The organism is Pseudarthrobacter sp. NPDC092419, assembly GCF_044755045.1.
In the GTDB taxonomy this organism is placed as follows: domain Bacteria; phylum Actinomycetota; class Actinomycetes; order Actinomycetales; family Micrococcaceae; genus Arthrobacter.
Genome location: NZ_JBIVQF010000010.1, coordinates 1 through 55,297, shown reverse-complemented (window position 1 = coordinate 55,297; position 55,297 = coordinate 1). Strand labels below are relative to the sequence as shown.

The following is a 55,297-nucleotide window of genomic DNA, read 5'->3' as shown; positions in this document are numbered from 1 at the left end:
TTCTGCCCTGTTGCTGGACTCGGAGGGCAAGAGGTGGCGCGTCAGGTCTCCGCGCCATGCCGAGGCAAGCGCCCGGCTGGAGACCGAGTTCCTGGTGCTGAGGGCCTTTGCCCCGGCCGTCCGCGCCGAACTGCCGTTCCTGATGCCGACGGTAGCCGGAAGCGTGCGCCTTGGAGCCCTGAGCACCTTTGTCTACTCGCATCTGGGCGGCTCCACCCGCAGCGTCGAGGACCTGACGGGCAGTTCGCCGGCCCTGGCCAGGGAAATAGGTACGGCGCTGGCTGCGATCCACGACCTCCCACTGGACCTGGTCAACAATGCCGACCTGCCCAGCTATACCCCCAACGAGTTCCGGCAGCGCCGCCTGAACGAACTTGACCAGGCCGCGACCACCGGAAAAATCCCGGCGGGCCTGCTCCTGCGCTGGGAACACGCCCTCGAAGACGTCTCGCTGTGGCGGTTCAACCCGTGCGTGGTGCACGGGGACCTGCACGAAGACAACCTCTTGGTGGAGGGCGACCGGGTCAGCGCCGTGACCGGCTGGACCGATCTGCGCATCGGCGACCCGGCGGACGACTTTGCGTGGCTGGTGGCGTCAAACGAGCAGGACTTCGTGGATGCGGTGCTCGCCGCCTACAGCTCTGCACGCCGCGACAGCACCGACACCCATCTCCTGCGGCGGGCGGCGCTCTCGGCAGAGTTTGCACTGGCACAGTACCTGGTCAAGGGCATCGCGGCCAACGACGCCGGGATGATCGCCGAGGCGGAGGACATGCTCAGCTCGCTCGACGAGGATATCCTCCGCCACGGCGGCCAGCCCCTCTCGGTGGAACCTGTGGTGGCCGCTGAGCCCCTCCCGCTGGCACGCCCCGTCCCTGGTGTTCAGCCTGCCACGCCGGTCCAGCAGGTTCCACTGAAGGCGGTACCGGCGGTACACGTGACACCGATCCCTCCGGAACCCGGCCACGGCGCCGGCGACGCGCCTTCGGCGAGTGCGGAGGACACCTCCACGGCTGCCCTCTCCGTGGTGGAGATCAGGAAGAACTGAACGCGGCCGCCACCAGCTCCTCCAGGTGCGCGGCGTTCCCGAGGTCGTGAGGACGCACCACCTGGTTGTCCGCAACATAGAAGAACGCCGCACGGACGTCTTCCAGTCGAACGCCCTTCAGCCTTGCCCAGGCAAGCCGGTAGACAGCCAGCTGAACGGCGCGGGTCTTGAGCTGGGCGGCGGAAGGACGCCGCCCGGTCTTCCAGTCCACCAAGTCCCAGCGGCCGTCAGGGTCCTGGAATACCGCATCGATGCGGCCCCGCACCACGACGTCGCCAACGCGCGTTTCCACAGGCACTTCAACGAACGCCGGGGAGCGGTCAGCCCATGGCGAAGACTTGAACGTGGCCACCATAGCGTCGAGGTCGTAGGCCGCATCGATGTGGTCGTCCGAACCCGGTGCCTCCTCCAGGTCCAGCATCCCACTGGTTCCGTAGTACTCCTCCACCCAGGCGTGGAAGGCGGTTCCCTTGCGGGCGGACATCCCGGGTTCGCGCGGGACAGGCCGCCGCAGGCGCGCCAGGACCGCCGAAGGATCATCGCTGAGTTCCACGAAGGTGGAGGCAGAGATGTGGCCGGGAAGGTGGACGTCCTGGCCGTGTGACCGGCGGGCCCTGCGTTCCAGCAGGAGCGCGGCTTCCTTCGCCCACGGCGGCGGAGTGCTTCCGGTGGGGCCGGCGCCATTTCCTTGGGGTAGCAGGGGCGCCTCTGCTACGGCTGTTAGCTCCGCCCGGACACGGGCCGCGGCCGCCTCCATGGCGTCCCGCCGCCCTTCGGCGGACCGCAGGCGTGCCCCCGTGCGGGGGTTTACGGGACCTTCGAGCGGATCGTAGGGCCAGGAGGCCACTTCTGTGTCGAGTGTCAGCGGACTGGACTCGGGCAGGGCGGCCTCCTCAAGGGAAGCCGGATGCACCATGGCTGCGGCAGGCTCACCGCCACTGCCCTGGGTGAGTGATTCGAGTTCGGCGAGGAAGGGAGACATCACCGCCAAGCCGGCCCGGGAGCCCACCCATGCGGCGCTGGACAACCACAGGACGTGCTTGGCGCGGGTATAGGCCACATACGCCAGCCGGCGTTCCTCGGACACACCGTGTGCCTGGACGGCCGATTTAAAATCCTTCTCCGCGTCGATCCAGCCCTTTTGGTCGGGCTGGTCCAGGTCCCATTGCGGCAGGTCCGCCCGGTCGCCGCGCAGGGGCCAGGGAAGCGCTGCCGCGCCGCTGCTCCACCGCGAGTCCCGGTCGCTGGGAAAGGCGCCGGCGTTGAGGCCGGGCACGAACACGACGTCCCACTCCAGGCCCTTGGATGCGTGGACCGTGAGCAACTGGACCGCTTCCCGGTTGACCTCGCTGGGCGGAGATTCCAGGCCGTTCTCTTCAGCGGCAGCGGCCTCAAGCCACGCCAGGAAGGCAAGGACATCCACGCGCTGGGAGGTGCGCAGGAATCCGGCGGCCGCGTCCTGGAACGCGTCGAGGTTGCGCCGCGCCTGGTGGATGCTGACGCCGGGACGGGCCGCTACCTCGATGTCAAGCAGCATGGCCCGTTCCACCTCACCCAAGAGGGTGGTGAGATCGTCGGCCAGGTAGGTCCGCAGCTGGCGCAGCTCGGCGGAAAGCCGTGCCATCCTGCTGCGGCCTTCCGGCGTTAGGGACCGGCCGTGCGTGGACGTCCAGCCTTCGCGGGGCAGCCAGTCGAGGGCCTCCACCAGGCTGGCGCCGTCCGTCAGGTCCCCCTCAAGGACCGTACCGCCGTCGTCAGTTCCGTCCTGCGCCGGGCCCTGCTGCTGGTGCGGCGCTGACTCCCCCGATGCGCTGTCGGGGCGTTGGGCGGCCTGGCTGCGCCGCCCAGCCAGCTGGCCTGACCAGTCACGCAGCGCCATGAGGTCTGCCGGGCCTATCCGCCACCGCGCCCCTGCCAGCAGGCGCATCAGCGCATCCGACCGCGTCGGGTCGGCCAGGACACGGAGCGTGGCGACCAGATCCACGATTTCCGGGGTGTCCAGCAGTCCGCCCAGGCCAACGATCTCGTACGCGATTCCGCGTGCGTCGAATTCGCGCCGGACGGCCTCCATCTGGGCCCGGCGGCGGCAAAGGACTGCGAGCGCGGGTGGTACCGGTGAACCGTCCGCCTTCATCTCGAAGTCCGTCACACGGTACTTCAGGACGTCCTGCACCAGGGCCTCGGCCTCCGAGGCGTCGCTGGCAAACCGGCCCATGACCACCTTTCCATCGGCCGCGAAGGGGCTGGGTTGCAGCGGCGGCACCTCGGGAACCCCGGTGGCACCTGCGGGACCGCCGGCGCCGTCCACCCCGCCGCCGGCGGGCCCCCGCTGGGCAGCCTCCCTGGCCAGCGCCTGGGACATGACGTTGGCCGCAGCCAGGATGTTACGGCCGTTCCGCCACGCCGTGGTGAGGTAGGAAGTGGGGGCCGGGGACCAACTGCCCGGTTGGCCGGCCGGATGGTTGCGGACCGGAAACTCCCGGACAAAGTGGAAGAGCTGGCCCGCGGACGCGCCGCGGAAGCCATAGATCGACTGATTGGGGTCGCCGACCGCCGTCACGGCATGTCCGCCGCCGAACAGTCGGGAGAAAAGGACCAGCTGGGCGTACGAGGTGTCCTGGAACTCGTCAAGAAGAACCACTTTGTAGCGCTGCCGTTCCACGGTGGCCGCCAGCGGAACGTCGCGGGCCACTTGGGCAGCCAGGGCCACGAGGTCACCGAAGTCCAGTGCTCCCCGGGCCCGTTTCGCTGCCGCGTACCGTGCCACCATGTCAGCCACGCTGGCGCGGGTGCGCAGCATGGCAGCGAGTTCTCCTGCGGCCTGCGGCGCATTCTTCGCTTTGCCATCCAGGTATGGCAGGGCCTGGAACCCCGCCAGCCGCGCCATCAGCCATGCCTCGACCTCACGGGGATCCTGGAGGTGCTCGGCGCATTCACCGGCAAGCTGGATGACGGCCTTGACCAGCGTGGACTTGGCTGTTCGGAAGTGGGCGTACTCGCCGTCGTAAGCCTCCACCACCTCGCTGGCCAGCTGCCATGCCTGCGCCCCGCCCAGCAGGACCACATCGCGCTCCACGCCGAGCCGTAGCCCGTAATCGGAGACGATTCCGCTGGCGAACGAGTGATAGGTGGAGACCTTGGGCTCCGGGGCCTCGCTGCCGGACAATCCCTCCGGGAAGCCGTGGCTCCCGTCCTGGCGGGCCACCTGCTGCAGCGTGGCCAGCTTGGTCCGGATCCGGGAGGCCAGCTCCCCCGCCGCCTTGCGGGTAAACGTGACGCCGAGGACTTCCTCCGGCCGCACCCACCCGTTGGCCACCAGCCATACCACGCGGTCAGCCATGGTGGCCGTCTTGCCCGACCCGGCACCTGCGATGACCAGGCGCGGCTCCAGCGGCGAGGAGATGATGGCGGACTGTTCCGGCGTGGGCACGTTCTTCTCGCCCAGCAGCCCTGAAAGCTCTTCGGGGGTAAACCTCGGTTCCTGCACAGCGGAATGCACCTCGCTCACTCGGTCACCTGCCGTCCGCGGACGCAGAGAGGGCAGACTTCCGGCAGCCGGCAGCCATGACCGCCGTGCCCTCCCTTGGCAGGATCGTGCCGTGCTTCAAACGTGCTGCCTGCCATCACGGCCGCTGCCGCCTTCACCATGTCCATGGCCCAGTTCTCCTGCGGGTCCAGCGCGTCCTGGTGCTGGATGGCCGGCCCCTTCGTTCCCGTTCCCAGCTGCGCCAGGACCGCACCGCCGGGCGTTCCGCCGCTGCCGTCCTCCGCAGCGAACCCGCCCGCCAGTACGGCCGCCTGGTAGGCGCCGAGCTGGGGATGGCGCGGGACATCGCCCTTGCCCGGCTGCCGTTTACCGGTCTTGAGGTCAACGATCACCAGACGGCCGTCACCGTCGATTTCCAGCCTGTCCACTTGGCCGCGCAAAACGCCAAGGCGAGTGCCGCCGTCGTCCGCGGTGACCGGACCCAGCGGAACCTCGAAGTCCTGCTCCACGCCTACCAGGCTCCGCCCCTCCGACCTCATGGCCAGCACATACAAGGCGAGCTTGCGGACCATGGCCTCGGCACGCTGGAAATCCAGCCGCCCTTCCCAGTTGTCCTTCATCCCCAAGGCCGGCCAGCGTTTAATCAGCTCCGCCACATATTCGGAACCCGAGGCCTCCGGAAGTTCCTGCGCAATGGTGTGGACCAGCGTGCCGAGGCTGCGGGCAAAATCTGTGGCGGCCTCGCCCCCGGCTGCCTGGACGAACCAGTCGAGCGGGGATTTCTGCACCGTTTCCACCTTGGACGGCGAGACAAACACTGTTCCGTCCGGCGGTACCACCGCCTGGTCGGAGCTGAGGGGGGCAAGCCCCCACCAGGAGCCGGGGTGGGCCCCCGCTACGGGCGGGTCCGCTACGGCGAGGTGTGCCAGGACCCGGGCGGCCTCCTGGCCTGCGGTGCCGCCGAGCTGGGCATGCTGCCGCAGTTCCGCCACGAGGGCGCGCAGCGTGGTGGGACGGTCGACGGGAGTGTAGCCCCGGCCGGTGCTCCCGGCGGGCAGCGGCGCGATGTAGTCCAGGAACGAGGAAGGCTGGTCGTCTTCGGACGAAACTGCGGTGCAGATGAGCAGGTCCCGTGCCCGGGACACCGCCGTGGAGAAGCTCCGCAGTTCGTCGTAGCGGATGTCCCGCAGCCTGCTCAGCGGGTCGCGCTGCAGGGCGTAGGGAACCCCGTGCTCCACGGCATCCGAATACAGGGTGCTGCCCAGGAGTTCGCCTCGGAGCCTGGTGTTGGGCCACACGCCCTCCTGGAGGCCGGCAACGATCACCACTGGCCATTCCCGGCCGGCGGCGCTGGCGGGCGTCATCAGTTCCACGGCATCGTCGACCTGGGCCCGCGCGGCCAGAGTGTCCATGGGGAGCTCCTGGTTCAGGAGGTACTCGAGGAACTGTTCCGGGCCGGCGCCCGGCATCTGGTCGACGTAGCGTTCAGCGGTGTGGAACAGGGCCATCATGGCGTCAAGGTCCCGGTCAGCCCGGGCGCCGTGGGGGCCGCCGGCGAGCGCCGTACGGGTCCACTCCGCGGCGAGGCCGGTGGCGCTCCAGATAGCCCACAGCACCGACTCGGCATTCGCCCCGGGCTCCAGCGCCGCGAGCTGGCCGGCTTGGATCATCCGGGCCGTCCTGCGGGCCGAGCGGCCTTCGATACCGAGGGTGGACAGCGCGCCGGGCTCCAGGAGCGCTTCGACCAGGAGCGAGTCGCTGGTCCGGCCTCCGCCGCCCTGCAGTTCCTCGCGCCGGAGCGACTGCCGGACCCGGCGCAATTCTATGGCCGAGGCACCGCCGATCCGCGACGTCAGCAGTGATACCGCTGCCTCGGGCGTGAGCCGGGAGCTGTCCAGGGCGATGGCAAAGGCGTCCAGCAGCGGCCGCACCGCGACCTCGTCCCTAACCGCAGATTCCGCCACCGGGACGCGCACGGGGACACCCTGCCCGGCAAGGTAGCGCTGGAGTTCGGCGACCTGGCCGCCGTTGCGCACGATCACGGCCATGTCACTGAGGTCCCGTTCATGGTTGATGTGCTGGTCCAGGATCCGCTGCGTGACGTACCGGAGTTCATGCACGGCGGAGGGAACGAGGTGGGCCTCCACTGCACCGGCCCCACCCGCGTCGCGGTGGGGATCGAGCCGCCGGGCCAGCTGCCCGCCGGCACGTTGTGAGATCCTGCCCGCCACTCCCTGCCAGGCCCGGGCGACGGCCGGGGCATGCCGGTGCGCGAACTGCAGCGGCCGCTCCAGGATGGGGGCCTGCGGTGACAGCAGGCCCGGGAGGTCCGCCACGAGGTCCGGGCGGGCACCACGGAACCCCTGGACCACGGTGTCCGGCGATGAGGTGATGAAGGCATCCCGTCCGGCGGTGATGTCGGCCAGCAGTTCGAAAACAGCGGGGCTGCCTTCCTGGATGTCATCAGCCAGGACCAGCTGGAGGCGGTCCCGTTCCGCGGCCAGGAAGTCCGGGGCGTCCTGGAAGACGTGCCGTGCCGCTGTCAGGATCCCGGCAGGGTCGAAGGCTTCCGGCATCCTAAGGTCCAGGACGTCGCGGTATTCGGCGTAGAGCCGCGCGGCCGCCACCCAGTCCGGTCGGCCGCACTGTTCACCCAGCAGCGCGAGGTCCTGCGCGGTCCTGCCCGATTCGATGATGCGGTCAAAGAGCTGGCGGACCTCCTGCCGGAAACCCCGGGTATCCAGGGCCTGGTCCAGATCCTCCGGCCAGGGCAGTTCAAGGCCGGGCAGCCGGTGCCCCTCGAGAAGTTCCTTGATGATGAGGTCCTGTTCCGGCCCGGACAGCAGGCGGGGCGGCCGGGACAACGCAAGGATTCCTTCAGCCTTGGCGCGGCGGAGCACGTCGAACGCGTAGGAGGCCCAGGTCCTTGCCGGCGTGGTGCTCAGGCTCCGGTCCAGCCGCGCAGTGAAGCTGTCCCGAAGGAAGTCTGCGGCCAGCCGGGTAGGCGCCAGGATGAGCATGCGTTCGGGGTCCACGCCGTCCCGGACCGCGCGCGTCACCGCCGCCTCTACGAGCACTGTGGTCTTCCCCGTTCCCGGGGCGCCCGGCACCAGCACGGGGCCCGAACCTGCCGGGACGTCCACTACGGCCTGCTGGTCCGCCGTCAGGACGGGTGCGGCGGCGTGGACCCTGGCCGGGGGAAGCAACCGGAGTGCCGGCCCGGCCTCCTGTGCCAGTGCCAGGCTGTGTGCATCTGCCGGGTCCTGGTTCGGAACGTGGCCCTGGTCCGGAAGGCCTTGAAGCGAAGCTGTTAACGTCACCCGGACATTCCATCATCAGCCAGTGACAATTCCGGCAGCGGCGCCGCCAGGCCGCAGGCCAAAGCGTCTATTCGGGCGAAGTTCTCTTCGGTGGGCGCCCAGCGCGCCGCTGCCAGATCCACGCGCCAGCTGCCTTCGCCGGTCCGCAGGTGTCCGACAATATCGCCGCGCAGCGCTGTTTCCTCTTCAAGATAATGGCGCAACGCCCCGGCTTCATGCCCGGCCGGCGCGCGGCCATCCGCCCTCAGCACCCGCCACCAGGGCACGGTGCTGCCATGATGGCTCATGACGGCACCCACCTGGCGCGGGCCTCCGGCGCCAAGGAGTTCGGCAACGTCGCCGTAGGACACAGCGGAGCCGGCAGGAACCATGTCGACGACGGCCAGCACTGCCTCCACGTAGTCACTCCGCATTGGTCCAATGTAGCCGCAGTGGCGTTGAGCCGAATTGTCGGCCGGCCCCGATAGCGTTGGACCATGAGCACCTGGAACACCCTCCCCCGCGCAGCATTCGACCTCGAGACCACCGGCCGCAATTCGCGCGCGGCCCGCATTGTCACGGCGTCCGTCACGGTGGTGGACCAGCACGGGGAGCTGGTAACCGAGCATGAATGGTTGGCGGATCCAGGGGTGGAGATTCCCACGGAGGCCAGTGACGTCCACGGCGTCACCACTGAGCAAGCCCGCAGCCAGGGCCGCCCCGCCCACGAAGTCACCCGGGAGCTGGCAACAGTCCTGCAGGACCTGTTCGACGCCGGCGTCCCCGTCATCGCCTTCAATGCCAGCTACGATTTCACGGTCCTCGCGGCCGAATCCGCCCGCTATGGCGTTCCACAGCTCACCCGCTTCCCGGTCCTGGACCCGTACATCATGAACAAGCAGGTGGACCGGTACCGGAAGGGCAAGCGGACGCTGACGGCGCTCTGCGAGGAGTACGGCGTGGTGCTGGACAACGCCCACACCTCCGCGGCGGACGCCCTGGCCACCTTGAAGGTCCTCGACGCCATGGCCGGCAAGTTTCCCAAGCTCGTCATGCCCGCCGGCCAGCTCCACCAGCTTCAGGTTGACTGGGCCGTGAGCCAGGCCGCGGACTTCCAGGGCTACCTGCGCAAGACCAAGCCGACGGCCGTCATCGAAGGAGACTGGCCCGTCCTTCCTCCGCAGGACGCCACCACCGGAGGTTTCTAGCCTCGCCGTCCGGTGCCCTGACGCGGGGACGGGCCATCGCGGCCCTGCGCCGGGCTGCTGCTGCTGCTGCTGCTGCTGCTGCTGCTGCTGCGACGAGTATCACACGCATGCACCTCTGGCGGCACCTGCCGGGATTCGTATGGCAATTTCCCAATGCCGCCACTGCCTGCAGGACAAAATGACGCTTCGACCTGAACTGGAACATTGTTCGGTTAAGCAAGCATTCAGCGAAATCCTGAACGGAAGTGACGGCTCCATCGGCCCGCTGACATAATTAAGTTCAAACGGGTGCCTGTGCTATGCCACTGCCCCATGCCAATCTCCTGAGGACAAATGATCACTGTTACTGACCTGCGCAAGGTCTACCGCCAAGGGAAAAAGGAAGTAGTGGCCCTTGATGGCGTTTCACTTTCCGTTCCCAAAGGCTCGATCCACGGAATCATCGGCCACTCCGGCGCCGGCAAGTCCACGCTGGTCCGCTGTCTCACGCTGCTTGACCGCCCCACGTCCGGATCCGTCAGCATCGACGGCACCGAGCTGAGCTCGGTCAAGGACTCGGAAATCCGCTCGGCCCGCCGGCGGATTGGCATGGTGTTCCAGCACGCTAACCTGATGGATTCACGGACTGCCGCCGGCAACGTGGCCCACCCGCTCGAACTGGTCAAGGCCCCCAAGGATAAAATCCGCGCCCGCGTTACGGAACTGCTGGGCCTCGTGGGCCTCACCGGCTTCGAAAACGCCTACCCTTCCCAGCTCTCCGGGGGCCAGCGCCAGCGCGTCGGCATCGCCCGGGCCCTGGCCGCAGACCCCGACGTCCTGCTCTGCGACGAGCCCACCTCGGCCCTTGACCCCACCACCACGGACGAGATCCTGGACCTTATCCACGACCTCACCACCCGGCTGCAGCTCACCGTGCTCATCATCACCCACGAGATGAACGTCGTGAAGCGCGTCTGCGATTCCGTCTCGCTGCTTTCCAAGGGCCGCATCGTGGAGCACGGCGCCCTGGAAGACGTGGCCGGCAACCTGGAAAGCCGGCTGGCCAAAGCGCTGCTGCCGCTCCCTGCCGCCGAACCCCTGAAGGGGGCGCTCCAGAGCGGTCCGGTGCTGGAGATCCTCTTCTCCGGCGAGAGTGCCCGGGAGCCCGTCCTGACCGGCGTCGCACGTCATTTCGATATCGACCTCAATGTCCTGGCCGGCAGCGTTGAAACCCTGGGCGGACAGCAGTTCGGCCATCTCCGGGTCCAGCTTGCCCGCGAAGCAGACCGCGACGCGGTCATTGCCTATCTCGCCGAACGCGGCATTGCCGTCAAGGCCGCAACCCCCGGGGACGAACCCGAGGTTAATCAGGCGGGAGAACTCCTGTGAACGAACTCTTCAGCAATCCGGTCCTGGCCAAGGCGCTGCCCGAGGCGATCGTGGAAACCCTGCAGATGGTGGGAATCTCTGCCTTCTTCACGGTCCTCGTGGGGCTGCCCCTCGGCGTGTTCCTGCATGCCACCGCTCCCGGCGGCCTGCGGCCCATGCCCGTGGCCAACCGGATCATGAGCGACGTGGTGGTCAACATCACCCGGTCCATCCCGTTCGCGATCCTCATGGTGGCGTTGATTCCGGTGGCGCGCCTCCTTACCGGAACCAGTCTGGGTCCCGTAGCGGCTTCGGTGTCGCTGTCCATCGGCACCATCCCTTTCTTCGCCCGACTGGTGGAAACCGCGCTGCGTGACGTCCACCACGGCAAGATCGACGCCGCCCAGGTCATGGGCTCCACCCGAATGCAGGTCATCAACAAGGTGATGCTGCCCGAGTCGCTTCCCGCCCTGGTCGCAGCCACCACCACCACCGTGGTTACCCTGGTGGGCTACTCGGCCATGGCCGGACTGGTGGGCGGCGGCGGCCTGGGCAAGCTGGCCTACAACTATGGCTTCCAGCGCTTCGATGTCACGGTCATGATGGTCACGATCGTCCTCATCATCGTTCTGGTCCAGGTCATCCAAGTCCTGGGCGAATGGATCTCCAGGCGCCTGGACCACCGCTAGGCGCCAGCCACCAGGCCCGGACGCCCCGGCCCCCATTCCCATTTCAGCAGTTGAAAGGAACGCATCCCATGCGTAAGAAACTCTCCCTCCTGGCCACGGGCATCGTCACTGCGCTGACGCTGGCTGCCTGCGGTGGTTCCTCCACCCCGAGCGCCGACGTCGCCACCCTCGACCCTGCCAACCCGGCAACCCTCACCGTTGGGGCCAGCCCCGTCCCGCACGCCAGGATCCTCGAATTCGTCAACCAGGAACTCGCCCCCGAGGCCGGCCTGAAGCTCGAGATCAAGGAAATCGAGGACTACCAGACCCCCAACACCGCACTGAGCGACGGCTCGCTGGATGCCAACTTCTACCAGCACCTGCCCTGGTACGAGGACCAGGTGGAGACCAAGGGCTACAAGTTCGGTCACGGCGAAGGCGTCCACATCGAGCCCTACGCCGCGTTCTCGGAGAAGGTCAAGGACATCAAGGACATCAAGGACGGCGCGAAGGTGGCCATCACCAACGACCCCTCCAACCAGGTCCGCGCCCTGAAGGTCCTGGAAGTTGCCGGCCTGGTCAAGGACATCGAGGATGACTCCGCCGTCCTCACCCTGACTGACGAGCAGAACCCGAAGAAGCTGAAGTTCTCCGAGAACCAGCCGGAACTGCTGATCAACGACCTTAAGGACCCCTCGGTGGACCTGGCCCTGATCAACGGCAACTTCATCCTCAAGGCCGGCCTCAGCACCGAGGACGCCCTCGCCGTGGAATCGGTGGAAGAGAACCCCTACGCCAACTTCCTGGCCTGGCGCGAGGATTCCGCGGAGGACGCCCGCATCCAGAAGCTGGAAGAGCTCCTGCACTCCCCCGAGGTCAAGGCCTTCATCGAGAAGGAATGGCCCAACGGTGACGTGACCCCCGCCTTCTAAGGCAGCAGGGACCACAAAGATCCCCGCCCCCTGGACTTCTCCCCCGCGAATGCGGCGGGGAACGGTCCGGGAGGCGGGGATTTTTCGTGGCGCGTACGACGCCGGAACTAGCCTTGCGCTGCAGCGGCCGCTTTCGCAGCGGCCGGCAGGGCATCGAAGATCCGGTTCATGGCTGCATCGTCGTGCGCTGCGGACAGGAACCAGGCTTCGAAGACGGACGGCGGCAGGTAGACGCCGGAGTCCAGCATGGAGTGGAAGAACGGCGCGTAGCGGAAGGTCTCCTGTGCCTGGGCGTCGCCGTAGTTGTGGACGCCGCGGGCCGAGGTGCCGAACGCCACGGAGAACAGGTTGCCGGCGAACTGGATGGAGTGGTCCACGCCGGCCGCGTCCAGTGCGGAGGACAGTGCTGAAGACAGTTCCAGGGACCGGGAGTCGATGGCCTCATACACGTCCCGTGTGGCGTGGGTCAGTGTGGCAACGCCGGCGGCCATCGCCACCGGGTTTCCGGAGAGCGTGCCGGCCTGGTAGACCGGGCCGATGGGTGCGAGGTAGTCCATCACGTCGGCACGCCCGCCGAGGGCCGCCGTCGGCATTCCCCCTCCGATCACCTTGCCAAAGGTGAGGAGGTCCGGGGTCCAGGGGTCGGCCGCGTCCGGGGCTCCGCCGGTCAGGCCCCAATAGCCGGAGTATCCGGTGCGGAACCCGGTGAGAACTTCGTCGACGATCAGCAGCGCACCGTGTGCGCGGGTAATCCGGGCCAGGCCGGCGTTGAAGCCTTCGGCGGGGGTGACCACGCCCATGTTGGCGGGCGCGGCTTCGGTGATCACGGCGGCGATGTCCGTGCCGTGGGCGGCGAAGGCAGCTTCCACCGCGGCAAGGTCGTTATACGGCAGCACGAGCGTCTCCGCGGCGGTCGCTGCGGTGACGCCTGCCGAACCCGGCAGCGCCAGTGTTGCCACGCCGGATCCGGCCGAGGCCAGCAGTCCGTCCAGGTGGCCGTGATAGCAGCCGGCGAACTTGATGATGAGGTTCCGGCCGGTGAAGCCGCGGGCCAGGCGCACTGCTGTCATGGTGGCTTCGGTACCGGTGGAAACCATGCGCAGGCGTTCCACGGCCGAGACCCGCTCCTGGACGATCGCGGCCAGGTTGGCTTCGTCCGGCGTGGAGGCACCGAAGGACAGTCCGCGGTCGACGGCGGCGTGGACGGCTTCGAGGACGGCGGGGTGGGCGTGGCCCAGCAGTGCCGGACCCCACGAGCAGACCAGGTCCACGTATTCGTTGCCGTCCGCATCGGTCAGGTAGGCGCCCTTGGCCGAAACCATGAACCGCGGGGTCCCGCCCACGGACCCGAAGGCCCGTACCGGGGAGTTGACGCCGCCGGGCATGAGCTGCCGCGCCCGGTCAAAAAGTGCCTCGTTACGAGTGGTGGTGGAAGTCATGGTCCCTATTCTCTCAGTTGGCCCGGCCGTCACTGGCCGAGCAGTTCAGCCACGCGGGGGGCCACGGCGGTTCCCATGAGCTCGATGGATCGCATCATGGCGAAGTGCGGAAGCGGGCCGCTGCTGTACTTAAGGTCGAACCGGTCCACGCCCAGGTTCTTCTTCAGCATGGCGATCTTGCGGGCCACCGTGTCCGGCGAGCCCACGTACAGCGCACCCTCGGGTGAGCAAAGCGCGTCGAATTCGGGGCGCCCGGCGGGACCCCAGCCACGCTCGGCACCCAGCCGGTTGCGCAGCTTGAGCCAGTGCGGGAAGAACTCCTCGCGGGCCTGCTGGTCCGTGTCCGCCACATGCCCCGGCGAGTGCGTGGCCACCTGCTGCGGGGCATGCCCGTATTTTTCCATGGCATCCCGGTAGAGGCCGGCCAGCGGACCGAACGCGGCCGGCTGCCCGCCGATAATGGCGAAGATGATGGGATAGCCGTACTGGGCGCAGCGCAACACGGACTCCGGCGTGCCGCCCACACCGATCCAGGCCGGCAGCAGGTGGTGTTCCAGGGGCGGGTACACGCTCAATCCGTGCAGGGCCGGCCGGGTGCGGCCCTCCCAGTGCACGGGCTTCTGCGCACGGACCTTGTCAAACAGTTCCAGCTTCTCCTCGAACAGGACCTCGTAATCCGCCAGGTCCAGGCCGAAGAGGGGGAACGATTCCACAAACGACCCGCGCCCCAGCATCACTTCGGCGCGCCCGTTGGAAATTGCGTCCACGGTCGAGAACCGTTGGAAGACCCGGATGGGATCGTCCGAGCTGAGCACGGTGACGGCTGAGCCCAGCCGGATCTGCTGCGTCCGGGCCGCCGCTGCCGCCAGGAACACTTCCGGAGCGGAGATGGCGTAGTCCTTGCGGTGGTGCTCCCCCACGCCGAAGGCGTGAAGTCCGACGGCGTCCGCCAGTTCCGCCTGTTCCAGCACCTGCCGCAGGACGTCAGCATGGTGTTGCGGGCTGCCGTCGGGGTTCTCGCCGACGTCCCCGAAAGTGTTCAGGCCCAGGAGGATCCGGTCCTGGCCCACGGGCGCCGTAGGCCCGGCAGCCCGCGCGGCACTCACCGGGATTCCTGCAGCCAGCCGGCCAGCTCCGCTGCCCAGTAGGTGAGGACCATGCCGGCGCCGGCGCGGCGGATGCCCAGCACCGATTCGGTGATCGCCGCACGCCGGTCGATCCAGCCGTTGGCCGCAGCGGCCTCGATCATCGCGTACTCGCCGGAGATCTGGTAGGCCGCCACCGGCACCGGGCTCCCGGCGGCGACGTCGGCCACGATGTCCAGGTAGCTCATGGCCGGTTTCACCATCACAATGTCCGCGCCTTCAGCGAGGTCGAGTTCCACCTCGCGCAGCGCTTCGGTGCGGTTGCCGGCGTCCATCTGGTAGGTGCGCCGGTCGCCGGTGAGCTGCGAATCCACGGCCTCCCGGAAGGGCCCGTAGAACGCGGACGCGTATTTGGCGGCATAGGCGATGACGGACGTGTTGACGTGTCCGGCCGCATCGAGGGCGGTGCGGATGGCGGCGATCTGGCCGTCCATCATGCCGGACGGGCCCAGCATGTGCGCGCCTGCTTCTGCCTGGGCCACGGCCATCTGCGCGTAGATCTCCACGGTGCGGTCGTTGTCGACATAGCCGCTGGCATCCAGCACGCCGCAATGCCCGTGGTCGGTGAATTCATCGAGGCAGACGTCGCTCATGATCACCAGGTCATCGCCCACCTCGGCCCGGACGTCCCGGATTGCCTTGTTCAGCACGCCGTCCGGGTCCAGGGAAGCGGAACCTTCGGCGTCGCGGGTTTCCGGAATTCCGAAGAGCATGATGCCGCCCACGCCCAGTTCCACGGCCTCCGCTGCGGCCCGTTTGAGGGTGTCTGTGGTGTGCTGCACCACGCCCGGCATGGAGCCGATGGGGTGGGGTTCGGTGAGCCCTTCACGGATGAACACCGGCAGGATCAGCTCGGCAGGCGCCAGCCGGGTTTCGGCGGTAAGGCGTCTCATGGCCGGGGTGGTGCGCAGGCGGCGGGGGCGTTGGTTGGGAAAGCTCATGGTGCTGTCCTTCGCGTCGTGGGATTGGTGGCTGGTGGCGGGCAGCGGTATCAGGGCGGGTTGAGGGCACGGGTTACCGCGGCAACCAGCCCCGCCGGGGTGGGCTCAGCCGCCACTTCGGCAACCCGAAGGTCGAGTGCGGCCGCCTGTTCCGCCGTCGACCGCCCGATGACCACCAGCCGGCAGGCTCCGTCCGGCAGCAGCTCCGCGAGGCGCCGCACGGCGCTGGGTGAGGCTGCAAGGGCTGCGTCTACACGGCCCGCGGCAAGTTCAGTGCGCGCACCTTCCGGAGTGAGCAGGACGTACGACGGCGGCCCCTCCCCGCCTGCCCTGGCTTCCGGACCGACGGCGAGCCTGCGTTCGGCGGCCGCCGGGTACTCAACCGTGTGGTAGGCGGTCACAGCCGTGACACTGCTGCCGGCCGCCGACAGACCCTCGGCCAGGAGCGGCGCTGCGATGTCCGCCTGCGGCAGGAGCACAGTGCCGCCCCCGGGCCATACTTCCAGGAGGCCTGCGGCGGACTGCCCGCCGGCCGGTACCAGGTGTGCCTGCAGGCCTTCGGCCTCAAGCTCGCGGCGGGTGGCGGGGCCTACCGCGGCGATCCGCGTGCCCGCCGGCACCAGCTGGCGCAGCGCCAGTCCGCGCTCCCGCGCCTTGCCCGCGAGGGCATGGACCGTGGTGGCGCTGGAGATTACCAGCCAGCCGTAGGCTCCGGCACTGAGGGCGTCGCAGGCAACGTCCAGCGCGTGCTGGTCGGCTGCGCGTTCGAAGTCGATCAGGGGAAGCAGCAGGGGTGTGGCGCCGGCCGCTGCCAGGGCGGCGGCGACCGGCGCGGCGCGCTCCGGGCTCCGGGTAATCAGCACCCGGGCACCATTCAGCGCGGCGCCGGGTGCGGATCCACCGGGAGGCTGCTCCATCCGCGTCAGGAAGCCTGGAGGTCGGCGATGTCAGCGGCGCCGGCAGCCAGCAGCGCCTCGGCCAGTTCGATGCCCAGGAGAGTGGCGCCCACTTCGGTGAGCCCGTCCGTTGCCCGCTTATCCCGGACCGTGGCCGTACCGTCCACCGCGCACACCACGGCTTCAAGGTGGAACATGCTTCCCTTGCGGTAAGCATAGGCGCCCACCGGCGCGGCGCAGCCTGCTTCCAGGCGGGCCAGCAGTGCGCGCTCGGCTGTCACGGCGAGCCGGGTGTCGGGGTCATCCAGTGCAGCCAGGGCCTGGGCCAGGACTGCCTGGGACCCTTCGGTGGAACCGGCCTTGCGCGGGGCATCGGCCGTCCGGCATTCGATGGCCAGGGAGCCCTGGCCCGCGGCGGGCAGCATGACGTCCGTGTCCAGGAACTCGCTGACGGCGTCGAGGCGGCCAATGCGTTCCAGGCCGGCGGCGGCAAGCACCACGGCGTCCAGGTCGCAGGACTTCCCCGGAACAACCTGGTCAGTGGTGTTGCCCGGAATTCCGGGCACGCGCCCCAGCCGGGTATCCACATTTCCGCGGATATCGACGATGGCCAGGTCCGGACGGGCGGCCCGGAGCTGGGCGGCGCGGCGGGGTGAGCCGGTGCCCACGGTTGCTCCTGCGGGCAGGTCGGCTAGCTTGAAGCTGTCGCGGGCGCAGAGCACGTCCCGGACGTCCACGCGCCGTGGCGTCGCGGCCAGGCTCAGGCCCACTGCCGCACCGGTGGGCAGGTCCTTCAGGGAATGCACGGCGACATCGCACTCATCCCGAAGCAGGGCGTCGCGGAGAGCGGCTACGAAAACCCCGGTGCCGCCCATCTGGGAGAGCGGGCCGGTGAGGACGTCGCCGTCGGTCCGGACGTGGACGAGCTCCACGGGGAAGCCGCCCACCGCTGCGAGCTGGTCCGCGGTCTGCTTCGTCTGGGTGAGCGCCAGCTTGCTGGCGCGGGTGCCGATGCGGACTGTCACTGCTGCGTGGCTCCCGCCTCGGCTCCGGACTCCGCCGGGTAGGGGTCGTGCCCCGTTCCCACGGTGGTGTCCGCACCCGCGATGGTGGGCTTTTCGCCGCGGAAGTTCGCGCAGCAGCCCGGGCGGCAGACGTCGTACCAGGGTCCCAGGTCCGTCATCGCGGGACGGTCGCTGATGGTGTGGTCCACGGTCCGCTCGGCGATCAGGTCCACAATGCCCTTGACGAATTTGCGGTGCGTTCCGGGGGTGGGGACACGGGTGGCGGCGAGGCGGAGGTTGGCGCAGGTTTCCATGGCTTCGGTGTCCAGGTCCCAGACAACTTCCATGTGGTCGCTGACGAAGCCGAGCGGGACGATGACGACGCCCTTGACGCCCTGGCCGGCCAGCTCCTCGATGGCGTCGTTGATGTCCGGCTCCAACCATGGCACGTGCGGGGCACCGGAGCGGGACTGGTACACCAGCGACCACGGAGCAGTCAGGCCGGATTCCTCCTCCACCCGGGCCATGACGGCCGCAGCGGTGGCCAGGTGCTGGGCCACGTAGGCGGAGCCCTCCTCGAATTCACGGGGCTCGCCGTCGGACTTGCCTGCAGCTTCTGCATCGCGGGTGGGGATGGAGTGCGTGGCGAACAGGACCTGCATCGGGGCGTCAGGGGCGCCCATCCCGGCCAGCTTGGCGCGGACCTCGGCCAGGCCAGCGGCCGTGCCTTCAATGAAGGGCTCCACGAAGCCGGGGTGGTCGAAGTACTGCCGCACCTTGTCCACCTCGAGGCGGCCGTCCAGGCCGGTCTCCGTCAGGGCCATCCCAATGTCCTCGCGGTACTGGCGGCAGCTGGAGTAACAGGAGTAGGCGCTCGTGGTGACCATGAGCAGCCGGCGGTGGCCGGCGTCGTACGCGTCCTGGAGGGTCTGCGGGATATAGGGGTCCCAGTTGCGGTTGCCCCACAGCACCGGCAGGTCGATGCCGCGGGCGGCGAGCTCGGCCTCCATGGCTGCCTTGAGTTCGCGGTTCTGCTGGTTGATGGGGCTGATGCCGCCATTGGCACGGTAGTGGTGCGAAACTTCCTCGAGCCGCTCGTCCGGGATGCCGCGGCCACGGGTCACGTTGCGGAGGAACGGAATGACGTCCTCCTGGCCTTCCGGTCCGCCGAAGGAGGCCAGCAGCACCGCGTCGTACTGCTTCGGTGCCATCCGGCCTGCTTCCGTGACCGGATTAACGGGGGTCATGCCAGGACCTCGGCAATCTCCGTGGCGGAGATGCGGCGGCCGGTGTAGAACGGAATTTCCTCGCGGACGTGGTTGCGGGCCTCGGTGGCCCGCAGGTGGCGCATCAGGTCCACGAGGTCCACCAGCTCTGGAGCTTCGAGGCCCAGGATCCATTCCCAGTCACCGAGGGCGAAGGAGGACACGGTGTTGGAGATGACCTGCGGGAACTCGCGGCCAAGGAGGCCGTGTTCGCGGAGCATCGCACCCCGCTCTTCCTCGGGCAGGATGTACCACTCGTAGGAACGGACGAACGGGTAGACGCACAGCCACTCGGCCGGGGAAACGCCGCGGGAGAAGGCCGGGGTGTGGTTCTTGGCGAATTCCGCCTCGCGGTGCACGCCCATGGCGGACCAGACGATGTCGGTGCCTGCGAAAAGGGTGCTGCGGCGGATGTCGCGGATGGCCTGCTGCAGGGCCTCCGGTCTGGACCCGTGGAGCCACACCATGACGTCCGCGTCGGCGCGCATGGCCGAAACGTCGTAACTGCCGCGGTGCGTCACGCCGCCCTCGGCCAGCCGTTCCAGCAGTGCTTCGAAGTCGGAGGCCGCCTGACCGCTGCGGGCAACCGTTTCGGAGCGCTTGAAGACCGTCCAGAGGGTGAAGAACTGCTCGGCTGATTCTTCGGTTTTAGTGACAGATTCGGCAGAAGTGTGGCTCATGGTTACCAGTTTGCCCCTTAAATGCGCCAAGCCGAAACCCAGAACTTCTACAAGGCGTAGAAGTGATGGAAATCACTTCTGGGCGCTGCCTCCGGCGGGCGTTCGCGCCTCATCGGGTCGTGGCGCCCCAGCGTCCGCGGGTGGGGCCCGGTCAGGCGCCGCGAAGCCGTGCGTACAGCACGGCGGCAGCGGCGGCGACCCCGAGCAGGCCCAGGCCAAACCCTGCGAGGACCATGCTGTGGACCCGATCGGCCGGATCATCCCGGCCGCTCTCCGGGGTAATCCCGCCGGCGTGCACTTCAGCGTCCCCCGTCCGGCGTGCGGGCGCTGCTTCAGAGCTGGCGGGACGCCCGACGGCGGCGGCGGACGTGGCGGCCGAAACTGGCTGGCCCGGGGCCGGACCGGCGGAGCCGTCGGCGGTCCCGGTACCAGGCACCGTGGCGGGCGCCGTGGGAGCCGGGACAGATGCCGTCGGGGCGGGGCTCTCCGTCGCGGGCGAAGGTTCCGGGGGCAGAACGACGCCGAGGGGCGGCTGGATGAGTCGGCCCGGCGGGGTGGCGGGAACGGTGGGGACGGGGATCAGGGTGCCCTGGGCAGCCGGCGCTCCGCCGGCAAGGACCAGTACCGCGCCAATGGCCGCGGCTGCGGCGCCGCGCCCCATTCCCCCATGGATACCGGTCCGGGACTGTGCGAGTTCGGACCTGTGTTGAACCATAGTCATCGACCCTAGCCAGTTGCGCTCACGGTTGGCTATTCGGCACCGCGGGCACCGGGAATCAGGCGGTGAGCCGGCGGATCTGATCCCTGGTGTCCGCCACCACCGCGGCCAGGCCGTTTCCGGCAACCCAGCCGCCGACCAGCGCCAGGCCTCCCACGGCGGCACACGCCCCGCGGATGGCGGCCACCCTGGCGCGGTGTCCCACGGCTGCGAACGGAAGGGACCCGTGCCAGCGGGCCACGTCCCAGTCCACTATGTCCGCACGCGAAAGCGGCACGCCCAGCAGGTTCGCCGCGTCCCGGAGGGCGGCTTCGAGGAGTTCCTCCTCCGTAGCCGGACCATCGCCCTGCAGGCCCAGCCCGTCCACCCGGCCGTAGGAGAGCCGGACCACGTGCCGGCCAGGGCCCGCGGCCGCGGCAAGCCAGTCCCATTTGCCGGTGGCGTGCGTCAGCGCCTTCGCTTCGATACCCGGGGTCTGAGGGGCCACCAGGACCCCGGTGCCGCGCGGGCGGGCGTCGAGCTGGGGTTTATCAAGCACCAGCGTGACCAGCCTGACATCCGGCCCGGACAGCGGGGCGCTGCCCGAAATCCCCGGTACCGCGTGCTCAAGCAGCCCGACGGCGGCGGGGCCTTCCACTGCGACCGCCAGCAGGCCGGCGTCGTACGTTTCTTCCCCCGAGGTGACGCGCCACCCGTCCGCGGTCCGCGTCACAGCGGTGGCAGGTGTCCCCGCCAGGAGCTGCACGCCGCGGTTGCGGAGGTCGGCCACGAGCGCGGAGACCAGGGTATGCATGCCACCTTCGAGGCCGGCGACGGCGGACCCTGCCTTGGCGGGTGACGGCCGGTCCGGCCCGGCAGCGCCTGCCGCACCCCGGCGCTGGGCGGATACCGCGCCGGCCAGGGAACCGTGCTTCCGCAGCCCCGCACGCAGCCCGGGTGCGACCATGTCGACGTCCAGTATGCCGGGGTCGGCCGAGTGGACGCCGCCCACCACCGGAGACACCAGGCGTTCGAGCACGCGGGAGCCCATGCGGATCCGTACCAGGTCCGAGACACTGGTGACCTCCGCAGCCCCGCCGATTGAAGCGGGCAGGAACCGGTCCAGGCTGGCGCGCAGGGAGCCCGCCAGGCCCAGAGAGCGCCGGACCTCCGGGTCCCACGGATTGGCCGGAATGCCCAGAACGCCGGTCCGCGGCAATTCACGCGGCCCTTCGGGCAACTGCACCCAGGCGCCGCCGGGGCGCGGGGCCACGATCCTCCTGGCCAGGTCCAGTTCGGTAATCAGGCCCGACACCGCGTCCGTCCGGGTGGCGAAGGACTCGGCACCGCTGTCGAGAGTGAGGCCGGCGAGTATGTGGCTGCCCACGCAGCCGCCCCACCGGTCCGAGGCTTCCAGGACCGTAACGGCATGCCCGGCGGCGGAAAATTCCCGCGCGGACAGCAGCCCGGAGATCCCTCCACCCACCACGAGTGCGGTGGCAGGCACAGCCTGGGGCACGGCCGGGGTGCTGTCCATCGCTGTTACTCGGGTGAGATGGAGTGGATGAGGCTGACCACCCGGGTGAGGACGTCCGGGTCGGTTTCCGGCGGGACACCGTGCCCCAGGTTCAGGACGTGGCCGGGCGCGGCGGAACCGGCAGCGATGACCTCGCGGACGTGGGCTTCGAGGACCTCCCACGGAGCGGAGAGGAGCGCCGGGTCGATGTTGCCCTGTAACGGACTGGAGCCGCCCAAGCGACGGTTGGCCTCATCCAGCGGGAGCCGGTAGTCCACTCCCACCACGTCGACACCCACGTCCCGCATGGCCACCAGTAGCTCGGATGTGCCGGTGCCGAAGTGGATCAGCGGAGCGCCGAGATGGCGGACGTGGTCCAGAGCGCGGCGCGAGGCGGGGGCAACGAAACGCGTGTAGTCGGCCAGGCCGAGGGAACCGGCCCAGGAGTCGAAGAGCTGACCTGCCGAGGCACCGGCCTCGAGCTGCGCCTGCAGGAACATTCCGGAGGCGTCAGCGGCCCAGTTGGCCAGGGCTGTCCAGGTCTCCGGGTCGGCGTGCATCATGGTGCGCGGGCCCAGGTGGTCGCGGGAAGGCTTGCCCTCGACCATGTAGGCGGCCAGGGTGAACGGGGCGCCGGCAAAGCCGATCAGCGGGGTCTTGCCCAGCTGGGCCACGGTGAGGCGGACGGCTTCGCGGATGGGTTCCAGGGCTTCCCAGGTCAGCTGCGGCAGGGCAGCGACGTCTGCAGCCGTCCGCACCGGCTTGTCCAGCACCGGGCCAACGCCCGGGACGATGTCCACGCCCACGCCGGCCAGTTTCAGCGGAATGACGATATCCGAGAAGAAGATCCCGGCGTCCACGTCATGGCGGCGGACCGGCTGGAGGGTGATCTCAGACGCGAGTTCTGGCCGCAGGCACGAGTCCAGCATGGCGATGCCTTCACGGACCTTGAGGTACTCCGGCAGCGAACGGCCGGCCTGGCGCATGAACCAGACGGGGCGCCGGGACGGCTTCCCGCCACGGTAGGCCGTGATGAGCGGGGAGTCCCCGGTACGGCCATCCACTAGCGGATGATCTGCGGCGAGCTTGCCGGCAGCGGACGTGGCGGGGCTGGAAGTCATGCTTTTGATTGTGCCGAAAATCGGGCCCAAAAGATAACGACAGACTGTCATCTGCGCACGCCCGGCGGGACCCGTGGCAGGAATCACAGCCGCAGCTGCCTGCCGGACGAGCGGGGAGTTGTTCTACGGGGCCGCGAAAAAGCTATGATTGGTCTGCTGTGGTTCTTTTTTCTCTGGTGGCTACACACGCCGACATCGACCTTGAGACTGTTGCTCACCTGAGCAACGGTTCCTCCGGGATTGCCACATCCGCACTGACCGGATCGCCGGCAGTGACGGGTGCCGTTGTCCTCGCCACCTGCAACCGCTACGAAATCTACGGCGAAGCCCCAAACCCTGACGACGTCGAGGCCGCCCGAGCTGCGCTCGTGGCCCAGATCAGCGAGGCCAGCGGATTGAGTGAGTCCATCGTCTCGCGTTCCTTCAGCACCCGGGTTGGCCCCGAGGTGACCCAGCACCTGTTTGCCGTGAGCGCGGGACTGGACTCCGCCGTCGTCGGTGAACGCGAAATCGCCGGGCAGGTCCGCCGTGCCCTGATCACCGCCCAGCATGAGGGAACCGCCAGTTCCGGCCTGGTCCGGCTGTTCCAGGCCGCGTCCAAGACGGCCAAGGACGTCGGCGCCCAGACCGCGCTGGGATCCCGCGGCCTGTCCATTGTCTCCGTGGCGCTGGACCTGGCCACGGACCTGTCCGAGAACCCGGACTGGTCCTCCAAGAAGGTCGTCGTCTTCGGCACGGGCGCCTACGCCGGCGCCACGATGGCGCTGCTTCGCGAGCGCGGCTGCACCGACATCTCAGTCTTCTCCTCCTCCGGCCGTGCCGAGGGTTTCGTGGCCACCCGCGGGGGCACGGCCCTGGATGCGGACACGCTGCACCCGGCCGTTGCCGCCGCGGACGTCATGATCGGCTGCAGCGGATCGGACACCCGTGTCGAGGCCAGCGAGCTGGCACAGGTCCGGGCCGCCTCCCCGCAGCCCCTGATCGCCATCGACCTGGCACTCACCCACGACTTCGATCCCGCCGTCGGCGAGCTGGACGGCGTGGAACTGCTCACCCTTGAATCCGTCCGCCTCGCCGCGCCCCAGGAGCAGGCCGAATCCCTGGCCCAGGCCAGCGGCATTGTCACCGGAGCCGCCAGCGCCTTCGAGCAGGAGCGCGAAGCCCGCTCCATGGACTCCGCCATCGTTGCCCTCCGCCGGCACACCATGAACGTGCTGGATGCCGAAATGGAAAAGGTCCGCGCCCGGCACGGCTGCACCGCCGCCGCCGAGGAAGTGGAGTTCGCGCTCCGCCGCATGGTCAAGCAGCTGTTGCATGTGCCCACGGTCCGCGCCCGCGAGCTCGCCGCCAACGGCGAGCAGGACAACTACATCGCCGCCCTCGAAGCGCTTTACGGCATCACCGTGGAACAGCCCGCGGCACCGGCTGCCGCACCGGCCGAATGCCCGGTAGACCACCAGGGCCGCGAAACCGCCTGAACCCACACCTGCCTAGTAGACGGGCTTCTGCGGCTCCACCTCGCGCACCCAGGCCAGGATGCCGCCGTCGAGATGGCTCACCCGTTGGTACCCCGCTTTCCGTGCGGCCGCGAGGACGTTCCCGGACCTGGTGCCGCCCTTGCACAGGAAGACCACGTCCTTGTCCTGCGGAATTTCCGGCCACGCCTCCCCCGCCAGGATCCTGCCCTGCGGCAGGAGGACCGACCCGTCGATCCGGACGATGTCGTACTCGCCGGGCTCCCGGACGTCCACCAGTTCAAAATCCTTCAGGCCGGCCTTCCGTGACGCCAGCATGGTGGCCAGCTGGGTTGCGGTGACGGTGTGCTCGGTGTCCGTTTCCGGCTCCGGTGCAATGCCGCAGAACGCGTCGTAGTCGGTGAGTTCGGTGATGCGCGGTGCCGCGGGATCCTTTGCCACACGGATTTCGCGCCAGCTTCCGCCCAGCGCGTCAAAGAGCGCCACGCGCCCCAGCAGGGAACGTCCGACGCCGGTAATAAGCTTCACTGCCTCCGTCACCATCAGCGATCCCACAGCCGCGCACAGCATCCCGAAGACGCCGCCTTCTCCGCAGGACGGGACCGAACCTGCCGGCGGTGCCTCCGGGTAGAGGTCGCGGTAAGTGGGCCCGTGCTTTTCCCAGAAGACGCTGACCTGTCCGTCGAAGCGGAAGATGGAACCCCACACGTAGGGCTTGCCCAGGATGGCGGCGGCGTCGTTGACCAGGTAGCGGGTGGCAAAGTTATCGGCCCCGTCGAGGATCAGATCGTAGCCGGCGAACAGTTCCAGCGCGTTGGTTGCGTCGAGGCGGACGTTGTGCAGCCGGACATCAACAAGGGGGTTCAGGGCATGAATTGCGTCACGTGCGGACTCGATCTTGGGGCGGCCCACGTCCGCCATGCTGTGAATAACCTGGCGCTGGAGGTTGCTGAGGTCCACCATGTCGTCATCGACAATGCCGAGTGTTCCCACGCCGGCCGCGGCGAGGTACAGCAATGCGGGGGAGCCCAGTCCGCCTGCGCCGATTACCAGCACCTTGGCGTTCTTGAGCCTGCGCTGCCCCACCGCGCCTATTTCGGAAATAATGATGTGCCGCGAATACCGTTCCACTTCCGCCGGCGAAAGTTCGCCTGCCGGTTCCACCAAGGGCTCCAGGGAAACATTTGCAACATTTGCGGTCGAAGAAGAGGCCATACTTCAATGTAGGCCCCGGGATACCGCCGGGTCATATTACCCCGCAGTAAAGTGGAAGTACCCCGCAACGGAAAGAAGGACAACCGTGGTCCCAGAAGCACGTGCAGACCGCCCGTCCGCAGCCCCGGAATCACCTGCCCGGCCGGCAGGCCAGCGCTCGGCACGGCTGCCACGGGATGAGCGCCGTGCCCAGCTCCTGACGGCAGCCCAGGAGGTGTTCGTGGCCAACGGTTACCACGGCGCCGCCATGGACGAAATTGCTGAGACCGCAAGGGTCAGCAAGCCGGTTCTGTACCAGCATTTTCCGTCCAAGCGCGAGCTCTACCTCGCCCTTCTGGACAGCCACCTGACAGCCCTGACGGAACTGCTGCTTGGCGCCCTGAATTCCACCACGGATAACAAGGAACGCGTCCAGGCCGTCATGCGGGCCTACTTCCGGTTCATCGCCAGCGATGACCAGGCACACCGGCTGGTTTTTGAGTCAGACCTTATTAACGACGCGGATGTCAGTTCGCGGCTGGAGACCCTGAACCGCACATTCGCGGACGCCATCGCACGGGTGATCGCGGAAGACACCAAGCTGCCGCAGCTTGAAGCGCAGCTTTTGGGCCGCGGCCTGGCCGGAATGGCCCAGGTCAGCGCGCGGTATTGGCTGGAAACGGACGGAAACCTGGACCTCGATGTGGCCAGCGACCTGATCTACCGTTTAGCTTGGCGCGGAATCTCCCGTTTTCCCAAAGAGTCCTAGACTACAAATAAGACATCAACGGGTAGAGATACCTGAGCACTTTGACCGGCTGGGAGGCCCCTGTGGAAATTAAGATCGGCGTGCAGAACGTTGGCCGCGAAATCGTCCTCGAGTCCACGGAGGACGCGGACTCCGTGGCCAAGGTCGTCGGCGAAGCCATCAACACCGGCAGCGAGCTTCGCCTGAAGGACGACAAAGGACGCCTGATCATCGTTCCCGGCAACGCCCTTGGCTACGTGGAAATCGGTGCCGAGGAAGTCCGGCGCGTAGGTTTCGGCCAGTTCTAGGACCTAAGCCGCGGCGGCCGCCAGTCCGCCGCGGCTTACAGTCAAAGGAGATCCATGCTCTCGCTCACCATCGTCGTGCTCGCAGCCGTTGCCGCAGGGTTCCTTGTGTGGGCCAATGACAGGCGGCACGCCAAGTACGGCGCCGCCCTCCCGGCGGGCGTGGCCGTGGCCGCGGCGTCCGTGGCCTGGATAATCCTCATCGCCGCCGGGTTTGGCTACCTGCCCGGCCTGACCTGGCTGCCGTGGGTCCTGCCCGTGCTGCTCGGAACCTGCGCGACCCTGGCCGTCGTCATCTACTTGGGACGCACACGCGCCCGGCAGGACACGGAGCGCCTGACCGCAGCCCTCCGCCTTTAGAGCTAGAGAAACTCCGCCCTGCCCTCCATGGCGGAGGACGCGAGTGCATGCTCACGCCGCGGGATCCGCCCCGCAGCCCTGGCCATCCTGCCGGCAGCCACCGCGTGCTTGAAGGCCGCGCCCATCAGCGCAGGGTTCTGCGCCCTCGTCACCGCCGTCGCCAGCAACACAGCGTCGCAGCCCAGTTCCATGGCCAGCGCGGCGTCGGAAGCGGTCCCGATTCCCGCGTCCAGCACCACGGGAACCGAAGCGCGGGAGACGATCAGCTCAATGTTGTGCGGGTTCAGGATGCCCAGGCCTGTTCCGATCGGTGCTCCCAGCGGCATGACGGCCGTGGCGCCCAGGTTTTCGAGCCGGAGCGCCAGGACAGGATCGTCATTCGTGTAGGCAAAGACCTTGAAGCCACGGGCCACCAGCTGTTCCGTGGCGTCGACCAGCTCCACGGCATCCGGCAGGAGGGTCTGTTCGTCAGCGATGACTTCCAGCTTGACCCAATCCGTCTCCAGGGCTTCGCGGGCCAGCTCAGCGGTGAGGACGGCATCACGGGCTGTAAAGCAGCCCGCCGTGTTGGGCAGCACCCGGATGCAGTGGTCCACCAGCAGCTGGAACAGCGAGCCGGTCTCCGCAGGGGAATAACGGCGCATCGCAACTGTGGTCAACGCTGTACCGGAGGCGAGCAGCGCAGCGCCGAGCCCTTCCAGGCTGGGCGCTCCCCCGGTCCCCATGATCAGCCGCGAGTGCAGCGGGACTCCGTCGATCACCAAGGTGTCGGCAACGTCGGATTCTGCGCCGGCGGGTGCGTTCGTTATTTGGGTCATGATGTCAGCCTCCCTGCACTGCGGTGACAAGTTCAACGTCGTCGCCCTCGGCGAGCGCTGTGGCGGACCACTGGCTCCGCGGCACCACCTGCGCGTTCTGCGCCACCGCCACGCCAAGCTTCCGCCCGTCCGCGGCCTGGCCGTCTGCTGCCAGCGGCCGGCCGGTGATATGGCTGACCAGCGCAGCAATGGAGGCGCCGTCCGGCACGGCGCGGAGGCTTCCGTTCAGAATGATATTCATGCTCTCTCCTTGGTGTCGTGGCGTGATGCGGCTGCGGAAAACCGGGCAGGGTTGAACGCTGCCCAGCGGGGGTCTTGACTGCCATCCAGCAGGGCGCGGCAAATAGCCGCGGCGGCGGGTGCCAGCAGCACGCCGTGGCGGAAGAAGCCGGTGGCGACGATGACCCCCGGGACGTGTCCCGCTGCGCCGTCAGGCAGCGGGACCCGGCCCAGCAGTGGCGCATTATCGGGGGTTCCGGGGCGGGCCCGCGCTGTACATTCGAGTAATTCCAGTTCGGCGACGGCGGGTACCAGCGCCTGGGCGTCCCGGAGGAGCTGGTAGACCCCGCCGGCGGACACCGCACCGTCGGACGCAGCGTCCTGACCTGCACCGGATTCCAAGCGAGCCGTCCCGCCCAGGGCGTCCTCGCGCTGGGTGGCGCCGATCACCACGGTTCCGTCCTGCCGGGGCACCAGGTAGACGGGCACGCCATGGACCAGGCCCCGGACCGTGGCGGTCACCAGCGGGCGAAGGTGTTCCGGCACGGCGAGCCGCAGGATGTCGCCGTGCACGGGACGCAGCGGCAGGGCCAGTCCGGCTGGCAGTCCGCCGAGCGCTCCTGCGTAGAGGCCATTGGCCACCACGGTCTCCCCCGCGAAGACCTTTCCGCCGCCTTTCAGCAGGGCTCCGGCCACGCCGTCGTCCTTCCAAAGCAGTTCAGCGGCCCGGGCCGGGACCGCGTAACCGTCGACGGCGCCCGCCACCCGGGTGCCGGCCCCGCCGTCGCCTTCTGCGTGCCGGGAGAGCGCCAGCCGGAGGCAGGCCACCAGCTGCCGCGGATCCACCTGGTGGTCGGCAGGGGTGTCCAGGGCGCAGGCGATCGCCGGGCTCAGGAGCGGCTCCCGGCGGCGGGCCTCCCGGACCGTGAGGGGCTCCACGTCGAGGCCGTTGGCCTTTTGCACGGACCGAAGGTCCAACAGCGCCCGCCGGTCCGCAGCGTCCACGCCGACGGCGAGGGTCGGCGTCGTGAGGTATCCGGGCGCCGCGCCCGCGGCGGCGCTGAGGGCGGCTACGAAACCCGGCCACAGGGAGGAGGCTTCCAGCATCAGGTCCAGGAGGTTTTCCTCCTGGTAGTGAAGCTCACTGACGGGGGCGAGCATTCCGGCTGCCGCCCAGCTGGCGCCGGTTCCGGGGGCATCGTCCACCAGCACCACGGATCGGCCGGAGCGGCGGGCTTCCCAGGCGATGCTGTGGCCGATCACCCCGCCGCCGATGACGGCGACGTCGGCATGCACCACGCTTCCTGCGGCAGCGCCGGACCCAACGGTGGGGTTGCCCATATGGTTCCTTCCCTACGCCGGTATTAGCCGGATCAGGTCAAGCGGTCGGCTCTGACGCCCTCTCAGCCCGGCGCTTTTATGACAGCCGCCGCAGGCTCCCGCAGTACGAGGCCAGTTTAGAGGAACTAGGCTTGCTGCCATGAATGTGTCCCCCGCTGCCGCCTTGGCGTCCGCCCGCCTGTACCTCTGCACCGATGCCCGCCGCGGCCAGGGCGACTTTGCCCGGTTCGTCGACGCCGCATTCGCCGGAGGCGTGGACATCATCCAGCTCCGGGACAAAACCATCGAGGCCGTCGAGGAGCTGGAGCTGCTCGACGTGCTGCGCGAAGCTGCCGAACGGCACGGCCGGCTGTGGGCCGTCAACGACCGCGCCGATATCGCTTCCCTTTCCGGGGCGCCGGTGTTCCATATCGGCCAGAAGGACCTCCCCGTCAAGGCCGCGCGCAGCTTCCTGGACGGCGCGGCGATCGGGCAGTCCACGCACGCGCCGGAGCAGGTGGATGCAGCGGTGGCCGCTGCCTCGGGACCGGCTGGGCTGGACTACTTCTGCGTGGGTCCGCTGTGGGCGACGCCCACGAAACCCGGCCGGGCCGCCGTCGGCCTCGACCTGGTCAGGCACGCCGCGGCCGCCGCGCCGGCCGGCCTGCCCTGGTTTGCCATCGGCGGAATCGACCACGGCAACGTGGACAAGGTGGTCGCTGCAGGGGCCCGCCGGATCGTGGTGGTCCGCGCCATCACGGAGGCGCCGGACCCGGCCGCGGCTGCAGCCTCGCTGCTCGCGGCGCTGGACGCCGCGCGCTAGCCCCGCTGTTCCTCGTTCCGGTGGTTTCGGGCTAGGCTGATTTTCGTGTCGCATCATCGGTTGGCCCCCCATGTCCACGAGCACAAAAACGCGCTCGAGGAGGCCTTGAGCGCGCTGCGCACCGAGCTGGAACTGCCCGCCCGATTCCCAACGGAAGTCGTCGCGGACGCCGAAGCGGCCGTGGCCGCGCTGGACATGCCCGACTATGACCTGACCGGCGTCGGCTTCATCACCATCGACCCGGAATCCTCCACGGACTTGGACCAGGCCCTGTTCATTGAGCCTGCCGAGGGCGGCTACCGGGTGCTGTACGCCATCGCCGACGTTCCCGCTTTTGTCCGGCCGGGAGGGCCGCTGGATGCCGAAACACGGCGCCGGGGGCAAACTTTCTACGCCCCGGACGGCCGGATCCCGCTGCACCCGGAGGTCATCAGCGAAGGTGCCGGCAGCCTGCTGCCGGACCAGGACTGCCCGGCGTTCGTCTGGGACTTCCAGCTGGACAACGCCGCGGAAGTGACTGCCGTGACCGTGCGCCGGGCGCGCGTCCGCAGCCGTGACAAGCTCAGCTACAAGGGCGCCCAGAAGGAGCTCGACGCCGGCACGGCGCCGCCGGTCCTCCAGCTGCTCAAGGAGGTAGGGCTCAAGCGCGTGGCACTGGAGCGCGAGCGGGGCGGCGCCAGCCTGAACATGCCGGACCAGGAGATCGTCCAGCTCCCCGACGGCGGCTACCGGATTGCCGCCGCCCCGCAGCTTCCCGTGGAGGACTGGAACGCACAGATTTCCCTCATGACCGGGATGGCCGCCGCCCGCCTCATGCTGGACGGCAAGGTGGGTATCCTGCGCACCATGCCCGAGCCCGACAGCCGATCCCTGGACCACTTCCGGCTCCAGACAGAAGTTCTGGGAAAGCCCTGGAACGGAAAGATCAGCTACGGCGAATACCTCCGCACCCTGGACCCCACGGAGCCGCGCCAGCTTGCCATCCTGCACTCCGCCGGAATGCTGTTCCGCGGCGCCGCCTACACCGCCTTCGACGGCACTGTCCCCGGGGATGCGGTCCAGTCAGCCATCGGTGCGTCCTATGCCCACACCACGGCTCCACTGCGCCGGCTTGTGGACCGTTTCGTCCTGGTGATCTGCGAGTCGCTATGCAGCGGCGGCGGAGTCCCCGACTGGGCCCGTGCGGCCCTGCCGCTGCTGCCCGGGATTATGGCCGGTTCGGATCAACTGGCAAACCGCATGGAGCGCATGGCGCTGGACACCGTGGAAGCTGCGCTGCTGGTCAACCACGTGGGGCAGGAGTTCGACGCGATTGTCATTTCCGGCTCCCGGCCGTCCAAGGACAATGGCGGGCCGTCCAACGGCAAGAACGGCAACGGGAACGGCGCCTCCGGCATCATCCAGATCGCGGAGCCTGCGGTGACCGCCCGCTGTGCCGGCGAACTCGAATCGGGCACCAAGGTACGGGTGCGCCTGGTGTCCTCGGACATCGCCGCGCGCCAGGTTCATTTCGAACTCGTCAGTCAGCAGCCCACCACCAAGGAGTCATGATGAGCTACACCAACAGCGTCACCGTCCCGCTCGCCTGGGAAGAGTCCGTCCAGGCCACCAGGGATGCGCTGGCCAACCAGGGTTTTGGAATCCTGACGGAGATCAACGTCCGGTCCACCTTCGAGGCAAAACTCGGCCCGGATGCGGCGGAGGCTGTGGGCGACTACATCATTCTTGGTGCGTGCAATCCGTCACTGGCCAGCCGCGCCCTGGCGGCCGAGCCCGAAATGGGCGCGCTCCTGCCCTGCAACGTAGTGGTCCGACGCGGCAAGGAGGCGGACGCCACCACGGTAGAGGCAATCGACCCACAAACCATGGTGCAGCTCAGCGGTGCCCCTGCGGTCCGGGAGGTAGCGGACGACGCCGATGCGCGCCTGCGCGCGGCCCTCGCCGAGATCGCGGGCATTTACGGCTAGACTGGTGCCTGTAGAAATGGATGCCCGGTCGTTGATTTCCTTTTATTGAAACCAACAAGCCCGCCCCTACGCGATCTTGAGAAACACCCGCCGGTCCCCAGTGCCGGCATTAGATAGCCCGCGATCGGCTTCCACTGGAATTGCTTGTGCGCCTGAGCGTGCTCCGGCCCCGCCACCGGCGGAACCGTTGAGCAGGCAGCGCCATTGCCCAAATGAATAAGGAAACTCCACGTGAGTGAATTGCACACCCACCAGCTTTTGACGGACGAGTCCGGCACCGAAACCATCGAGCCGGAAGAGACCATCATCTCGGACGAGAAGCCGCACGAGATCGAGGAAAAGTCGTTCGCCGACTTCAACGTCCGCGAAGACATCGTCGCATCCCTGGCAGCAGCCGGGATCACCCACCCCTTCCCCATCCAGGCCATGACCCTGCCCGTGGCGCTCTCCGGCCACGACATCATCGGCCAGGCCAAGACCGGCACCGGTAAAACCCTCGGTTTTGGCATCCCAGCCCTGCAGCGCGTAGTTGGCCAGGACGATCCCGGCTACGACAAGCTGGCCGTCCCGGGCGCGCCCCAGGCCCTGGTCATCGTGCCCACGCGCGAACTTGCCGTCCAGGTGGCCAACGACTTGCAGACCGCCTCCAGCAAGCGCAATGCCCGCATCGCCACCATTTACGGTGGCCGCGCCTATGAGCCCCAAGTGGAAGCCCTGAAGAACGGCGTTGAGGTCGTGGTGGGCACGCCCGGCCGCCTGATCGACCTGTACCGGCAGAAGCACCTGAGCCTGAAGAACGTCCGGATTGTGGTCCTGGATGAGGCCGACGAAATGCTGGACCTCGGCTTCCTTCCCGACGTTGAGACCATCATCGCCGGCACCCCGGCTGTCCGCCAGACGCTCCTGTTCTCTGCCACGATGCCCGGCCCCGTCATCGCCATGGCCCGCCGCTACATGACGCAACCCACCCACATCCGTGCCGCCGACCCGGACGACGAAGGCCTGACCAAGCGCGACATCCGCCAGTTGATCTACCGTGCCCACAGCATGGACAAGATCGAGGTGGTGGCCCGTATCCTGCAGGCCAAGGGCCGCGGCCGCACCATCATCTTCACCAAGACCAAGCGCACCGCCGCCAAGGTGTCCGAAGAACTGGTTGACCGCGGGTTCGCCGCGGCTGCGATCCACGGCGACCTGGGCCAGGGTGCCCGCGAGCAGGCCCTGCGTGCCTTCCGTAACAACAAGGTGGACGTCCTGGTGGCCACCGACGTCGCCGCCCGCGGCATCGACGTGGAGGACGTCACCCACGTCATCAACTACCAGTGCGTGGAGGACGAAAAGATCTACCTGCACCGCGTGGGCCGCACCGGCCGTGCAGGCAACAAGGGAACAGCCGTCACGTTCGTGGACTGGGACGACGTTCCCCGCTGGGCGCTGATCAACAAGGCGCTCGGCCTGAACGTGCCGGAGCCGGTGGAAACCTACTCCTCCTCCCCGCACCTCTACACGGACCTGGACATCCCCGAGGGCACCAAGGGCCGGCTCCCCCGCGACAAGCGCACCCTGGCCGGTGTGGACGCAGAAGTCCTGGAAGACCTCGGCGAAACCGGCAAGAAGAACAGCCGCGGCGGCCGCGACTCGGGCGGCCGCGATTCCGGCGGATCCCGCGAACGTGAGCGCACCCGCGGTGGCCGTGGCCGCCCGGCCCGCAGCGGGGAGTCCCGCGGCTCCGAAGGGGCAGCCCGCTCCGGCGAGCGCCGCCGTCGTACATCCGATGCTGCAGAGGCCGGTGACAACGGTGCGCAGGCTCCCCGCTCCGAGGACGTCCAGCCGTCCCGCGCCCGCCGCACCCGGACGCGCACCCGCCGCCGCAACGGCGAAGTGGTGGCCGGCGACAAGGGTACGCAGCCTGGCACCGAGGGCTAACAGCGTCGATGACTGACGCTGTTTGGGCGCCGGACGGCGGCAGCCTGGTGGTGCACGCGGACAACGCGGACTACCTCCCCACGCTGCCGGACGGCGCCTTTACCCTGATTTACGTTGACCCGCCGTTCAACACCGGCCGGGTGCAGCGCCGCCAGGAAACCCGGATGGTGGCCAATGCCGGCGGCAGCGGGGACCGGGTCGGGTTCAAGGGCCGCTCGTACGACACCATCAAGGGCGCCCTGCACCGCTACGACGACGCGTTCAGCGACTACTGGTCGTTTCTGGAACCGCGGCTTGTTGAAGCCTGGCGCCTGCTGGCGGATGACGGCACGCTCTATCTGCACCTGGACTACCGCGAGGTTCACTACGCCAAGGTCATGCTGGACGCGATCTTCGGCCGCGAGTGCTTCCTGAATGAGATCATCTGGGCCTATGACTACGGCGCCCGCGCCAAGAACCGGTGGCCCACCAAGCACGACAACATCCTGGTGTACGTCAAGAATCCCGCCAAGTACCACTTCGACAGCGCAGAGGTGGACCGGGAACCGTACATGGCGCCCGGCCTGGTGACCCCCGCCAAGCGCGAACTGGGGAAGCTTCCCACGGACGTCTGGTGGCACACCATCGTCTCGCCCACCGGTAAGGAGAAAACCGGTTACCCCACGCAGAAGCCCGAAGGCCTCATCCGACGGGTGGTGTCCGCGTCCAGCCGGCCCGGCGACTGGTGCCTGGACTTCTTCGCCGGTTCCGGGACCCTGGGTGCCGTGGCTGCCAAACTGGGCCGGAAGTTCGTGTGTGTCGACGAGAACCAGCCGGCCATCGAAATCATGGCCAAGCGCCTCGGTGCGCACGCCACGGTGGCGTCCCTGCCGCCCAAGTAGGTAGCGCTAACTGGTTGGGAGGGCAGCCGGGAGTGCGGGTTCAGGGACGGACGACGGCGGTCCCGCTGCCGAGTTCTTCGATCCGCGCCAGTACCTCCCGGGCTGTGAGGTTCTCTCCCAGCAGATTGGGCTTGCCGGTTCCGTGGTAGTCCGAGGAGCCGGTGACCAGAAGGTCATGGCGGGCCGCGAGGCGTCGCAGGAAGTCCCGGCCCTCCTCGGGATTGTCCCGGTGGTCGATCTCCAGCCCGGCCAGGCCGGCGTCGATCATCTCCTGGTAGACGCGCTCCCCGACGATCCTCCCGCGGGAGGAGGCCACCGGATGGGCAAAGACGGGCACGCCGCCTGCAGCCCGCACGAGTTCGACGGCGGTGGCTGGGCCGGGTGCGTAGTGCTGGATAAAGTAGCGGGACCGGGAGGTCAGGATCGAGGCGAAGGCCTCCGAGCGGTCCTCCACCACACCCGCCGCCACGAGCGCATCCGCGATGTGCGGCCGGCCAAGGGTGGCCCCGGGGGCCACATGGTGGATCACGTCGTCCCAGGTCAGCGGGTAATCCTCTGCCAGCAGGGTGACCATTTTTTCGGCGCGGGTGTGCCGCGCGTCCTTGGCCTTGGTGATCTCCTCGAGCAGGCCCGGGTGCAGGGGATCGTGCAGGTAGCTCAGGAGGTGCACGCTGATGCCTTCCTCCGTGCGGCAGGAAACCTCCATGCCCGGCACTAGCGCCACGCCGGAGTCCTGCACCGCCGCGGCCGCCTCCGCCCAGCCGTCAGTGGAGTCGTGGTCCGTCAGCGCCACCACGTCCAGGCCGGCACGGGCAGCGGAGGCCATGACATCGGCGGGGTTCTCCGTGCCGTCGGAAACGTTGGAGTGGGCATGCAGGTCGATCCTCACCTGTCCAGAGTAGTTGACCGGCGCCCCCGACCACCGCATGCTGCGTGCTCACCTGCTGTTCGCATCGCCGCGGAGCTGGTGAGACGATGGTGCCGTGAACCATGCCGAAAGCACCCCCGCCCCTGCCGCCCAGCCCCTGGAAGAGCGCGTCAACAACCGCTCGCAGCGTCCCAGCTCCGATGCGTTCAAAGCATTCATGGCCAGCAACTGGGCGCCATCCAGCCGGGAGCTTCCCTCCCGCGACGCCGTGGCCGCGCACGCCGCGAACCGCCGCGCGGCCATCTCAGCACAGTTCAAGGGAGAACGCCTGGTCATCCCCGCCGGCCCGCTGAAGGTCCGTTCGAACGACTGCGACTACCGCTTCCGCCCGCACTCCGGATTCGCGCACCTCACCGGCCTGGGGCTGGACCATGAGCCTGACGCAGTCCTGATACTGGATCCTGTGGCTGAAGGAACGGGCGACGGCGGCGCGCACCACAGCGCGACCCTGTACTTCCGCCCCCTCGCCGGCAGGGACACCGAGCAGTTCTATGCCGATTCCCGGTCCGGCGAGTTCTGGATCGGCGCACGTCCCACGCTGGCCGAGTTTGAGGCCCGGTTGGGCCTCAAGACGGCCCACATCGATCAGCTGGAAACGGCCATCACCAAGGACGTCGGCGCCCCGGAGATTGGCGGCACCTCGGTACGTCTGTTGCGCAAGGTGGACGAAAACATTGACGCCCTGGTGGACACTGCCCGCTACAACACCGCCAAGGACCCGGACAACCTGGACTTCGGCGTGTTCGACGCTTTGGACGAGAAGCTCAGCGAAGCCCTGTCCGAGCTGCGACTGGTCAAGGACGCCTGGGAAATCGAGCAGATGAAGCTCGCTGTTTCGGCCACCGTGGAAGGCTTCGAGGAAGTGGTGAAATCCCTGCCGCGGGCACTGACCCATGCCCGGGGCGAGCGCGTCGTCGAAGGCGCCTTCTTCGCCCGTGCCCGCGAGGTGGGCAACGACCTGGGCTATGACACCATCGCCGCATCAGGCAACAACGCCACGGTGCTGCACTGGACCCGCAACACCGGGCGGATCAACGCCGGTGAACTCCTGCTGCTCGATGCCGGAGTGGAAGTCGACTCGCTGTACACCGCCGACATCACCCGAACCATTCCCGCCAACGGCGTGTTCTCCGACATCCAGCGCAAGGTTTACGCCGCGGTGCTGGAGGCGGCCGACGCCGGATTCGCCGCCGCACAGCCGGGGGCCCGGTTCCGCGACATCCACACTGCCGCCACCACCGTCCTGGCGGAGCGCCTGACCGAGTGGGGCCTGCTGCCTGTCAGCGTCGAGGAGGCGATCAGCCCCGAGGGACAGCAGCACCGCCGGTGGATGCCGCACGGAACCAGCCACCACCTCGGCCTGGACGTCCATGACTGTGCCCAGGCAAAACGGGAACTCTACCTCGACGGAATCCTTACGGAGGGCATGGTGTTCACCATCGAGCCTGGCCTGTATTTCAAGGAGGAGGACCTGGCCATCCCGGAGGAGTACCGCGGCATCGGCGTCCGGATCGAGGACGACATCCTCATGACGGCCACCGGCCCTGTGAACCTCAGCGCAGCGCTGCCGCGTGTGGCCCAGGATGTGGAGGACTGGATGGCCGGCATCTACCGCGAGGCCGAAGGCGCCTGACTAGGGGCGGGGCTCGTCGTCGGGTTTGATCGGCGCGGGCTCGTGCGCAGGCTGGTCGCTGCCCGCCTGGGCGGCTTCCGGGTTCTGCGGCAGCCGGATCCCGTACTGCGGACGCCCGTCCGGAAGATCCGGATACCTGACCGACCGCGCAGGCGCCGGAGGCTGCTGCTGCGCGCCGCCGTCGTAGTGGGGCTGTGGCTGCTGCGGCGCAGAAGGTTCCTGCTGCTGGCGCTGGCCGTAAGGGTCGTTCCATCCCGAGGGCCGGGCCGGGCCTTGCTGGGGACCCTGCTGCGGCCCCTGCTGGTAGGGGCCGGGCTGCTGGTAGGGGCCGGGCTGCTGGCGCGGATCCTGCTCGCCGTACGGCTGGTGCTGCTGGTAAGGCTGGTTCTGGTAGGCGCCCTGCTGGGACGCGGCATCCGAGCGGTTCATGGGCAGCTGCTGCAGAAGGCGGCGGGCCTCGTGCGACGCCTCCGGGGAGACGATGACGTCGTAATTGGTGGCCACCACCTGGCTGGTCGAGGTGAAATCGCGCTTGCCGCGCTGCATGGCGTAGGTGACGATCCCAAACAACATGAAGAATGCAGCACCCATGAGCACCGAGGTCAGGATGGAGAAGTATCCCGGGGACGGGGCGAAGAACGACAGCAGGACACCGACGAAGAGGCCGAACCACATGCCGCTCAAGGCACCGGACAGGGCAACGCGCGGGTAGCTCAGGCGCCCCGTTACGCGCTCCACCATCTTCAGTTCGTTGCCCACGATGGAGACCATGTGCACCGGAAACTGCTGGTCCGCCAGGTAGTCCACGGCCTTCTGGGCATCAAGGTAGGAGTTGTAGGAACCCACCGTATCGCCGGTGGGCACCGCCCGGGCATCGTCCATGCCGCCGGGGCCACCGGCCTTGGGAGCACCAAAAATGTTTGCCATGCCTCCATTCTTGCCCATGCGGATGTGTGCTGCCTGTAAATTCAGCTAAAAGAGAGCAGACTCGGTAGCCTGTAGGGATGAGCACAACTCCCACGCGCGTCTTCGTGGCCCGGCTCCTGGGCCTGGACGTCTTCGACCCGCTGGGCGACCGGCTGGGCCGCCTCCGCGACGTGGTGGTGCTCTCCCGCGGAACCCGCGGCGCCCCGCACGTCGTGGGCATCGTCGTGGAGGTTCCCGGCAAGAAGCGCGTGTTCGTCCCCATGACCCGGATTACCTCCATCGACCAGACCCAGATCATCTGCACCGGTCTGGTCAATCTCCGCCGTTTTGAACAGCGCGGCGCGGAAACGTTGGTGGTCGCAGAGATGTTCGACCGCAGGGTGACCCTGCGGGACGGCAGCGGCGACGCCACCATCGAGGACATTGCCATGGACCAGCACCGTTCGCGTGACTGGTTCGTGAGCAAGCTGTTCGTCCGCCGCGGCCACTCCCTGTCTCCCCTGAGCCGGCTTCGCCGCAACGAGACCCTCATCATTGATTGGGCTGACGCCCTCCAGGGCCCGCGCACGGAACCGCAGGCCGCTACCCAGTTCGTAGCCAACCATGAGGACCTGAAGCCTGCCGACTTCGCCGAAGCGCTCCAGGAGATGAGCGACAAGCGCCGGTTCGAGGTAGCCAGCGAACTCCAGGACGAACGCCTGGCGGACGTTCTGCAGGAACTTCCCGAAGACGACCAGGTGGAGATCCTTTCCGCGCTGGACGTCCAACGCGCCGCGGACGTCCTGGAGGAAATGGACCCGGACGACGCCGCAGACCTCCTGGGCGAGCTGCCGTCCGCGCAGGCCGAGGAACTGCTCCAGCTGATGGAGCCCGAGGGTGCCGAGGACGTCCGCCGCCTCCTGGAGTACGACGAGGACACCGCGGGCGGCCTCATGACCCCCGTGCCGGTGATCCTGCCGCCGGAGGCCACCGTGGCGGAGGCCCTGGCCCACGTCCGCCGCGAGGAACTGTCGCCGGCACTGGCCTCCTCGATCTTCATCGCGAGGCCCCCGCTGGAAACACCCACGGGCCGGTTCCTGGGCGTGGTACACATCCAGCAGCTGCTCCGCTTCCCGCCGTTCGAACCGCTGGGCAACCTGGTGGACAAGAACCTTGAGCCGCTCTCGGACCAGGCCCACATCAGCGAAGTGGCCCGCACCCTGGCCACCTACAACCTGAACTCGTTGCCCGTAGTGAACGACGCCGGCCGGCTGGTGGGGGCGGTGACTGTTGATGACGTCCTGGACCACCTCTTGCCCGATGACTGGCGCGCCCACGATGGCGAAGCCCCGATAAGAAAGCTCGGTGGCCGCATTGGCTGACAACAGTGCTCCCAAGAACCCGAACCAGCGGCCGCATTCCAGGGCTTCAGACAAGGGCAGCCTGGACACTCCCCTGGCGGGCCGGCAGCGGCTGCTGCCCAAGTTCTCCCCGGACCCCGACGCCTTCGGCCACGCCACCGAGGGCTTCGCCCGTTTCATGGGTACCCCGCAGTTCCTGGTCTACATGACGGTGTTCTGCATCTTCTGGCTGGCCTGGAACACCTGGGCGCCGCTGGAGTGGCAGTTCGACTCCCGGGATTTGGGTTTCACCCTGCTGACCCTCATGTTGTCCCTCCAGGCCTCCTACGCCGCGCCGCTGCTGCTGCTGGCCCAGAACCGGCAGGATGACCGCGACCGCGTCTCCCTCCAGCAGGACAGGCAGCGTGCCGAGCGAAACCTTTCGGACACTGAATACCTGACACGCGAGCTGGCCTCCCTGCGCATCGCCCTCCGTGAGGTGGCCACCCGCGACTACGTGCGGGCTGAGCTGCGTTCCCTGCTCGAAGACATGCTGGAGGCCCAGGAGGAGCTCCGGTCGCACGATCATTCCGGCCCGGGTTCCCACGAATCCCCGAAGGACAAGGTCAAGGAAAAGCTCAAGGAGCAGCGGGACCGGCAGCGCCAGCCCCGTACCCAGCAGATTCCGCGCATCAAACCCGGCCACTCCGCCCAAGACCGCTAACCCCCGCTGCGGCGCCGTTCGCCGCGTCCACATCCTGAAAGCCGAGTCCCCCACACCATGAGCTCCCCCGTGGATCCCACTTCCGAGGCCCTCAACGAAGCGGTCCAGGCCGCGCTGGCCACCGTGATCGACCCCGAGCTCCGCAAGCCGATCACGGAACTCGGCATGGTGGACTCGGTCTCGGTTTCCGCCGACGGCCGCGTCTCCCTCGCCGTCCTGCTCACCATTGCCGGCTGCCCGCTCAAGGACACCATCACTGCGGATGCCGGCAAAGCCCTGTCCGCGGTACCGGGCGTGACCGCCGTCGACGTTGAACTCAAGGTAATGGACCAGGCCCAGCGGGACGCGCTCAAGGAGCAGCTCCGCGGGCCGGGCGGACAGCGCGGCATCCCCTTCAATGAAGCCGGGTCGCTGACCAAAGTCTTTGCCGTGGCCAGCGGAAAAGGCGGGGTGGGCAAGTCCTCGGTGACCGTGAACCTTGCCTGCGCACTTGCAGCGCAGGGACTCCGGGTGGGAATCGTGGATGCAGACGTCTACGGCTTTTCCGTGCCCGGCCTGATGGGCATCACCCAGGCTCCCACCCGGGTGGACGACATGATCCTGCCCCCGGTCGCCTACGGGGTCAAAGTCATCTCCATCGGCATGTTTGTCACAGGAAACCAGCCGGTTGCCTGGCGCGGGCCAATGCTGCACCGGGCCCTGGAGCAATTCCTGACTGATGTCTATTTCGGGGATCTTGACGCGCTCTTCCTGGACCTGCCGCCGGGAACGGGAGACATAGCGATTTCCGTGGCCCAACTCCTGCCCAAGGCCGAGATCCTGGTGGTGACCACCCCGCAGGCTGCGGCTGCGGACGTTGCTGAGCGCGCGGGCGCCATCGCCACCCAGACGGGCCAGAAGATCGCCGGGGTGGTGGAGAACATGTCCTACCTGGAAATGCCCGACGGCGGCCGGATGGAATTGTTCGGAAGCGGCGGCGGCGCCGTGCTCGCCTCACGGCTGGCCGGGATGGTGGGCACCGACGTGCCGCTGCTGGGCCAGATTCCGCTGGACATCCAGTTGCGCGAAGGGGGCGACGCCGGTGTCCCGATTGTGCTGGGGCAGCCGGCAACTCCCGCCGCCGAGGCCCTGGCCGGGATTGCGGGCCAGCTCGCAGCCCGGCCGCGCGGGCTGGCGGGCATGCACCTGGGGGTCCAGCCGCGCTGACGCGCGGAACCGGTCAGGTGGCTTCGGTGTCGAAAGGCGCGGCTTCGCCTGCTGCCAGCCGCTGGACCACGCGGTCGGGCCGCATTGGCGCGGCTTCGGCGGCCGCCGCACCAGAGGCAGCTGCCACCGCGGCAGGCGCTCCTGCGCTCACGGGCTTGGAATCGTCGTCGAGCAGTGCTTCCTTGATGATGCGGCGGGGATCGTACTGGCGCGGGTCGTACTTCTTCCAGTCGACGTCATCGATGTCGATGCCGACCTCATCCTTGATCTGTTCCCGCGCGCCGGAGGCCATCCGGCGGACTTCCTTGACCACGTTCGCCAGCTTCTGGGTATATTCGGGCAGCCGCTGGGGGCCGATCACCAGGATGCCGATGAGCAGCAGGAGGATGAACTCCGGGCCGTTGATTCCAAACACCCTAGGAAGATTACCCTCTCCGGGCTCCGGGCAGCGATTCGGCTCCCGGGAGGGAGCCGGCAGCCTGCGAACCGGATCCCAGCAGCGCGGAAACCTTGGCCAGTCCGCGCTGCAGCCGGCTGCCCAGGGAGTCCTCCCCTGGCCCGCCGGCGGACTCTTCAGGGGGTGCGCCGGCGTCGCCTGAAGCCCGCTCAGCCAGAAGTTCGAAGATTGGCAGGGCATCGTCCGCGCGGTCGGCCGGAAGGTCGGATTCAAAAGTGAACGTCCGGCCGTCCGCACGGTAGGTGGCGGTCCAGGGTGAGGAGTCCAGCACCCGCAGCTTTGCAGCCGTCAGGGCTCCGGAGACAGCGTCGCGCTGCTCGGTGATGGCGGCGTAATGCGAGCCGTCACTCAGATGCAGCTCCACCGCAGGGTAGCCGCCCACCATCACGGCCCGCGCGGACTCCACGTGAAAGCCCATGGCCGCGAGATCCGGGCAGGCCCAGCCGTGCGAGCGCAGCGTGGCCAATTCGGCGGCGCTAAGCATCCTCCCGTCGGCGGGCATTTGTGCAGAAGCGTGGGACAGCGCCGCATTCGCAGACGACGCCGCGGGCGGATCCCCTGCCAGCACGAGGGCACCCGCGGCCAGGAGGCCAGATGCCGCCACGGTGCCCCCGGCTGCCAGGGCCAGGGCGCGGATGACCGGACGCTGTGCGCGTGGGCGGTCCCAGGGCTCCGCGGCGAGTTCGTGGGTACGCTCCAGCAGGCGGGCGGTCAGGTCATGGCTGGCAGGCGGAATGCGCGCCTCGCGCAGCCGTTCGAGGTACTGGCGCTCCCGGTGCAGGGCGGCAGCGCAATCGGCGCAGGACGCCAGGTGGCTGCTGGTGCGCTGGTGCCTGCCGAGGGGGAAACCGGGCTTCATACGCCGTTCAGAGGATGCCGGCGATGCGCGGCATCGAGAGCTTGCGGCGGGCCTGCTGCGGACGCGGATCGCGGTGCGCCAGCTTCTCCCGCAGCATGGTCCGGCCCCGGTGGATCCGCGAACGGACAGTACCGAGCTTCACGCCCAGGGTCTCCGCCACCTCGTCATAGGAGAGCCCTTCCAGATTGCACAGCACGACGGCGGCGCGGAAGTCCGGGGGGAGCTCCTCCAGCGCGGCCTGCACGTCGAGGTCCAGGTTGTTCAGTTCAAAGCTCAGCTCGGGTCCGGGTTCCCGGCCGGGAAGGCGCGACTCGGCGTCTTCAGCAAGGGCGTCGAAGCGGATGCGGGTCCGCCTCCGGGCCTGGTCCAGGAAGAGGTTGGTGGTGATGCGGTGCAACCAACCGTCCAAGGTTCCGGGCTTGAAATTCTCCAGGGAACGGAACACCCGGACGAAGACCTCCTGGGTGAGGTCCTCGGCGTCGTACTTGTTGCCGGTGAGGCGGTATGCGAGCCGGTAGACCTTCGCCGAGTGGTTGGTCACCACTTCTTCCCACGTAGGACGGACCCACTCGGTTTCCTGTTGGTTTACTGCAGGGACAGGTGCCACAACTATTGATGACATCGTCCACTCCCCTCGTGGAATGCTTTCGCCCGGATACTGTTGACATCTCTTATTCGGCGCCGGCCACCGTTTGGATGAGCGGATGTTCATCATGTCAAACCTGGCTGGGAATTTCCTGACCGCGGAAGGCGCCGCGTCCCACCGGCACAGCCCGCCCTTCCGCGGGTGCCCGGCTGGAACCAGTAGGCTGTAGGAGACATTCCCCCTGCCGCCCAGAAAGCGAATTCCCATGAGCGCCGACAAGTCCACCAGCTGGTCCTTTGCAGAGAATCTGCCCGCTGAGGATGAGGTCATGTTGCGTGCCCGGGAGCGGTCCTACGAGCTGGGCGTCAACGCCGTCAGCCCCGGGGTGGGGGCGGTCCTTACCGTCCTGGCGGCGGCATCGAAGGCCCAGACCGCCGTCGAAATCGGCACCGGCGCCGGCGTTTCCGGCGTCTGCCTCCTGCGCGGCCTGGGCCCGCAGGCCGTCCTGACAACCATCGACGTTGACGTGGAGCACCTGAAGGCCGCCCGGGAAGCGTATGCGGAGGCCGGCAGCCCGGCTAACCGGACCCGAACCATCTCGGGCCGTGCCGGCGATGTACTCCCCCGGCTCACGGACGGCGCCTATGACCTGGTGTTCATCGATGCGGACAAGCCCGGTGTGCCCGGCTATGTGGAGCAGGCCATCCGCCTGCTGAAGCCGTCCGGCATGCTGGTCATCAACGACGCCCTGGACAAGGACCGGGTGGCCAACCCGGCGGGCCGCGAGCCGAACACCGTGGTGCTGCGCCAGGTAGGAAAGGCCATCCGCGACGACGAACGCCTGGCCTCTGCCATGCTACCCACCGGCGACGGACTGCTTGTAGCGGTCAAGAAGTAGCCCGGAAACAGGACAAGGTCCGCAGCCTGCTGGCCGCGGACCTTGTCCGGCATGATTATTCGGTAACGCCTACCAGGCATTCCTTCAGGTTCGCCGCCTCCGCAGCGTTAAGCTCGACCACGAGACGCCCGCCGCCTTCGAGCGGGACGCGCATGATCAGGCTGCGGCCCTCCTTGGTGACTTCCATTGGGCCGTCGCCGGTACGTGGTTTCATAGCCGCCATGAGGAATTCCCTCCAATTAGTCCCAGGACTGATCAGCCCGGGCGGGCTGTGTCCGCATGTCGATCATGCTTGCTCCGGGGACGTGGTTGCCACGTGCCGGGGCTGCGCGTACTCTGAATGCTTTTTGTCCTTGCTTGCTTATCATTATCCCGGAATTACCCGCCCGTAGCTAATCGATGGATATTTTCGCGAGCACCGTGCCGCAGCCTTGACAGGCATCGGCCAAGGCTCCATTGACCGGCCCTTATGGCGGATAGTCCCCACCGCCGGGCAGCTGCGCCCACGCCCAAAGCCACACGATCCAGACGGTCTGGAGCAGCACGAACATGAGGACCACCGTCCACCGGTATGCCTTGGACCTCGACACCAGTGCGGCTGCCAGTGCCAGCGGAAAGAGCGGCAGCAGCATGCGGAACGTGCTGGTTTGCGGGTGCAGGAACACCAGCAGGTAGCCCATGTAGCATGCGCACCAGAGCCGGAGTTCGACGCCGAGCCGCACCACCGGGGGCAGGAACAGCGCGGCGCCGAACATCGCAGCGAACACGAACGGCGCGGCCAGTCCCAACACAGGGCCAAAAAGGTCGACGCCGGTGTCAAACCAGGGTTTGAACGGCACCAGGTCGTGCCCGCGCCACACGGTTTCGGTCTTGGTGTAGGCGGCCGGGTCGCCGGTGGCCAGCCAAGCGACGGCGGGCCAGGCCAGCGCGGACAGGCCAGCGACGGCGGTGAGAACCGCGAGGGCCGCCAGGTCGCGGAGGGTCCGGGGCGTGCCATCGCCGCCGCGCCGCCGTCGGACGTACGCAATGGCGCGGGCGGCCAAGAACAGCCCCAGCATGGCGGCAAAAGGAACGCCGACCGGCCGGGACAGGCAGAGCAGCACCACCACCGGCACCGCCCACAGGTACTGTCCTCGGAGAACCAGAAGCAGGGATCCGGCGAGCAGCAGTATCGAGAGCGGCTCCGCGTAGGGAACCTGGAGCACGGCGGAAACCGGGAACGTTGCGAAGAATGCTACGCCCCACAGCGCCGCACCGTGCCGGGCCCGCTGCCGGAAGAGCGCGTAGACCGCCAGGGCAGCTCCCCAGCCGGCCAGCATGGCAACAAGGGTGAGGGAAGAAGCCGTGGCGAGGCCGGTCAGCCGGCTTAGCCCGCCGGCGAGGACGGGAAACAGCGGGTAGAAGGCCCACGCGTTCTCCTGGACGTTGCCGGCCTCATCCGTGGGAAGGACGCTGGGGTAACCGTTGCTGACTACTTCGCCGTACCAGCGGGCATCCCAGATATTGATGAAATTCCAGTAGTCCGGCCCGGCGGGAAACCAGGGGCTGTTTCCCTGCTGGAGCGCCGCGGCCATGAAGATGCAGGCCGAGACCAGCCTCGCGGCCACGTAGATGACCGAGACCTGGAACCACCAGGGCCAGCCCTGCGCTGCCTGCGCCGCCCGCCGGGCGAAGTCCCGCACCGGGGCCGCAAATACGGGCTGCCGTTCCGTGTCGGTGCCCGTGCCCGTGGCGTCCTGTTCCACTGCGCTCACGCGGAATCCTGGCTTGCCGGGAGCCGGTCGCGCAGTTCCGCGATTTCGGCTTCCCTGGCGGCAAGCTGGTTCCGCAGCTCATCCAGCACCTGGTCCACCTGGTCCATGCGGTAGCCGCGCAGGCCCACCGAGAACCGGATCCGGTCCACGTCCTCCGCGGCGGCATGGGCCGGAAGCAGCACCGGGGGAAGGTTGGCAGGCGGCTGGGGCAGGCCGCCGTCCAGCAGGACGGGCAGGGGCCGGTCGGCAGCACGGGCGGAATCGACTCCGACCGGCCGGCGGCCCAAACCTGCCCACAGGGCGGCGCCCACCAGCGCAATGGCCAGGAAAACCAGAAAGAAGCTCACGGCTCCATGGTGCCAGATAGGGCTCCGGATCCCGCGCCCGCCTAAACCTTATTCCGGGCGCTGCTCGCCGTTAGGGGACGGAGCGACGGCCGAATGCAGAACGCGGTCCACGGCCTCCGCAGGATCGTCAACAAGCTGGATCAGGTCCAGGTCCTTCTCGGAAACCATGCCCTCGGCCACCAGGGTTCCCCGGATCCACTCGATCATCGGCCCCCAGAACTCGACGCCAAGGAGCACGATCGGGAAGGACGTGACCTTCCGGGTCTGCACGAGGACCATGGCCTCGAACAACTCATCCAGCGTCCCCAGCCCGCCGGGGAGGACGATGAAGCCCTGCGCGTACTTCACGAACATGGTCTTACGGGCGAAGAAGTACCGGAAATTGATGCCCAAGTCCACCCACTGGTTCAGGCCCTGTTCGAAGGGGAGCTCGATGCCGAGCCCGACAGACACCCCATTGCCCTCCACGGCGCCCCGGTTCGCTGCCTCCATGGATCCCGGGCCACCGCCGGTGATGATGGCGACGCCGGCCTCTGCCAGCTTCCGCCCTACCTCCACGCCCATTTCGTAGTAGGCGCTGCCCGGTTTGGTCCTGGCCGAGCCGAAGACGCTGACCGCCTTGCCGACGTCCGCGAGCGCGCCAAAGCCTTCGACGAATTCGCTCTGGATCCGGAGGACGCGCCACGGATCGGTATGCACGAACTGTCCAGGGCCTTTGGTATCGAGGAGATGCTGGTCCGACATTTCCACCGCGGCCTGCTTGCGCCGGAGCTCCAGGGGGCCCTTGCGCCGCGGTTGGGAATTCCTGGTCGGGTCTGCATTGATGCTCATTCCCCTAGGCTAGCCTCCCCTGGCAGGTATCTCTTGAATCACGATCACCGGCGAGATGGGGTGATAGCCGTCATAAATGGCGAATGTTCGCTAGATTCGTCTTATGACTACTCATGTGCCCGGCGATTCCCTCGTCTCCCTGAACGCCGTAAACAAGCATTACGGCCAGCTGCACGTTTTGAAGGACATCAATCTTCAGGTCCGCAAGGGTGAAGTTGTTGTGGTCATCGGGCCCTCGGGATCCGGTAAGTCCACGCTTTGCCGCGCGATCAACCGTCTGGAGACCATCGAGGGCGGAACCATCAGCATCGATGGGAAAGTGCTCCCGGAGGAAGGCAAGGAACTCGCACAGCTCCGTGCCGACGTCGGAATGGTCTTCCAGTCCTTCAACCTGTTCGCGCACAAGACCATCCTGGAAAACGTCACCCTCGGCCCCATCAAGGTCAAAGGCGTGTCCAAGGCCGAGGCGGAGAAGGACGCCATGGCCCTGCTTGAACGGGTGGGTGTGGGCCACCAGGCCCCCAAGCTCCCGGCCCAGCTCTCCGGCGGCCAGCAGCAGCGCGTCGCGATTGCCCGCGCACTGGCCATGAAGCCGAAGGTGATGCTCTTCGACGAGCCCACCTCTGCCCTTGACCCGGAGATGATCAACGAAGTCCTTGACGTGATGGTCCAGCTCGCCAAGGAAGGCATGACCATGATCGTGGTCACCCACGAGATGGGCTTCGCCCGCAAGGCCGCGGACCGTGTCGTTTTCATGGCAGACGGCCAGATCGTTGAGGATGACACCCCGGAAGAGTTCTTCACCAACCCGAAGAGCGACAGGGCCAAGGATTTCCTGTCCAAGCTCCTTACCCACTGATCCACCCATGAACAACCACACTCCAGTTCGCATCCGGCCGTGACCCACGGCCACCAATGAAAGGAATGTCAATGAAGGCATTTATGACCCGGCGCAAGTCGTTCTTCGTCGCAGCCACCGCTGCGCTCGCCCTGTCCCTGAGCGCCTGTGGGGGCGGTGACTCCGGCAGCGACCCCAAGGTTGAGGACAAGCCGAGCTTCGCAGCGGGCACCACCATGGAGAAGCTTTCTTCCGCCGGCACCATCAAGATCGGCACCAAGTTCGACCAGCCCCTGTTCGGCCAGGTTGGCCTGGACAACAAGCCCGTTGGTTTCGACGTTGAAATCGGCAAGCTGATCGCAGCCAAGCTGGGCATCCCCGCAGACAAGATCGAATGGTCCGAAACCGTCTCCGCCAACCGCGAGCCGTTCATCGAACAGGGCAAGGTTGACCTGGTTATCGCCACCTACACCATCAACGACAAGCGCAAGAAGGTTGTCAGCTTCGCAGGCCCGTACTACGAAGCCGGCCAGGCCCTGATGGTCAACAAGGACAATGACTCCATCAAGACCCCCGAGGACGTCAAGGGCAAGAAGGTCTGCTCGGTCACCGGTTCCACCCCGGCCGCCACGATCGTGGAAAAGTACGGTGCAGTGCTGGTTCCGGCTGCCACCTACTCCGCCTGCCTCGAGCCGCTGCGCAACAAGCAGGTTGAAGCCATCACCACCGACAACGTGATCCTCGCCGGTTTCGTTGACAAGGAGCCGGATGCCTTCAAGCTCGCTTCCGACGAGACCTTCACCAAGGAGCCTTACGGCATCGGCCTGAAGAAGGACGACACCGAGTTCCGTAACTGGATCAACGACCAGCTCGAAGCGTTCGAAGCGGACGGCTCGTACAAGAAGGCCTGGGAGGACACTGCGGGCGCCGTCATCAAGACCGCCCCTGAACTGCCCGAGCTTGACCGTTACTAAGTCACCCGGGTGTTGCCGGGGCCGGTCCACCGGCCCCGGCAACTTTCCGTCTCCACACCCGTCCACTCCCAGAGCCGAAGGATCCTATGGACGTCATTCTTGAAAACCTGCCCCTGTATTGGGAAGGTTTTCTCCGCACACTCTTCCTCTCCGCCGTCTCCGGCGTCATCGCCCTGGTCCTCGGCACCCTGCTCGCAGCGGCCAGGGTTTCCCCTGTAGCGGCGCTTCGGGGATTCAGCATGATCTACGTGGAGGTTCTGCGGAACACCCCGTTGACCATTGCCTTCTTCTTTGCTGCGATCGTCCTCCCCAGGCTCGGGGTCAAGTTTGAGCAGTTCGAAGTTGCCGCGATCATCGCGCTGAGCACATACACGGCAGCCTTCATAGCCGAAGCCGTGCGTTCCGGCGTCAACAGCGTTCCCGTGGGACAGGCCGAAGCCGCCCGCAGCATCGGCATGAAATTCGGCCAGGTGCTGTCCCTGATCATCCTGCCGCAGGCGCTGCGGACGGTGATCCCGCCGTTGATCAACATCCTGATCGCGCTGGTGAAGAACTCCTCCGTCGCCGGCGCGTTCTTCGTCCTTGAACTGTTCGGCTACGGCCGCCAGCTGGCCAACGCCAACGGCGACGCCGTTATCGCGGTGCTCCTGGGCACGGCCTTCTTCTATCTGCTCCTCACCGTTCCGCTCGGCATCCTGGCCAGCACGGTGGAACGAAAGGTGGCGATCGCCCGATGAGCTCCGTCCTTTACGACGTTCCGGGTCCTAAGGCCCGCCGAATTTCCCTGATCGGATCCATTGTTGGTTCGGTGCTGATCCTGGGCCTGCTCGCCTGGATCGTTATGACCCTCGCCCAGCAGGGCATCTTCGAGGGCCGCCGCTGGCAGATCTTCACGCGTGGCGACGTGTGGACCCTGCTGGCCAACGGCCTGGGCGCGACGCTCAGCGCCGCGGCGCTGGCCGCGGTCATCGCCTTCCCCCTGGGACTGGCGCTGACGCTGCTGCGAATTTCCGATTCAGCGTTCCTCCGGGTACCCACCAGGATCGTGCTGGAATTCCTGCGCGGCATGCCTGTGGTCCTGATGATGCTGTTCGTCCTTCTGGGCTTCGGCACGTCGCCGTTCATCGCCGTCGTCACCGGCCTGGTGCTGTACAACTCTGCAGTGTTCTCCGAGATCATCCGCGCGGGCATCCAGTCGCTGCCCAAGGGCCAGCGTGAAGCGGGCCTGGCCATCGGCCTGACCAGCTTCAAGTCGCGCATGCTGATCGAACTTCCGCAGGCGATCCGGCGCATGATGCCCTCGCTCGTGGCGCAGCTGGTAGTGCTCCTCAAGGACACCTCGCTGGGCTACATCGTGGCCTACGGCGAACTGCTCCGCGCAGTCCAGGTCATGGCGGACTTCCTGGGCACGCAGTTCCTGTTCCCGGTGTTCTTCGTGGCAGCAGCGATCTACATCGCCATCAACATCGGCGTCTCGCGGCTGGCAGTGTGGATCGAGCGGCGCGGCTCCAAGAAGGCCGCGGGCGGTACGGCTCCGGCCGAGCCTGAGGCCATCGAGGCCGCAGCGCCCTAGCGGTTGCATGGAAAGGTCCGGAACTCCCTCGGGGTTCCGGACCTTTTGCGTTTCGACAGGCTACGCTGCGAGCCACTTCCGGAGCGCTGCCAGGCAGGCCCGGATGGCCTCGGCGTGGACGTGTTCGTTGTCCTTGTGCGCCAGGAGCGCATCGCCGGGCCCGAAGTTCACTGCCGGGACGCCCAGTTCGCTGAAGCGCGCGACGTCGGTCCAGCCGTATTTGGGCTTCGGCTCGGCTCCGACTGCGGCAACAAAGGACGCGGCAGCGGGGTGGTTCAGGCCCGGCCGCGCCCCGGCAGCAGCATCAGTGCGCACCACGTCGAACCCGGCCAGCAGCTCGCGGACGTGCGCTTCCGCCTGGTCCGGAGTCTTGTCCGGGGCGAACCGGTAGTTGATCTCCACCACGCAGCGGTCCGGGATGACGTTCCCCGCCGTGCCGCCGTTGATCTTGACGGCGTTCAGGCTCTCCCGGTAGTCCAGGCCGTCCACGGTGATGGTCCGCGGCTGGTACTCCGCCAGCCGGGCCAGGATGGGCGCAGCAGCATGGATGGCGTTGCTTCCCATCCAGGCGCGGGCCGAGTGGGCGGATTCCCCTACCGTGGTGGCCTCGAACCGGCTGGTGCCATTGCACCCGCCCTCCACGGTTCCATCCGTTGGCTCCAGCAAAATGGCGAAGTCGCCCTTCAACAGGTCGCCGTGGTTGCGGACCAAGCGTCCCAGGCCGCTCTTCACGGCTTCAACTTCCTCGTGGTCGTAGAACACAAAGGTGACGTCCCGCGCAGGCTGGGCGCCGCCGTCGAACATTGTTGCAGCCAGCGCCAGCTGGACAGCCACGCCGCCCTTCATGTCCGTGGCGCCGCGCCCGTAGAGGATGCCCTCGCCGGGAATGCCCGACTCCCACGTGGACGGCACGGTCCCCAGGGACCCTGGGGTCAGCGGCAGCGGGACCGTGTCCAGATGCCCCGCCAGGATGACCCGCTCCGGGCGGCCCAGTTCGGTGCGGGCCACAATGGCGTCGCCGTCACGGACCACCGAGAACTGCGGAATAGCCAACAGGGCAGCCTCCACGGCGTCCGCAATGCGGCCCTCGTTGCCGGAAACGCTTTCGATGTCCATCAGGGCGGCCGTCAGCAGCGAAACATCCTGACGAAGGTCCAGGACGGGGGGACGGGAAAGGGCGGGGACGGGCTCGGGCACAGTTTCGGCAGTCACGAAGCCAGTCTAGTTCGAACGGCGCCCCGGGCCCTCGATAGACTGGAGCACATGACTGAGACCGCTTCCTCCGCTGTGCCCGAAACCTCGAACTCCCCCGCCGCTGACCGCTCCGCCTACGGCTTCGGTATTGCCACCGTCGCCACGGCTGCCGGCGAGTCCACCGTGCTGGACGTATGGTTCCCCGCGCCCGCCCTTGGCGTGGCCGCCGGCAACCTGCGCGAGGTGGAAAACGCCGACGAGGTCCTGACGCAGATCGCCGAAAACGGCGCCGACGCAGACCGCGGCACCGAGCAGAAGGTAGTTTTTGTCCAGATCAATCTGGACGAGGCCCCCGCCGATACCGCTGATGCCTACCTCCGCCTCCACCTGCTTTCGCACCGCCTGGTCCGCCCCAACACCATCAACCTGGACGGCATCTTCGGCAAGCTCCCCAACGTCGTGTGGACCAACTTCGGCCCCGCAGCGGTGGACGGGTTCGAGCTGACGCGCGCCCGACTGCGCCGGCGCGGACCGGTCACCGTCTACGGCGTGGACAAGTTCCCGCGCATGGTGGACTACGTGGTTCCCTCCGGCGTGCGCATTGCCGACGCCGACCGGGTGCGCCTGGGTGCGCACCTCGCCGAAGGCACCACCGTGATGCATGAAGGCTTCGTCAACTTCAACGCCGGCACCCTGGGCACCTCCATGGTCGAGGGCCGCATCTCGGCCGGTGTGGTGACCGGGGACGGCAGCGACGTCGGCGGTGGCGCCTCCATCATGGGTACCCTGTCCGGCGGCGGCAAGGAAAAGATCACCATCGGCGAGCGCGTCCTGCTGGGCGCCAACTCCGGCGTCGGCATCAGCATCGGCGACGATTCGGTAGTTGAAGCCGGGCTTTACGTCACCGCCGGCACCCGGGTCCGTGTTCCTGGCCCGAAGGACGAGGTGGGCGAGGACACCACCAAGATCGTCAAGGCCGCAGAACTCTCCGGCGTTCCCAACCTGCTGTTCCGCCGCAATTCCACCACGGGCGCCGTTGAAGCGCTCCCCCGTCAGGGACAGACCGTGGAACTGAACGACGCGCTCCACGCCAACTGATTCGCCGGTGGCACGAAGACGCGGCCTGCGCCGCCTGGCGGTCCTGGTCCTGGCGCTTGCCCTGGTGGCGGGGGGAGTCTATGGGGCCGTGTTCTTCCTGCAGCGTTCCGAAACCCTTGTTTCGGAACGCTGCACCGCTGTTGTTGGCGACGTTTCCGGGGAACTCGCCCCTGACCAGGCCGCGAACGCTGCCCTGATCACGGCCGTGGCCGTCCGTCGCGGCCTGCCGCCGCGGGCGGCGACCATTGCGCTGGCTACGGCCATGCAGGAATCCAAGCTGCGGAACATCGGACACGGCGACCACGCCGGGCCGGACTCGCGTGGCCTCTTCCAGCAGCGGCCTTCACAGGGCTGGGGCACCGAGGAACAGGTCATGGACCCCTACTATGCCGCCAATGCCTTCTATGATGCGCTGCTGGCCATTCCGGATTACGAATCCCTGGACATCACCGAAGCCGCGCAACGGGTGCAGCGCTCCGCCCATCCCCTGGCATATGCCCAGCACGAGAGCATGGGCCGTTCCTTCGCGTCGGGCCTCACGGGCCAAGCCCCCGGGGCGGTACAGTGCACGCTCCGGTCCGGAAACGGAAGCGGGGACGCGGCAGCCATGGCCGCGAGCCTGAAGGAGGCGTACGGCGGGCTCCCCTCGGCCATTGACGGGGATGCCGTCCTGGTGGAAACGTCCGGCAGTCAGGCGTGGTCAGTGGCCCAGTGGGCCGTGGCAAACGCCAGGGCCCTGGACGTGGTCCGGGTGGAAGTGGCCGGACGCAGCTGGGACCGCGCAGCCCGAAATGGGTGGCAGGATGCCAGCGACCCGGACGCCGGAGTGCGGATCGTGATGGCGCCCGCGGTGGATTGAGCGGCCCCGCAGCCGTAGCCGCTGGCGTCTCTGGCTACACCAGGATCTCCACTACTGGCTGGACATAGCTGCGGAACAGTTCGGGCTGGCTCATCAGGTGGTGGCTCATGATGATCTTGTCCGGCTCCAGGAACCAGGCGCGCTGCTCGTTCAGCGGCAACTCAATGATGGTCAGGTTGAAATCACGTGCGTCCCGGCCAACTTCCATCAGCCGGTCATCCACCATGTCTTCAAGAAGCTGGTCAGCCCCCGAAGCGGCCCGCTCCGCTTCCAGCTCGGCATATTCACTCCGTCGCTCCCGCGCCCACGTGAGTGCTGAACCAAAATGGGCCTGCAGCACGCGCTGGAGCGCAGGCGAATTGCCGAACGCCTCGAAGTCCGGCGGTGTCAGCTCAGGGGCAGTGTGCGGATGGGCCTTCAACAACTGGGCCCACCATGCCTCCCATTCGGTCTTCAGCGCCGCTTCTCCCCCGACGTCGGCCGTGAGCTGCGAATGGTCCGCGGGCCTGACTTTGGGTTTGATGTGCGAAAGGGCGGGATTGCCGGCGCCGTTGAGGCCAGCGGTGTCCCGGACGTAGAGTGCGATCATCATGGGCCCGGATGTATCCGTGGTGATGTGCCAACCGGAACCGCCTGCGTGATGCATCCGAAGTCCTTCCTTGGCGCTCCGGCCGGATCCGTTGATCCGGTCCGGCGCCTCCGGTTATCAGTCTATTCCCGCCCTGTCCCTACGTTAACGGCCGTTGGCCCCGAGTCCGTCCAAGTGCCGGTCCAGCACGTCGCGGCACATGGCTGCCGTCAGCCACTCGGGCTGCAGCAGGGCGTGCATGCAGAGGCCGTCCAAGGTAGAGAGCAGCCGTTCCGCCTCCACCACCAGCCGTTCCTGGGGTTCATCCTCAGGCAGCAGTTCCATGACAACCTGGCCAACAACGGCGGCCACTTCCCGGTAGCTGCGGTCCGCCTCTGCGGCCAGGAAGGGACGGATCCGGGCGGCATTCCGGAAGGCAAGCCAGGCACAGGCTTCCGCCGCGCGCTGGCCATCCAGGGGAAGGATCGCGCCCAGCAGGGTTAAAACGGCTTCCCTCTGCTCAGTGCTCCCGGGGGCGCTGGAGCGCACGGCCGGGATTCCTGCCTGCAGCCGCCCCACTATCCGGTCCACCACAGCCGCGAAGGTGTAGTTCAGCAGTTCTTCGCTGCCGGCAAAGTAGTGCCGGACCGAACCCACCGCAAGCCCTGCCTCGTCCGCCACCTCCCGGAGCGAGGCCCGTTCCAGTCCATCTACGGCGATGATGCGCAGCACCGCTTCCACTACATCCTGCCGGCGGGCATGGGCATCGACGATTTTAGGCACCCTACCTATTTAGCACAGGCGTGCTCCAATAACCGAAACCACGCCCCGGGCTGTCGTCCGCCCGCCCGTCGTCCGGGACAGCGCAGCGGCGGCGCCTCCCGTTGGGATAGCGTTGGACCATGAAGATTCTGGTTACCGGGGGCACCGGTTACATCGGTTCCCACACTGTTCTTTCCCTGCAGGAAGCCGGCCACGAGGTGGTGGTCATCGAC

Annotated in this window: 55 protein-coding genes and 1 riboswitch (1 of these 56 cut by a window edge); of the genes, 26 read left to right on the top strand and 29 right to left on the bottom strand. The window is 67.7% G+C overall.

Translation table 11 applies throughout. The annotated features are described in order from the left end of the window. Positions 1-1,048, top strand: the 3' portion of a protein-coding gene (locus ACIQC0_RS14740; RefSeq protein WP_377214831.1) for a macrolide 2'-phosphotransferase. It extends 104 nt beyond the left edge of the window; only the last 1,048 of its 1,152 coding nucleotides appear in the window; its start codon lies beyond the left edge, outside the window; it ends in the stop codon at positions 1,046-1,048. Here the strand turns inward: ACIQC0_RS14740 and ACIQC0_RS14735 are convergent. From ACIQC0_RS14735 to ACIQC0_RS14725, 3 genes are all read right to left on the bottom strand, one after another. Beyond that, positions 1,035-4,556 carry an ATP-dependent helicase gene (locus ACIQC0_RS14735; protein ID WP_377214830.1) on the bottom strand — a complete coding sequence of 1,174 codons (3,522 nt, stop codon included), beginning with the start codon at positions 4,554-4,556 and terminating at the stop codon, positions 1,035-1,037. The two genes, ACIQC0_RS14740 and ACIQC0_RS14735, sit on opposite strands and share 14 nt — an antisense overlap. After that, positions 4,553-7,777 carry an ATP-dependent helicase gene (locus tag ACIQC0_RS14730; protein ID WP_377214930.1) on the bottom strand — a complete coding sequence of 1,075 codons (3,225 nt, stop codon included), beginning with the start codon at positions 7,775-7,777 and terminating at the stop codon, positions 4,553-4,555. Before ACIQC0_RS14730 ends, ACIQC0_RS14735 begins: the two co-directional genes overlap by 4 nt. Before the next feature lie 74 nt (positions 7,778-7,851). Further along, positions 7,852-8,268: an MGMT family protein gene (locus ACIQC0_RS14725; protein ID WP_400536030.1), complete on the bottom strand. Its 417-nt coding sequence runs from the start codon at positions 8,266-8,268 to the stop codon at positions 7,852-7,854. Positions 8,269-8,331: 63 nt separating this feature from the next. Between ACIQC0_RS14725 and ACIQC0_RS14720 the strand changes: the two genes are divergently transcribed. The 4 genes from ACIQC0_RS14720 to ACIQC0_RS14705 all read left to right on the top strand — a co-directional run bounded on the left by ACIQC0_RS14720 (position 8,332) and on the right by ACIQC0_RS14705 (position 11,989). Further along, on the top strand, positions 8,332-9,042 hold the full coding sequence (locus tag ACIQC0_RS14720) for a 3'-5' exonuclease (protein WP_377214828.1): 711 nt from the start codon (positions 8,332-8,334) through the stop codon (positions 9,040-9,042). A 333-nt stretch (positions 9,043-9,375) separates the two neighbouring features. Continuing rightward, on the top strand, positions 9,376-10,410 hold the full coding sequence (locus ACIQC0_RS14715; protein ID WP_377214827.1) for a methionine ABC transporter ATP-binding protein: 1,035 nt from the start codon (positions 9,376-9,378) through the stop codon (positions 10,408-10,410). Continuing rightward, complete coding sequence (locus ACIQC0_RS14710; RefSeq protein ID WP_377214826.1) at positions 10,407-11,078, top strand: methionine ABC transporter permease; 672 nt, start codon at positions 10,407-10,409, stop codon at positions 11,076-11,078. The genes ACIQC0_RS14715 and ACIQC0_RS14710 overlap by 4 nt, the downstream gene beginning before the upstream one ends. Positions 11,079-11,146: 68 nt before the next feature. Continuing rightward, entirely contained in the window at positions 11,147-11,989 is an 843-nt protein-coding gene (locus tag ACIQC0_RS14705) for a MetQ/NlpA family ABC transporter substrate-binding protein (RefSeq protein ID WP_377214825.1), read from the top strand. Between the two features lie 107 nt (positions 11,990-12,096). Here ACIQC0_RS14705 and hemL read toward each other — a convergent pair whose 3' ends face one another. The 10 genes from hemL to hemE all read right to left on the bottom strand — a co-directional run bounded on the left by hemL (position 12,097) and on the right by hemE (position 22,693). Further along, positions 12,097-13,428 (bottom strand): glutamate-1-semialdehyde 2,1-aminomutase, encoded by a 1,332-nt coding sequence (gene hemL, locus ACIQC0_RS14700; RefSeq protein ID WP_377214824.1) that lies wholly within the window; start codon positions 13,426-13,428, stop codon positions 12,097-12,099. A gap of 29 nt (positions 13,429-13,457) precedes the next feature. After that, positions 13,458-14,534, bottom strand: coding sequence for an LLM class flavin-dependent oxidoreductase (locus ACIQC0_RS14695; protein WP_377214823.1), 1,077 nt, complete (start codon positions 14,532-14,534; stop codon positions 13,458-13,460). After that, positions 14,531-15,514 carry a porphobilinogen synthase gene (gene hemB, locus ACIQC0_RS14690; RefSeq protein ID WP_377214822.1) on the bottom strand — a complete coding sequence of 328 codons (984 nt, stop codon included), beginning with the start codon at positions 15,512-15,514 and terminating at the stop codon, positions 14,531-14,533. The genes ACIQC0_RS14695 and hemB overlap by 4 nt, the downstream gene beginning before the upstream one ends. Positions 15,515-15,564: 50 nt before the next feature. Further along, a complete protein-coding gene (locus ACIQC0_RS14685) occupies positions 15,565-16,431 on the bottom strand; it encodes a uroporphyrinogen-III synthase (protein WP_377214821.1) in 867 nt (288 codons plus the stop codon). Positions 16,432-16,436: 5 nt separating this feature from the next. Continuing rightward, complete coding sequence (gene hemC, locus ACIQC0_RS14680) at positions 16,437-17,435, bottom strand: hydroxymethylbilane synthase (RefSeq protein WP_377214820.1); 999 nt, start codon at positions 17,433-17,435, stop codon at positions 16,437-16,439. Continuing rightward, positions 17,432-18,661 (bottom strand): ferrochelatase, encoded by a 1,230-nt coding sequence (locus ACIQC0_RS14675; RefSeq protein WP_400536021.1) that lies wholly within the window; start codon positions 18,659-18,661, stop codon positions 17,432-17,434. The genes hemC and ACIQC0_RS14675 overlap by 4 nt, the downstream gene beginning before the upstream one ends. Continuing rightward, positions 18,658-19,359: a hydrogen peroxide-dependent heme synthase gene (gene hemQ, locus ACIQC0_RS14670; protein WP_400536018.1), complete on the bottom strand. Its 702-nt coding sequence runs from the start codon at positions 19,357-19,359 to the stop codon at positions 18,658-18,660. Before hemQ ends, ACIQC0_RS14675 begins: the two co-directional genes overlap by 4 nt. A gap of 151 nt (positions 19,360-19,510) precedes the next feature. Further along, the gene (locus ACIQC0_RS14665; protein ID WP_400536015.1) at positions 19,511-20,074 is read right to left on the bottom strand and encodes a hypothetical protein; all 564 of its coding nucleotides are present in this window, start codon (positions 20,072-20,074) and stop codon (positions 19,511-19,513) included. Positions 20,075-20,135: 61 nt separating this feature from the next. Further along, entirely contained in the window at positions 20,136-21,593 is a 1,458-nt protein-coding gene (gene hemG / locus ACIQC0_RS14660; RefSeq protein ID WP_400536012.1) for a protoporphyrinogen oxidase, read from the bottom strand. Between the two features lie 5 nt (positions 21,594-21,598). Further along, complete coding sequence (gene hemE, locus ACIQC0_RS14655) at positions 21,599-22,693, bottom strand: uroporphyrinogen decarboxylase (protein WP_377214815.1); 1,095 nt, start codon at positions 22,691-22,693, stop codon at positions 21,599-21,601. 158 nt (positions 22,694-22,851) lie between these two features. Here hemE and ACIQC0_RS14650 point away from each other — a divergent pair, with 158 nt between their 5' ends. Beyond that, positions 22,852-24,171, top strand: a complete 1,320-nt coding sequence (locus ACIQC0_RS14650; RefSeq protein WP_377214814.1) for a glutamyl-tRNA reductase — start codon at positions 22,852-22,854, stop codon at positions 24,169-24,171. 12 nt (positions 24,172-24,183) lie between these two features. On the opposite strand, the gene moeB is transcribed toward ACIQC0_RS14650, so the two are convergent. After that, the gene (moeB, locus tag ACIQC0_RS14645; protein ID WP_400536008.1) at positions 24,184-25,383 is read right to left on the bottom strand and encodes a molybdopterin-synthase adenylyltransferase MoeB; all 1,200 of its coding nucleotides are present in this window, start codon (positions 25,381-25,383) and stop codon (positions 24,184-24,186) included. An 85-nt stretch (positions 25,384-25,468) separates the two neighbouring features. Between moeB and ACIQC0_RS14640 the strand changes: the two genes are divergently transcribed. The 3 genes from ACIQC0_RS14640 (at position 25,469) to ACIQC0_RS14630 (ending at position 26,775) form a co-directional block, all read left to right on the top strand. Further along, on the top strand, positions 25,469-26,131 hold the full coding sequence (locus tag ACIQC0_RS14640; protein ID WP_377214812.1) for a TetR/AcrR family transcriptional regulator: 663 nt from the start codon (positions 25,469-25,471) through the stop codon (positions 26,129-26,131). Between the two features lie 62 nt (positions 26,132-26,193). Next, positions 26,194-26,418 (top strand): DUF3107 domain-containing protein, encoded by a 225-nt coding sequence (locus ACIQC0_RS14635; RefSeq protein WP_377214811.1) that lies wholly within the window; start codon positions 26,194-26,196, stop codon positions 26,416-26,418. A 54-nt stretch (positions 26,419-26,472) separates the two neighbouring features. Continuing rightward, positions 26,473-26,775, top strand: a complete 303-nt coding sequence (locus ACIQC0_RS14630; RefSeq protein ID WP_400536004.1) for a hypothetical protein — start codon at positions 26,473-26,475, stop codon at positions 26,773-26,775. A 2-nt stretch (positions 26,776-26,777) separates the two neighbouring features. On the opposite strand, the gene ACIQC0_RS14625 is transcribed toward ACIQC0_RS14630, so the two are convergent. The 3 genes from ACIQC0_RS14625 to thiO form a co-directional block, all read right to left on the bottom strand. Continuing rightward, the gene (locus ACIQC0_RS14625) at positions 26,778-27,593 is read right to left on the bottom strand and encodes a thiazole synthase (RefSeq protein ID WP_400536001.1); all 816 of its coding nucleotides are present in this window, start codon (positions 27,591-27,593) and stop codon (positions 26,778-26,780) included. A gap of 4 nt (positions 27,594-27,597) precedes the next feature. Then, positions 27,598-27,834, bottom strand: coding sequence for a sulfur carrier protein ThiS (thiS, locus tag ACIQC0_RS14620; RefSeq protein WP_400535998.1), 237 nt, complete (start codon positions 27,832-27,834; stop codon positions 27,598-27,600). After that, complete coding sequence (gene thiO, locus ACIQC0_RS14615; RefSeq protein ID WP_400535995.1) at positions 27,831-29,153, bottom strand: glycine oxidase ThiO; 1,323 nt, start codon at positions 29,151-29,153, stop codon at positions 27,831-27,833. Before thiO ends, thiS begins: the two co-directional genes overlap by 4 nt. Next, positions 29,146-29,265, bottom strand: a riboswitch (TPP riboswitch). Its footprint overlaps the gene before it by 8 nt. A gap of 27 nt (positions 29,266-29,292) precedes the next feature. Here thiO and thiE point away from each other — a divergent pair. The 5 genes from thiE to ACIQC0_RS14590 all read left to right on the top strand — a co-directional run bounded on the left by thiE (position 29,293) and on the right by ACIQC0_RS14590 (position 34,729). Beyond that, positions 29,293-29,955, top strand: coding sequence for a thiamine phosphate synthase (thiE, locus tag ACIQC0_RS14610; RefSeq protein WP_400535992.1), 663 nt, complete (start codon positions 29,293-29,295; stop codon positions 29,953-29,955). A 45-nt stretch (positions 29,956-30,000) separates the two neighbouring features. Then, on the top strand, positions 30,001-31,506 hold the full coding sequence (locus tag ACIQC0_RS14605) for an RNB domain-containing ribonuclease (RefSeq protein WP_400535989.1): 1,506 nt from the start codon (positions 30,001-30,003) through the stop codon (positions 31,504-31,506). Then, positions 31,506-31,922, top strand: a complete 417-nt coding sequence (locus tag ACIQC0_RS14600; RefSeq protein ID WP_400535986.1) for a DUF302 domain-containing protein — start codon at positions 31,506-31,508, stop codon at positions 31,920-31,922. Before ACIQC0_RS14605 ends, ACIQC0_RS14600 begins: the two co-directional genes overlap by 1 nt. Before the next feature lie 231 nt (positions 31,923-32,153). Then, complete coding sequence (locus tag ACIQC0_RS14595) at positions 32,154-33,848, top strand: DEAD/DEAH box helicase (RefSeq protein ID WP_400535983.1); 1,695 nt, start codon at positions 32,154-32,156, stop codon at positions 33,846-33,848. An 8-nt stretch (positions 33,849-33,856) separates the two neighbouring features. Beyond that, positions 33,857-34,729 carry a DNA-methyltransferase gene (locus ACIQC0_RS14590; protein WP_400535980.1) on the top strand — a complete coding sequence of 291 codons (873 nt, stop codon included), beginning with the start codon at positions 33,857-33,859 and terminating at the stop codon, positions 34,727-34,729. Positions 34,730-34,769: 40 nt separating this feature from the next. Here ACIQC0_RS14590 and ACIQC0_RS14585 read toward each other — a convergent pair whose 3' ends face one another. Next, entirely contained in the window at positions 34,770-35,618 is an 849-nt protein-coding gene (locus tag ACIQC0_RS14585; RefSeq protein ID WP_377214801.1) for a PHP domain-containing protein, read from the bottom strand. A 94-nt stretch (positions 35,619-35,712) separates the two neighbouring features. On the opposite strand from ACIQC0_RS14585, the gene ACIQC0_RS14580 reads away from it, so the two are divergent. Beyond that, entirely contained in the window at positions 35,713-37,290 is a 1,578-nt protein-coding gene (locus ACIQC0_RS14580) for an aminopeptidase P family protein (RefSeq protein ID WP_400535976.1), read from the top strand. Here the strand turns inward: ACIQC0_RS14580 and ACIQC0_RS14575 are convergent, their stop codons facing one another. Beyond that, the gene (locus tag ACIQC0_RS14575) at positions 37,291-38,217 is read right to left on the bottom strand and encodes a general stress protein (protein WP_400535973.1); all 927 of its coding nucleotides are present in this window, start codon (positions 38,215-38,217) and stop codon (positions 37,291-37,293) included. It abuts the gene before it with no gap. 77 nt (positions 38,218-38,294) lie between these two features. Here ACIQC0_RS14575 and ACIQC0_RS14570 point away from each other — a divergent pair, with 77 nt between their 5' ends. The 3 genes from ACIQC0_RS14570 to ACIQC0_RS14560 are packed head-to-tail and all read left to right on the top strand — an operon-like array spanning position 38,295 to position 41,466. Next, positions 38,295-39,578, top strand: coding sequence for a magnesium transporter MgtE N-terminal domain-containing protein (locus ACIQC0_RS14570; protein ID WP_377214798.1), 1,284 nt, complete (start codon positions 38,295-38,297; stop codon positions 39,576-39,578). Then, the gene (locus ACIQC0_RS14565; protein ID WP_400535970.1) at positions 39,562-40,260 is read left to right on the top strand and encodes a DUF1003 domain-containing protein; all 699 of its coding nucleotides are present in this window, start codon (positions 39,562-39,564) and stop codon (positions 40,258-40,260) included. The genes ACIQC0_RS14570 and ACIQC0_RS14565 overlap by 17 nt, the downstream gene beginning before the upstream one ends. A gap of 57 nt (positions 40,261-40,317) precedes the next feature. After that, positions 40,318-41,466 carry an Mrp/NBP35 family ATP-binding protein gene (locus tag ACIQC0_RS14560; protein ID WP_400535967.1) on the top strand — a complete coding sequence of 383 codons (1,149 nt, stop codon included), beginning with the start codon at positions 40,318-40,320 and terminating at the stop codon, positions 41,464-41,466. 13 nt (positions 41,467-41,479) lie between these two features. Here the strand turns inward: ACIQC0_RS14560 and ACIQC0_RS14555 are convergent, their stop codons facing one another. The 3 genes from ACIQC0_RS14555 to sigE are packed head-to-tail and all read right to left on the bottom strand — an operon-like array spanning position 41,480 to position 43,404. Further along, positions 41,480-41,881, bottom strand: a complete 402-nt coding sequence (locus tag ACIQC0_RS14555) for a Sec-independent protein translocase TatB (protein ID WP_400535964.1) — start codon at positions 41,879-41,881, stop codon at positions 41,480-41,482. Positions 41,882-41,891: 10 nt separating this feature from the next. Next, complete coding sequence (locus tag ACIQC0_RS14550; RefSeq protein WP_400535961.1) at positions 41,892-42,782, bottom strand: anti-sigma factor; 891 nt, start codon at positions 42,780-42,782, stop codon at positions 41,892-41,894. Between the two features lie 7 nt (positions 42,783-42,789). After that, the gene (gene sigE, locus ACIQC0_RS14545) at positions 42,790-43,404 is read right to left on the bottom strand and encodes an RNA polymerase sigma factor SigE (RefSeq protein ID WP_400535958.1); all 615 of its coding nucleotides are present in this window, start codon (positions 43,402-43,404) and stop codon (positions 42,790-42,792) included. 229 nt (positions 43,405-43,633) lie between these two features. Between sigE and ACIQC0_RS14540 the strand changes: the two genes are divergently transcribed. Next, the gene (locus ACIQC0_RS14540) at positions 43,634-44,266 is read left to right on the top strand and encodes an O-methyltransferase (RefSeq protein WP_377214792.1); all 633 of its coding nucleotides are present in this window, start codon (positions 43,634-43,636) and stop codon (positions 44,264-44,266) included. Positions 44,267-44,321: 55 nt separating this feature from the next. Here the strand turns inward: ACIQC0_RS14540 and ACIQC0_RS14535 are convergent, their stop codons facing one another. The 4 genes from ACIQC0_RS14535 to ACIQC0_RS14520 form a co-directional block, all read right to left on the bottom strand. Continuing rightward, positions 44,322-44,489 (bottom strand): DUF3117 domain-containing protein, encoded by a 168-nt coding sequence (locus ACIQC0_RS14535; RefSeq protein ID WP_009357720.1) that lies wholly within the window; start codon positions 44,487-44,489, stop codon positions 44,322-44,324. A 244-nt stretch (positions 44,490-44,733) separates the two neighbouring features. Then, positions 44,734-45,948, bottom strand: coding sequence for a hypothetical protein (locus ACIQC0_RS14530; protein ID WP_400536140.1), 1,215 nt, complete (start codon positions 45,946-45,948; stop codon positions 44,734-44,736). A gap of 68 nt (positions 45,949-46,016) precedes the next feature. Then, positions 46,017-46,367 (bottom strand): DivIVA domain-containing protein, encoded by a 351-nt coding sequence (locus tag ACIQC0_RS14525; RefSeq protein ID WP_400535954.1) that lies wholly within the window; start codon positions 46,365-46,367, stop codon positions 46,017-46,019. A 48-nt stretch (positions 46,368-46,415) separates the two neighbouring features. Next, a complete protein-coding gene (locus ACIQC0_RS14520) occupies positions 46,416-47,198 on the bottom strand; it encodes a TIGR00730 family Rossman fold protein (protein ID WP_400535951.1) in 783 nt (260 codons plus the stop codon). Positions 47,199-47,301: 103 nt separating this feature from the next. Between ACIQC0_RS14520 and ACIQC0_RS14515 the strand changes: the two genes are divergently transcribed. The 4 genes from ACIQC0_RS14515 to ACIQC0_RS14500 all read left to right on the top strand — a co-directional run bounded on the left by ACIQC0_RS14515 (position 47,302) and on the right by ACIQC0_RS14500 (position 50,583). Next, a complete protein-coding gene (locus tag ACIQC0_RS14515) occupies positions 47,302-48,057 on the top strand; it encodes an amino acid ABC transporter ATP-binding protein (RefSeq protein WP_377214789.1) in 756 nt (251 codons plus the stop codon). A 71-nt stretch (positions 48,058-48,128) separates the two neighbouring features. Then, positions 48,129-49,010, top strand: a complete 882-nt coding sequence (locus ACIQC0_RS14510; protein ID WP_400535948.1) for a glutamate ABC transporter substrate-binding protein — start codon at positions 48,129-48,131, stop codon at positions 49,008-49,010. Positions 49,011-49,096: 86 nt separating this feature from the next. Continuing rightward, a complete protein-coding gene (locus tag ACIQC0_RS14505; RefSeq protein WP_377214787.1) occupies positions 49,097-49,747 on the top strand; it encodes an amino acid ABC transporter permease in 651 nt (216 codons plus the stop codon). Continuing rightward, positions 49,744-50,583 (top strand): amino acid ABC transporter permease, encoded by an 840-nt coding sequence (locus ACIQC0_RS14500; protein WP_377214786.1) that lies wholly within the window; start codon positions 49,744-49,746, stop codon positions 50,581-50,583. The genes ACIQC0_RS14505 and ACIQC0_RS14500 overlap by 4 nt, the downstream gene beginning before the upstream one ends. Before the next feature lie 60 nt (positions 50,584-50,643). Here ACIQC0_RS14500 and dapE read toward each other — a convergent pair whose 3' ends face one another. Continuing rightward, entirely contained in the window at positions 50,644-51,795 is a 1,152-nt protein-coding gene (dapE, locus tag ACIQC0_RS14495) for a succinyl-diaminopimelate desuccinylase (protein WP_400535944.1), read from the bottom strand. Positions 51,796-51,846: 51 nt separating this feature from the next. Between dapE and dapD the strand changes: the two genes are divergently transcribed. Next, positions 51,847-52,875 (top strand): 2,3,4,5-tetrahydropyridine-2,6-dicarboxylate N-succinyltransferase, encoded by a 1,029-nt coding sequence (gene dapD, locus ACIQC0_RS14490; protein ID WP_400535941.1) that lies wholly within the window; start codon positions 51,847-51,849, stop codon positions 52,873-52,875. Positions 52,876-52,882: 7 nt separating this feature from the next. Continuing rightward, positions 52,883-53,734 (top strand): hypothetical protein, encoded by an 852-nt coding sequence (locus tag ACIQC0_RS14485; protein ID WP_400535938.1) that lies wholly within the window; start codon positions 52,883-52,885, stop codon positions 53,732-53,734. A gap of 34 nt (positions 53,735-53,768) precedes the next feature. Here ACIQC0_RS14485 and ACIQC0_RS14480 read toward each other — a convergent pair whose 3' ends face one another. Together ACIQC0_RS14480 and ACIQC0_RS14475 are read right to left on the bottom strand one after the other, a co-directional pair. Beyond that, complete coding sequence (locus ACIQC0_RS14480; RefSeq protein WP_377214782.1) at positions 53,769-54,380, bottom strand: hypothetical protein; 612 nt, start codon at positions 54,378-54,380, stop codon at positions 53,769-53,771. 87 nt (positions 54,381-54,467) lie between these two features. Next, positions 54,468-55,085, bottom strand: coding sequence for a TetR/AcrR family transcriptional regulator (locus tag ACIQC0_RS14475; protein ID WP_400535934.1), 618 nt, complete (start codon positions 55,083-55,085; stop codon positions 54,468-54,470). Between the two features lie 119 nt (positions 55,086-55,204). Between ACIQC0_RS14475 and ACIQC0_RS14470 the strand changes: the two genes are divergently transcribed. After that, positions 55,205-55,297 (top strand): NAD-dependent epimerase/dehydratase family protein (locus ACIQC0_RS14470; protein ID WP_400534842.1); only part of this gene is annotated, 93 nt, incomplete at its 3' end.

Excerpts from the sequence above, each read along its gene's own strand:
- ACIQC0_RS14725 (WP_400536030.1), bottom strand. The coding sequence starts at position 8,268 with ATGCGGAGTGACTACGTGGAGGCAGTGCTGGCCGTCGTCGACATGGTT.
- ACIQC0_RS14720 (WP_377214828.1), top strand. The coding sequence starts at position 8,332 with ATGAGCACCTGGAACACCCTCCCCCGCGCAGCATTCGACCTCGAGACC.
- ACIQC0_RS14715 (WP_377214827.1), top strand. The coding sequence starts at position 9,376 with ATGATCACTGTTACTGACCTGCGCAAGGTCTACCGCCAAGGGAAAAAG.
- ACIQC0_RS14705 (WP_377214825.1), top strand. The coding sequence starts at position 11,147 with ATGCGTAAGAAACTCTCCCTCCTGGCCACGGGCATCGTCACTGCGCTG.
- hemL (WP_377214824.1), bottom strand. The coding sequence starts at position 13,428 with ATGACTTCCACCACCACTCGTAACGAGGCACTTTTTGACCGGGCGCGG.
- hemB (WP_377214822.1), bottom strand. The coding sequence starts at position 15,514 with ATGAGCTTTCCCAACCAACGCCCCCGCCGCCTGCGCACCACCCCGGCC.
- ACIQC0_RS14685 (WP_377214821.1), bottom strand. The coding sequence starts at position 16,431 with ATGGAGCAGCCTCCCGGTGGATCCGCACCCGGCGCCGCGCTGAATGGT.
- ACIQC0_RS14675 (WP_400536021.1), bottom strand. The coding sequence starts at position 18,661 with ATGACCCCCGTTAATCCGGTCACGGAAGCAGGCCGGATGGCACCGAAG.
- hemQ (WP_400536018.1), bottom strand. The coding sequence starts at position 19,359 with ATGAGCCACACTTCTGCCGAATCTGTCACTAAAACCGAAGAATCAGCC.
- ACIQC0_RS14665 (WP_400536015.1), bottom strand. The coding sequence starts at position 20,074 with ATGGTTCAACACAGGTCCGAACTCGCACAGTCCCGGACCGGTATCCAT.
- hemG (WP_400536012.1), bottom strand. The coding sequence starts at position 21,593 with ATGGACAGCACCCCGGCCGTGCCCCAGGCTGTGCCTGCCACCGCACTC.
- hemE (WP_377214815.1), bottom strand. The coding sequence starts at position 22,693 with ATGACTTCCAGCCCCGCCACGTCCGCTGCCGGCAAGCTCGCCGCAGAT.
- moeB (WP_400536008.1), bottom strand. The coding sequence starts at position 25,383 with ATGGCCTCTTCTTCGACCGCAAATGTTGCAAATGTTTCCCTGGAGCCC.
- ACIQC0_RS14630 (WP_400536004.1), top strand. The coding sequence starts at position 26,473 with ATGCTCTCGCTCACCATCGTCGTGCTCGCAGCCGTTGCCGCAGGGTTC.
- ACIQC0_RS14625 (WP_400536001.1), bottom strand. The coding sequence starts at position 27,593 with ATGACCCAAATAACGAACGCACCCGCCGGCGCAGAATCCGACGTTGCC.
- thiS (WP_400535998.1), bottom strand. The coding sequence starts at position 27,834 with ATGAATATCATTCTGAACGGAAGCCTCCGCGCCGTGCCGGACGGCGCC.
- thiO (WP_400535995.1), bottom strand. The coding sequence starts at position 29,153 with ATGGGCAACCCCACCGTTGGGTCCGGCGCTGCCGCAGGAAGCGTGGTG.
- thiE (WP_400535992.1), top strand. The coding sequence starts at position 29,293 with ATGAATGTGTCCCCCGCTGCCGCCTTGGCGTCCGCCCGCCTGTACCTC.
- ACIQC0_RS14600 (WP_400535986.1), top strand. The coding sequence starts at position 31,506 with ATGAGCTACACCAACAGCGTCACCGTCCCGCTCGCCTGGGAAGAGTCC.
- ACIQC0_RS14590 (WP_400535980.1), top strand. The coding sequence starts at position 33,857 with ATGACTGACGCTGTTTGGGCGCCGGACGGCGGCAGCCTGGTGGTGCAC.
- ACIQC0_RS14575 (WP_400535973.1), bottom strand. The coding sequence starts at position 38,217 with ATGGCAAACATTTTTGGTGCTCCCAAGGCCGGTGGCCCCGGCGGCATG.
- ACIQC0_RS14570 (WP_377214798.1), top strand. The coding sequence starts at position 38,295 with ATGAGCACAACTCCCACGCGCGTCTTCGTGGCCCGGCTCCTGGGCCTG.
- ACIQC0_RS14560 (WP_400535967.1), top strand. The coding sequence starts at position 40,318 with ATGAGCTCCCCCGTGGATCCCACTTCCGAGGCCCTCAACGAAGCGGTC.
- ACIQC0_RS14550 (WP_400535961.1), bottom strand. The coding sequence starts at position 42,782 with ATGAAGCCCGGTTTCCCCCTCGGCAGGCACCAGCGCACCAGCAGCCAC.
- sigE (WP_400535958.1), bottom strand. The coding sequence starts at position 43,404 with ATGTCATCAATAGTTGTGGCACCTGTCCCTGCAGTAAACCAACAGGAA.
- ACIQC0_RS14540 (WP_377214792.1), top strand. The coding sequence starts at position 43,634 with ATGAGCGCCGACAAGTCCACCAGCTGGTCCTTTGCAGAGAATCTGCCC.
- ACIQC0_RS14535 (WP_009357720.1), bottom strand. The coding sequence starts at position 44,489 with ATGGCGGCTATGAAACCACGTACCGGCGACGGCCCAATGGAAGTCACC.
- ACIQC0_RS14520 (WP_400535951.1), bottom strand. The coding sequence starts at position 47,198 with ATGAGCATCAATGCAGACCCGACCAGGAATTCCCAACCGCGGCGCAAG.
- ACIQC0_RS14515 (WP_377214789.1), top strand. The coding sequence starts at position 47,302 with ATGACTACTCATGTGCCCGGCGATTCCCTCGTCTCCCTGAACGCCGTA.
- ACIQC0_RS14510 (WP_400535948.1), top strand. The coding sequence starts at position 48,129 with ATGAAGGCATTTATGACCCGGCGCAAGTCGTTCTTCGTCGCAGCCACC.
- ACIQC0_RS14505 (WP_377214787.1), top strand. The coding sequence starts at position 49,097 with ATGGACGTCATTCTTGAAAACCTGCCCCTGTATTGGGAAGGTTTTCTC.
- ACIQC0_RS14500 (WP_377214786.1), top strand. The coding sequence starts at position 49,744 with ATGAGCTCCGTCCTTTACGACGTTCCGGGTCCTAAGGCCCGCCGAATT.
- dapD (WP_400535941.1), top strand. The coding sequence starts at position 51,847 with ATGACTGAGACCGCTTCCTCCGCTGTGCCCGAAACCTCGAACTCCCCC.
- ACIQC0_RS14480 (WP_377214782.1), bottom strand. The coding sequence starts at position 54,380 with ATGCATCACGCAGGCGGTTCCGGTTGGCACATCACCACGGATACATCC.